At 58.0% G+C, this 57671-nt stretch carries 51 protein-coding genes and 3 pseudogenes (1 of these 54 only partly in view); 48 read left to right on the top strand and 6 right to left on the bottom strand.

The features are described from left to right. Positions 1-439: 439 nt before the first annotated feature. Positions 440-724, top strand: coding sequence for a hypothetical protein (locus tag IEY38_RS17775; protein WP_004592047.1), 285 nt, complete (start codon positions 440-442; stop codon positions 722-724). Between the two features lie 23 nt (positions 725-747). Here IEY38_RS17775 and IEY38_RS17770 read toward each other — a convergent pair whose 3' ends face one another. After that, entirely contained in the window at positions 748-951 is a 204-nt protein-coding gene (locus tag IEY38_RS17770) for a hypothetical protein (protein ID WP_004592045.1), read from the bottom strand. Positions 952-1090: 139 nt separating this feature from the next. Here IEY38_RS17770 and IEY38_RS17765 point away from each other — a divergent pair, with 139 nt between their 5' ends. From IEY38_RS17765 to IEY38_RS17745, 5 genes are all read left to right on the top strand, one after another. Continuing rightward, positions 1091-1513 (top strand): hypothetical protein, encoded by a 423-nt coding sequence (locus tag IEY38_RS17765; RefSeq protein ID WP_004592043.1) that lies wholly within the window; start codon positions 1091-1093, stop codon positions 1511-1513. Further along, complete coding sequence (locus IEY38_RS17760) at positions 1503-3194, top strand: hypothetical protein (RefSeq protein ID WP_229775377.1); 1692 nt, start codon at positions 1503-1505, stop codon at positions 3192-3194. The genes IEY38_RS17765 and IEY38_RS17760 overlap by 11 nt, the downstream gene beginning before the upstream one ends. 179 nt (positions 3195-3373) lie before the next feature. After that, a complete protein-coding gene (locus tag IEY38_RS17755) occupies positions 3374-4105 on the top strand; it encodes a hypothetical protein (RefSeq protein ID WP_004592041.1) in 732 nt (243 codons plus the stop codon). Continuing rightward, positions 4095-5441: a hypothetical protein gene (locus IEY38_RS17750; protein WP_049909262.1), complete on the top strand. Its 1347-nt coding sequence runs from the start codon at positions 4095-4097 to the stop codon at positions 5439-5441. Before IEY38_RS17755 ends, IEY38_RS17750 begins: the two co-directional genes overlap by 11 nt. Positions 5442-5447: 6 nt before the next feature. Next, positions 5448-6461 (top strand): hypothetical protein, encoded by a 1014-nt coding sequence (locus IEY38_RS17745; protein ID WP_004592039.1) that lies wholly within the window; start codon positions 5448-5450, stop codon positions 6459-6461. Position 6462: 1 nt separating this feature from the next. Here the strand turns inward: IEY38_RS17745 and IEY38_RS17740 are convergent, their stop codons facing one another. Next, positions 6463-7695 (bottom strand): RNA-guided endonuclease InsQ/TnpB family protein, encoded by a 1233-nt coding sequence (locus tag IEY38_RS17740; RefSeq protein ID WP_004592038.1) that lies wholly within the window; start codon positions 7693-7695, stop codon positions 6463-6465. A gap of 140 nt (positions 7696-7835) precedes the next feature. On the opposite strand from IEY38_RS17740, the gene IEY38_RS17735 reads away from it, so the two are divergent. The 20 genes from IEY38_RS17735 (at position 7836) to IEY38_RS17640 (ending at position 36253) form a co-directional block, all read left to right on the top strand. Then, positions 7836-9923: a VirB4 family type IV secretion system protein gene (locus IEY38_RS17735; RefSeq protein ID WP_188979913.1), complete on the top strand. Its 2088-nt coding sequence runs from the start codon at positions 7836-7838 to the stop codon at positions 9921-9923. Beyond that, positions 9916-14280 carry a primase-like DNA-binding domain-containing protein gene (locus IEY38_RS17730; protein WP_188979910.1) on the top strand — a complete coding sequence of 1455 codons (4365 nt, stop codon included), beginning with the start codon at positions 9916-9918 and terminating at the stop codon, positions 14278-14280. Before IEY38_RS17735 ends, IEY38_RS17730 begins: the two co-directional genes overlap by 8 nt. Positions 14281-14319: 39 nt before the next feature. Next, on the top strand, positions 14320-16335 hold the full coding sequence (locus IEY38_RS17725; RefSeq protein WP_188979908.1) for a hypothetical protein: 2016 nt from the start codon (positions 14320-14322) through the stop codon (positions 16333-16335). A 452-nt stretch (positions 16336-16787) separates the two neighbouring features. Then, positions 16788-17078 (top strand): hypothetical protein, encoded by a 291-nt coding sequence (locus tag IEY38_RS17720; protein ID WP_188979906.1) that lies wholly within the window; start codon positions 16788-16790, stop codon positions 17076-17078. Further along, a complete protein-coding gene (locus IEY38_RS17715) occupies positions 17075-17413 on the top strand; it encodes a DUF7558 family protein (protein ID WP_188979904.1) in 339 nt (112 codons plus the stop codon). Before IEY38_RS17720 ends, IEY38_RS17715 begins: the two co-directional genes overlap by 4 nt. 49 nt (positions 17414-17462) lie before the next feature. Next, complete coding sequence (locus IEY38_RS17710; protein WP_188979902.1) at positions 17463-18062, top strand: DUF7437 domain-containing protein; 600 nt, start codon at positions 17463-17465, stop codon at positions 18060-18062. After that, positions 18059-18568, top strand: a complete 510-nt coding sequence (locus IEY38_RS17705) for a hypothetical protein (RefSeq protein WP_188979900.1) — start codon at positions 18059-18061, stop codon at positions 18566-18568. The genes IEY38_RS17710 and IEY38_RS17705 overlap by 4 nt, the downstream gene beginning before the upstream one ends. Before the next feature lie 443 nt (positions 18569-19011). Next, entirely contained in the window at positions 19012-20487 is a 1476-nt protein-coding gene (locus IEY38_RS17700; RefSeq protein WP_229775376.1) for a hypothetical protein, read from the top strand. 125 nt (positions 20488-20612) lie between these two features. Then, positions 20613-20789, top strand: a complete 177-nt coding sequence (locus IEY38_RS17695) for a hypothetical protein (RefSeq protein WP_188979896.1) — start codon at positions 20613-20615, stop codon at positions 20787-20789. Then, complete coding sequence (locus tag IEY38_RS17690; RefSeq protein WP_188979894.1) at positions 20786-22027, top strand: RNA-guided endonuclease InsQ/TnpB family protein; 1242 nt, start codon at positions 20786-20788, stop codon at positions 22025-22027. Before IEY38_RS17695 ends, IEY38_RS17690 begins: the two co-directional genes overlap by 4 nt. 726 nt (positions 22028-22753) lie before the next feature. Then, positions 22754-23614: a DNA-binding protein gene (locus IEY38_RS17685; protein WP_188979892.1), complete on the top strand. Its 861-nt coding sequence runs from the start codon at positions 22754-22756 to the stop codon at positions 23612-23614. A gap of 184 nt (positions 23615-23798) precedes the next feature. Beyond that, entirely contained in the window at positions 23799-24764 is a 966-nt protein-coding gene (locus IEY38_RS17680; RefSeq protein WP_326838526.1) for a homing endonuclease associated repeat-containing protein, read from the top strand. Between the two features lie 110 nt (positions 24765-24874). After that, positions 24875-28042, top strand: coding sequence for a hypothetical protein (locus tag IEY38_RS17675; RefSeq protein ID WP_188979887.1), 3168 nt, complete (start codon positions 24875-24877; stop codon positions 28040-28042). A 65-nt stretch (positions 28043-28107) separates the two neighbouring features. After that, on the top strand, positions 28108-29229 hold the full coding sequence (locus IEY38_RS17670) for a hypothetical protein (protein WP_229775375.1): 1122 nt from the start codon (positions 28108-28110) through the stop codon (positions 29227-29229). 8 nt (positions 29230-29237) lie between these two features. Beyond that, the gene (locus IEY38_RS17665) at positions 29238-30452 is read left to right on the top strand and encodes a hypothetical protein (protein ID WP_188979884.1); all 1215 of its coding nucleotides are present in this window, start codon (positions 29238-29240) and stop codon (positions 30450-30452) included. After that, on the top strand, positions 30445-32379 hold the full coding sequence (locus IEY38_RS17660) for a hypothetical protein (RefSeq protein WP_188979882.1): 1935 nt from the start codon (positions 30445-30447) through the stop codon (positions 32377-32379). Before IEY38_RS17665 ends, IEY38_RS17660 begins: the two co-directional genes overlap by 8 nt. Before the next feature lie 196 nt (positions 32380-32575). Continuing rightward, the gene (locus IEY38_RS17655; protein ID WP_188979880.1) at positions 32576-33496 is read left to right on the top strand and encodes a transcription initiation factor IIB; all 921 of its coding nucleotides are present in this window, start codon (positions 32576-32578) and stop codon (positions 33494-33496) included. 262 nt (positions 33497-33758) lie between these two features. After that, the gene (locus IEY38_RS17650) at positions 33759-34655 is read left to right on the top strand and encodes a biosurfactant protein 1 (RefSeq protein ID WP_188979878.1); all 897 of its coding nucleotides are present in this window, start codon (positions 33759-33761) and stop codon (positions 34653-34655) included. Between the two features lie 112 nt (positions 34656-34767). Next, positions 34768-34956 (top strand): hypothetical protein, encoded by a 189-nt coding sequence (locus tag IEY38_RS17645; protein ID WP_188979877.1) that lies wholly within the window; start codon positions 34768-34770, stop codon positions 34954-34956. A 19-nt stretch (positions 34957-34975) separates the two neighbouring features. Then, positions 34976-36253, top strand: coding sequence for an RNA-guided endonuclease InsQ/TnpB family protein (locus IEY38_RS17640; RefSeq protein ID WP_188979875.1), 1278 nt, complete (start codon positions 34976-34978; stop codon positions 36251-36253). A 333-nt stretch (positions 36254-36586) separates the two neighbouring features. Here IEY38_RS17640 and IEY38_RS17635 read toward each other — a convergent pair whose 3' ends face one another. Next, positions 36587-38521, bottom strand: a complete 1935-nt coding sequence (locus IEY38_RS17635) for a class I SAM-dependent DNA methyltransferase (protein ID WP_188979873.1) — start codon at positions 38519-38521, stop codon at positions 36587-36589. Between the two features lie 147 nt (positions 38522-38668). On the opposite strand from IEY38_RS17635, the pseudogene IEY38_RS21385 reads away from it, so the two are divergent. The 5 genes and pseudogenes from IEY38_RS21385 to IEY38_RS17615 form a co-directional block, all read left to right on the top strand. Next, positions 38669-38872: pseudogene (locus tag IEY38_RS21385) on the top strand (hypothetical protein); the annotation flags it as partial. Between the two features lie 106 nt (positions 38873-38978). Further along, positions 38979-39477, top strand: a pseudogene (locus IEY38_RS17630) (hypothetical protein). Positions 39478-39719: 242 nt separating this feature from the next. Then, a complete protein-coding gene (locus tag IEY38_RS21870) occupies positions 39720-40196 on the top strand; it encodes a GNAT family N-acetyltransferase (protein ID WP_188979871.1) in 477 nt (158 codons plus the stop codon). Positions 40197-40221: 25 nt separating this feature from the next. After that, complete coding sequence (locus tag IEY38_RS17620) at positions 40222-41421, top strand: MFS transporter (RefSeq protein WP_229775374.1); 1200 nt, start codon at positions 40222-40224, stop codon at positions 41419-41421. An 18-nt stretch (positions 41422-41439) separates the two neighbouring features. After that, complete coding sequence (locus tag IEY38_RS17615) at positions 41440-42666, top strand: HAD-IIA family hydrolase (RefSeq protein WP_188979869.1); 1227 nt, start codon at positions 41440-41442, stop codon at positions 42664-42666. A 710-nt stretch (positions 42667-43376) separates the two neighbouring features. Here IEY38_RS17615 and IEY38_RS17610 read toward each other — a convergent pair. Continuing rightward, positions 43377-43568, bottom strand: coding sequence for a hypothetical protein (locus IEY38_RS17610; RefSeq protein ID WP_188979862.1), 192 nt, complete (start codon positions 43566-43568; stop codon positions 43377-43379). A 220-nt stretch (positions 43569-43788) separates the two neighbouring features. Here IEY38_RS17610 and IEY38_RS17605 point away from each other — a divergent pair, with 220 nt between their 5' ends. The 3 genes from IEY38_RS17605 to IEY38_RS17595 all read left to right on the top strand — a co-directional run bounded on the left by IEY38_RS17605 (position 43789) and on the right by IEY38_RS17595 (position 45118). Then, on the top strand, positions 43789-44280 hold the full coding sequence (locus IEY38_RS17605) for a hypothetical protein (RefSeq protein WP_188979931.1): 492 nt from the start codon (positions 43789-43791) through the stop codon (positions 44278-44280). A 3-nt stretch (positions 44281-44283) separates the two neighbouring features. Continuing rightward, a complete protein-coding gene (locus IEY38_RS17600) occupies positions 44284-44649 on the top strand; it encodes a DUF7568 family protein (protein ID WP_188979860.1) in 366 nt (121 codons plus the stop codon). Between the two features lie 73 nt (positions 44650-44722). Further along, positions 44723-45118 carry a DUF7567 family protein gene (locus IEY38_RS17595; protein WP_188979858.1) on the top strand — a complete coding sequence of 132 codons (396 nt, stop codon included), beginning with the start codon at positions 44723-44725 and terminating at the stop codon, positions 45116-45118. Positions 45119-45151: 33 nt separating this feature from the next. On the opposite strand, the gene IEY38_RS17590 is transcribed toward IEY38_RS17595, so the two are convergent. Next, positions 45152-46645, bottom strand: a complete 1494-nt coding sequence (locus IEY38_RS17590; RefSeq protein ID WP_188979856.1) for a hypothetical protein — start codon at positions 46643-46645, stop codon at positions 45152-45154. Positions 46646-46795: 150 nt separating this feature from the next. Here IEY38_RS17590 and IEY38_RS17585 point away from each other — a divergent pair, with 150 nt between their 5' ends. Continuing rightward, complete coding sequence (locus tag IEY38_RS17585) at positions 46796-47368, top strand: hypothetical protein (protein WP_188979854.1); 573 nt, start codon at positions 46796-46798, stop codon at positions 47366-47368. A gap of 13 nt (positions 47369-47381) precedes the next feature. On the opposite strand, the gene IEY38_RS17580 is transcribed toward IEY38_RS17585, so the two are convergent. Beyond that, positions 47382-48746, bottom strand: coding sequence for a restriction endonuclease (locus IEY38_RS17580; RefSeq protein WP_188979852.1), 1365 nt, complete (start codon positions 48744-48746; stop codon positions 47382-47384). A gap of 136 nt (positions 48747-48882) precedes the next feature. Between IEY38_RS17580 and IEY38_RS17575 the strand changes: the two genes are divergently transcribed. The 13 genes and pseudogenes from IEY38_RS17575 to IEY38_RS17520 all read left to right on the top strand — a co-directional run. Beyond that, on the top strand, positions 48883-49329 hold the full coding sequence (locus tag IEY38_RS17575; RefSeq protein ID WP_188979850.1) for a hypothetical protein: 447 nt from the start codon (positions 48883-48885) through the stop codon (positions 49327-49329). Beyond that, positions 49326-49880 (top strand): DUF6166 domain-containing protein, encoded by a 555-nt coding sequence (locus IEY38_RS17570; protein WP_188979848.1) that lies wholly within the window; start codon positions 49326-49328, stop codon positions 49878-49880. The genes IEY38_RS17575 and IEY38_RS17570 overlap by 4 nt, the downstream gene beginning before the upstream one ends. A 78-nt stretch (positions 49881-49958) precedes the next feature. Beyond that, complete coding sequence (locus IEY38_RS17565) at positions 49959-50153, top strand: hypothetical protein (protein WP_188979846.1); 195 nt, start codon at positions 49959-49961, stop codon at positions 50151-50153. A 264-nt stretch (positions 50154-50417) separates the two neighbouring features. Beyond that, positions 50418-51752, top strand: coding sequence for a pentapeptide repeat-containing protein (locus tag IEY38_RS17560; protein WP_326838525.1), 1335 nt, complete (start codon positions 50418-50420; stop codon positions 51750-51752). A 301-nt stretch (positions 51753-52053) separates the two neighbouring features. Further along, complete coding sequence (locus IEY38_RS17555) at positions 52054-52539, top strand: HNH endonuclease signature motif containing protein (RefSeq protein ID WP_188979844.1); 486 nt, start codon at positions 52054-52056, stop codon at positions 52537-52539. Next, on the top strand, positions 52536-53153 hold the full coding sequence (locus IEY38_RS17550; protein WP_188979843.1) for a DUF6166 domain-containing protein: 618 nt from the start codon (positions 52536-52538) through the stop codon (positions 53151-53153). Before IEY38_RS17555 ends, IEY38_RS17550 begins: the two co-directional genes overlap by 4 nt. Beyond that, positions 53153-53284 carry a hypothetical protein gene (locus IEY38_RS21700; protein WP_268238779.1) on the top strand — a complete coding sequence of 44 codons (132 nt, stop codon included), beginning with the start codon at positions 53153-53155 and terminating at the stop codon, positions 53282-53284. Before IEY38_RS17550 ends, IEY38_RS21700 begins: the two co-directional genes overlap by 1 nt. Beyond that, positions 53281-53946: pseudogene (locus tag IEY38_RS21865) on the top strand (hypothetical protein). Before IEY38_RS21700 ends, IEY38_RS21865 begins: the two are co-directional and overlap by 4 nt. An 85-nt stretch (positions 53947-54031) precedes the next feature. Then, positions 54032-55237 carry a hypothetical protein gene (locus IEY38_RS17540; RefSeq protein ID WP_188979842.1) on the top strand — a complete coding sequence of 402 codons (1206 nt, stop codon included), beginning with the start codon at positions 54032-54034 and terminating at the stop codon, positions 55235-55237. A 66-nt stretch (positions 55238-55303) separates the two neighbouring features. Continuing rightward, positions 55304-55525 (top strand): hypothetical protein, encoded by a 222-nt coding sequence (locus tag IEY38_RS17535; RefSeq protein WP_188979841.1) that lies wholly within the window; start codon positions 55304-55306, stop codon positions 55523-55525. Between the two features lie 124 nt (positions 55526-55649). After that, the gene (locus IEY38_RS17530) at positions 55650-56651 is read left to right on the top strand and encodes a DUF6610 family protein (RefSeq protein ID WP_188979840.1); all 1002 of its coding nucleotides are present in this window, start codon (positions 55650-55652) and stop codon (positions 56649-56651) included. A 71-nt stretch (positions 56652-56722) separates the two neighbouring features. Next, on the top strand, positions 56723-57067 hold the full coding sequence (locus tag IEY38_RS17525; RefSeq protein ID WP_188979839.1) for a hypothetical protein: 345 nt from the start codon (positions 56723-56725) through the stop codon (positions 57065-57067). Positions 57068-57367: 300 nt separating this feature from the next. Then, positions 57368-57671, top strand: partial view of an ArdC-like ssDNA-binding domain-containing protein gene (locus IEY38_RS17520; protein ID WP_188979838.1) — the start only. 629 nt of this gene lie beyond the right edge of the window; only the first 304 of its 933 coding nucleotides appear in the window; its start codon is at positions 57368-57370; its stop codon lies off the right edge, out of view.

Here is a 57671-nt window from a genome sequence, read left to right as displayed (position 1 = left end):
GGTGCTTCATGAGTCGGCGCACTACGCAGTCCATAGTCTCTACGCGGACTCGGTTTCGTTTGGCGTGAATCGCCGAGGTCCCTATGTCGACGCTGTCTACGAGTCGACTGCTCCTACACTCGCAATCCGGGTCGGTTCAGTTGCTCCCACTCTTCTCTATACGCCTCTCGTGATGGTTGGTATCGCTGGCTATCTCTCGACGTATCCACTTCCCCAGCTGGATCCGGTTGGATGGTCGTTGGTAGCCATTCCTCTCATCATCCTGACTTTCCCAACGGGCAGCGATCTCCAGGCCTGCTTCGAAGCGGCGCACTAGCCGTTCTCGACCTGTATTCGATTAGCGTCAGACACCCGTTTCATTGGTTATGTAGCCTGATTTGAAGAAATACGTTGGCCGTCAATATTTAGTAGATATGGCGCAAGTATGTGTAAATGTAACATGGCACAAGCAAGTCCCCGCAGTACCCTCTCAGAAGCTGACTCGGACGAGCGCCCCTCCGTGTCAGTTGAAGCGTGGTTAGAGGCGGTCAGTAGAGAACTGGATCCCGCCGAGTGCGAGGACCTCTCCGAACTCGGCATCTACTCGATCCACGAACACAGCAGCGCCCGGACCATTACCCTTCCCGAGGATGCAGACGAGTTCGACGACGCAACGACGGTAAAGCAGTACTATTTCGAGGGCGAGGATTGTCCGCTTCTCATCGTCGCCCCACTGCAGGCCTAAGTCGCCCTGTCGAGCGCGGTCGGTCAGCAGTCGGCGTCGTCTTCCTTATGATCGGAGTAGAACTGGATGAGATACTGGAATCGCGCTGTATCGCTCGTGAAGGAGTCGAGCTCCTCCTGTAACCACTCGTATTTCCCCTGCGGGATTCGCATATTGATCCGGGCGACATCGTCGTCGACGTCGGAGCCGGTGCTACCAGTGCTGGGTGCTGTATCGGCGTCTGACATTAGTTCGACTCAGGCTATGTGGTCGCATATATCCCCGCAGAATGGGAACTTCTCTAGAGAACTTGGAGAACTTTGAAGACCTCCAAATTCATCCAAATTTTCTGACTTCTTTTGGTTAATCACTCCTTTCTCACTCACGATGTGTGCTCAGGTCCCCTCCGGCGAGACGCCGGCCAGTACTGACGAATCGACGTCCGTCATTCGGATCATTCACAGGTCCATCGGTCCGATTCTGCTGGCGCTCCTCCCGCTGATTCTGTTCGTTGGAACGGCGGCTGCGCAGTCGGATCCTGGCAGCGCCTTCTGTGATTCCAACATGGCCGACACCATCCAGAACATCTTCACCATCATCCAGTTCGGCGGGCCGCTCATCGGCGGCGTCCTCGCCCTCGGTGCGACGGTGGCGATCCCGTTCACCCGCCGGTCGGACTGGAAGAAGGAGATGAAGTCGGTCCGGAATCAGGGCCTGCTGTGGGGCGTGATCGTCGCGCCGCTCGGGACGGAGATCGTCCAGTTCATCCTGAACAACATCGTGGTCGGTGGCACGAGTTGTGGATTCTAATCGCGCAACAGGATTCGCACTCGTCATGTCCGCCGTCCTCGTCGCATCGACAGCCGCCGTTCCAGCGGGCGCCCACCCTCCGAACAGCACCGACCACGGCGTCCCGGAGGAGACCTTTCACAAACTGTGGTCGGGGGATCAGGACGGCGCGACCGACGGCGCGAATCTGAGTAACGGGTCGGCGGTCGAGCAGCTCGGCGAGGGGACCGATGTTCCGTTCGATTCGCCACCGCGGGCGGTCGAGCGATGGAACCGGGGCGACCACCAGGAGTTCCCGACGACGAACAGCTCTGTGTCGATCCACCCGCCCGATGCCGACCTCTCCAGCGGTCAGTTCGTCAAAGAGGCGTATACTGAGGTGTTCGCCGTCCAGCCATCCACGCGAGCGCGCCTGTCGCCGTCGAGACAGCCGCTCTACGTTGCTCCTGAGGGGACGCTTCGCGGTACCGTCGACTACCGTGTGGCGGTGCCGCCAGACGACACCTCCGGCGACCGGCGCGTCTACTGGAGTCTCGAGAGCCACCAGATCGAGGAGACGAAACTCCTCGTCAACGGCAATGAGGAGACGACGGCTGGTGGTTCCCACACGCCGGCGCTGTCATACTCCTTGGATGGATACGCCGGTGAGGAGCATCGGCTCACGCTCCAGGCGAATATCTCGGTCCGGCTTCGGAAGGAGGTCGAAGTCTGTACCGCTCACAACGACGAGGGTGACTGCACCAACTGGGAGAGCTCCGTTTCATACCCGACCGAGAACGTCACGGTGACCGATTCCATCGGGGTCGTGAAGTACGACCTCGCAGTCTCCGGATTCATCGCCGAGTATCCGAACGGCGACCTCGGCCTCGTTGTTTACAAGAACCAGCCGTGGCTCGGCTACCAGCTACCCGATGGCGATGTCAGAGGTGTCTGGCGGTTCTACTCGGCCCGGGACAAGGACTGGGATACGCTGGTCTACAGCTCCGACGATGGCCAGCGGACCGCTCACTCGCCTCTTCACCCACTCCAGGTGAACGCCTATCCCATCGAGACGGGGCCGACGCCGTCGCCCCGGCGAAACGTGACGATACTGGACGTGTATGGCACGTCGACGTCCCCGTCGACACTCCCGTCGAACGTTCACTTGGACGTCCTCACGGAGCCGTACACCGCCAGCTACGGCATCGCGACGCGGTCCACGGCCGACGATCAGCCCGAGACCATCCGGGCGTGGGGACTCGTCAGAGGTGTCGAGGCGGAACGGCCTGCAGACGAGTTCGCTCGAATCCAGATTTACGAGAGCAATCTCACCCTGGAGGTGGTGAACCAGAGTGAAGACACGGTCACCGTCCGGGTTACCCTTCAGAACGCGAACACCGACGCACCGATCAACACCAACGGGCGGGATGGATACGTCGTCATCAACGGGCAGCGATTGAACACGACCGGCAACGGAACCGTCACAACGACGATTGAGCGACCTCCTGGCGGTGTGTCGGCGCGATATGAGCCAGGTCACTGGTGGCTCAACCCACCGGGCTACACCGGCGACTCGGATACCGTTCTGCTGCAAGGTTCAGTGCTCCAGTTGGTGTCGGCGCTGTTCCGGATCGGCGTCCCAGTCTCGTTGTTCCTCCTTGCGGTGTTCTTCCTCGACCGGATCACCGGCTGGCGGATTTGGCCCCCATGGAGGTCACTATGATGTCGGGAAAACACCTCACATCTCACGACTCAGAGTCGGAACAGTGCGTTAGCCGACGGCGTCTCTTGGCGTGGTATGGGACGGCGATAGTGGGTGGATTAGCAGGTTGTGCTGGAAATGGCAATCAAGGGAACAACTCCGAATCGCCAGCTTCGACTTCGTCACCGTCTGAGGATTCGGTGTTCGAAGAGACCCGTTTTGATGGCCCCGAACTCGTTGTGACACTTAGTCAGGACCACGACGTCAGCCGTCTCAATCTCATCGCTCCTGATGGAAGTCTCTACACCCAAGCCGACGTTGCAGAGGGCGCCACGACGGTTCGACTCCGAGTAATGGATATCCAGCCTGGACTGGGAGATTATGAACACTACAATCCTGGTACGTACGAGCTGACCGCGGTAAGAGAGGATTCCTCGCAAAGCAGAGAGCTGGAGATGCGGCCAAATCTCAAGGTTACCGAAGCATCCCATTACGAAGAAGGAGCAAACCGAGGAAATCTCGCGTTAACCATCGAGAATATGGGGACTGCGCCAACGTGGCCCTATCAGATCGTCTATCGAGATGCACCTAACGAAGCAGCCAATGCAGAACTCAACGACAGGAAGGGTATTCAGCAGTTCATTACTCCCGAAGATCCAGTAGAGAACATCATCGTCCCGGGCGAGGCTGTTGATTTTGTGGGTAACACCCCACCGATTGTATTCACTGACGATGATTCGACAGAGCAGACCTGTGCCGGCCAAGCGATTGAATTCGTGGCTGTCGTTGGAACAGTAGTCAGTTCTTCACTCGAACAAACGATAGAGGTATCTCTCAGCGGGGAGCGGTCAGTTATCGGGACTTCAGACACCTACACCTGCTCTGAGATCGCAGCAGAGCTCATCGGCGGAGGTGAGAGCGATGCGTCCTAAACTCAGGAGGGTTTCTACGATCGTCTGTGCGTCTGTGGTTCTGCTATTATTAGCCACCCAACCAGCGCTTGCACAAAGCGGTGGTTCCGGAGGTGGAGGAGCATTAGTCGACATTATTATCGAGGCCTTCCGGCAGCTACTGCGGGCTCTATTTAGTCCGATTGAAACCATCCGGAGTCTCGGTGATTCACTTGCCAGACTTGTTGTCGGGACCCCTCACCCAGATTCTACATTCAGTCGTCCCTCCAATGGACCTTGGCCCAACATCTACGATTACTACTGGGGCACGATCATCCCGCTCTCACTTTCCCTGTATGGGCTGTCGATTGGATTGGTTATTTTCTTCGAATCGACCAGCCATCTCTTTAGTAGCTACCATCGATCTAAGCTCAAGAAGCGGGCCTTTGCTGGCCTATTGGGAATCCTCTCATGGTGGTGGATGGCTGCGCTTTCGCTCCGGTTCATCGATGCTCTGAGTGGTTTCCTGACCCCGAGTCTATCCAATATCAGCTGGTTTCAGACCCTATCCTTCGGCGCAATCGGCCTTATCGGGCTCGTCCTGAGCTGGGCAGTCGATATCATCCTCTTCCTGCTAATTGCCCTCATTTATCTGGTTAGACAGCACGCACTCTATCTCTATGTCCTCCTGATGCCTCTGCTGATAGTTCTCTGGATTCCGGGTGTGGGCCCGTTCAAGCTCGTCTCAAAGTTTATGAAGAAGCTCGCCAGCTTCTACGTTCCCTTCCTCTTTATGACGGTCCCTGTGGCCCTCCTCTTCCGGCTAGGTGATTTACTCGGGACCAGTGCTGGGCCGACGCTCGGTGGGATCGGAATATGGATTTCAGCGCTGGTGATCCCTTTCTTGGCTCTCGTGTCCCCACTAGTGCTCTTCTGGCAGGCTGGAGCCCTGTTTTTCATCGGCGACCGGATGGCTCATCACTTCTCTGCTCAACGGGCTAAAAATCGTGCCCGTCGGGTTAAGCAAGGAATCAACACAGGAAAACAGGGCAGTCGGAACTTTGTGAGAGGACTTCGGGATGAACCCGCAATCACCCAGAGTGGCCAATACGTCTTCGATTCGGGAGATTCGCGAGCACATTCAGCCGGTCAGCGATTGAACAATGTTGGATCCCGCCTCCGGAATCCCGAGAATGGGAGCGGTGGGAATAGCGGAGGGAATCTCGGAGGGGGAGGATCGAGATCCGCATCTGAGACCGGCGGTACAGACTCTGGAGGAGACGCATACGACCGTAGCAATCAGGATCAGTTTAGAGATCCTGAAACCAGGGACCGAACCCACGATTCGGCTGATGAACCACCACGCTACATCCACTAACAACCCATGAGCTCCGCAACAGACCCCGCGAAACGCATTCCGAAGTCGCTCGGTACCGACACCCAGTTCCTCGGGAAGTACTCGCTGACGGACCTTGCCGTCGCCGGGCTTCCCGGCGTCCTGGTAGTCCTAGTGACGCAGGTCGTCATCCCACCGTCACTCAGCGTTCGCGGCGTTCCGGTGTCAGCCCTCACGATCCCCCTCGCGGCGATTGCGATTGCGTTCGGTGGGCTGTTCGTCTATCTCACCCCCGGCTACACCAACAGTCTCGACTGGCTCGGCCTGTTCGTGAACTTCCACCGTAGCGAGACGGAAATTGCCCACGAGGAGGCGAAAGAGTACACCCACGTCGAGCGCGTCTACCCACGTCACGACGCGATCGAGCGGACGGATCGGGCCCTCGTCGGGGCGGTCCAGGTGTCGCCGCCAACGATGGCGCTCTCGACCGACGACGAGTGGGCCCAGAAGACGGAGGCCTTCCAGGACTTCGTCAATACGACCGTCGAGTTCCCGATTCAGATTTATTCGACGACGCAGTCGTTCCCGGCCGACGAGTACGTCGGACGGTACGAGGATCGCCTGAGCGATCCGGATGTCAAATCCAACGAGAAACTCCAGGCTCTCATCGAGCACTACGTCGACTGGTACGACCGGGAGCTGGCGCAGCGCCAGATGACCATTCGCGACCACTACGTCCTGCTCCCGGTTCGGCCCGAAGAGGTCCGGTACGAACGGGCCAGCCTCCTCGAAAAGCTCGCTGGGATACCCGTGCTGGGGATCCTCGTCCAGATTGTCACGGCGCCGCCGGAGGAGGAAGAGCGAGCTGCGATGCTCGAGGAACTGGACGAGCGGCGCCGGCGGGTCGAGCGCGGCCTTCGCGGGATCGAGGGGTGTGACACCCGCCCCGTCGATGCGGCCGAACTCACCCGCCTGGTCGCGGAATACTGGACAGGCACGGAAATCGAGTACGGCGACCCCGAACAGGTGCTCCGCACGTCTCCGGTCATCACCAAGTCGTAGGCTACCCAGTGGAGTGGATTTCACCATGAATTCCCGCTCGAACCGATTCCGGTACGGATTGAATGCCGTTCGCGGTCATCATTCCGGTGTTCAAGCGCACGCCTACGGGTGCGCCTCCTTCGCCCCCATTTTGGTTGCGAAGGAGTCGATACCCGACGTTCTTAGCCGCGTTGTAGTCCGCATGGTTCTCGTACCCACAGGACTGACATCGAAAGGTATCCTGCGACGGGCGATTGCCCTCGCGCGAGCATCCACAGGAGGAACATCGGCGCGAGGTATTCTTTGGGTTGACCTTTTCAACGGTGATGGCTCGTTCTTCGGCCTTGTAGGAGACGTACTCGTAGAGTCGGTTGAACGCCCACTCGTGGAATTCCCTGGCGCCGGGCATTCGATTTCGGATACCCTTCAGGTCCTCGAAGGCAATCACCGTGCAGCCGGTACTGACGGCTTCTTCGATAATGCCATTCGCGATGCGATGAAGCGATTGTTTGAAGCGACCGGTCTCCTGTCGGCCGATTGCTTGGATATTTTCGTGGGCATATCTCGAACCACACCGTTGGATCGAGTTCCGTCGCTGAGCATATTCATCATGCCAGTGGTTCAATTCGTTGCCGGACCAGAACACGCCAGTCGAGGTGACGGCGATATTCTCGACCCCAAGGTCCACGCCGAGAACCGCTCCGTTCTCGACTGGCTTGGGGTCGTCCACGTCCGCCTTTGTTCGGACGTGAAGGTAGAAATCACCACGACGATGATGAAGAGTCGCGATAGTCGTCTCCCAATCGTCAGAGTGCAGGTACTCAGCGTGGGGCGTATCACGGACTTCGTCGGGCAGAACGTACTCGGCGGTGATGCGTCCATCCACAGTACTCAGCGAAGCGTGATCGTCGTGGAACGTCGCATTTCGCTGATTATATTCACAAAATGGGGTGGTGAAGGTCGGCAGAGATGCGGACTTGCCCTCCGACCACTTGGTGACGACGCTTTTGAGCGCATCAATAGCGCAGTCACGAGCGGATTGCACGTGGTTACTGTGGAGGCCTGTCCGAGCACGAACGTCCTCATAGGTCTCGCTGTGGAGTACGGAAGAGCGGGTTTCAGCCCACTCCCCGTCCCACGCAGCGTCGACAACGTAGTTGGCTGCCCACAGGAATTCGTCGATCGTTTCGTGCAGCAGGTCTGCTTGGTCCTCGGTCACCTCAAGCTTGACCTGGACGGTACGGCAGACCTCCATAACCTATGCCAACAACGCCATGATTATGAGATTAATGCGGTTCGGCTGAGAGCATCGTTTTCCTCGAATATCGAAGACGCAGAGTCCAACGATTCGGTATTCGGATACCACCAGCCCCAACCGATCAAAGCCCTGAACCAATGATTAGAAAACTGCTCCCCTTCACCGGCTCGAATAGCTCGGAAACTGACGACGAGACGACCGCAGAAAACGCTCCAGACGACCAAGAACCGAATGATGCCGAATCACAGCTCCCCGTCGACTACGAGGCCGACGGTGAGGGGGTCAATGGCATCCCCGAAATCCACCAGACCGTCGTTACGCCGTCGAGTATCGAGCGCACGCCCAGCGCTCTGAGGACGGACCACCAGTGGGCACAGAGTCTGTGGGTTGGCGAATACCCCGACGCGCCGATGGATGGCTTCCTCGAGAAGTTGTACGCCGCAGCAGAGACCCAGCAGACGGATGTCAGTATCCACATCGACCCCCGCGATACGCGGGAGACACTGGATTCGCTGGAGAACAAGATCGAGGACCTCGAAGCCGACTACGAGTATCTGACCGAGAAACATCGGGCGAGTGCGCGAGGCGTCGAGAAAGACCTCGAGGACCACCAAGAGATGTACGACGTCCTCCGGAACACGACGATGCAGGCGTTCGACGTCTCGATGTATCTCACGGTCAGGGGCGACGAGCGTGACAACATCGACGCTGAGTCGGTGTCGACGACGGCCCGGCAGGCCCCCGCGAATCTGACCCCGGTGACGCCCCGATGGTCCCAGCTGAAGACCTTCACGTCAGCAAGCCCGATCGCCCTCGATCAGTTCAACGAAACCCTCGACAGCAAGACGCCGATGCTCGGCGGGGCTGTCGGTGCGATGTTCCCCTTCGTTTCCGGTGCGTTTGCGGAACCCGGTATCGAGTACGGAACGTACGCGCTGAATTCCAGCCCGCTCATCCTCGACCGCTTCAAGCGGCAAACCGGCTACTGCATGATGGTTATCGGCCGGCTCGGCGCGGGCAAATCCTTCGCGACGAAGCTCCGGCTGGTGCGGCGAGCCATGTTCGACGAGGATACGGTCATCATTATGCTCGACCCGATGCGGGGGTTCGCCGGCGTCAACGAGGCGCTCGATGGCGAGCGTATCACGGTCGGTGGGCGGCGGGGCCTAAACCCGCTGGAGATCAAGCCGACGCCCGACCACGTCCTCCAAGAGGTCGACGACCTCGACCCGTGGGGCGAGCAAATCAACTGGGTGATGACCTTCTTCGCGACGTTCTTCGAGCACGTCGCAGACCACCCGCTCGGCGAGCGCAATCAGACCCTCCGGCGGGCTGTTCAGGAAGCCTACGAGAAGCGTGGGATCACCCGCGACCCGGAGACGCACACCCGGGACTCACCCACCATCCACGACGTCATTACGGTCCTCGAGGAGATGGTGGAAGACCCCGAAGAGTACGGCTACGTCACTGACGGAGAGCAGGAGGCCGTCCAGTCTGATGCCCAGTCGTTGCTCAAGGACCTCCGGCCGTCGTTCCGCGAGGGCGGTGAACTCGAGAATTTGGCACGGCCTTCCGAGTTCGACCTCGATTCGAAGGTCATCTACCTCGATCTCCATCAGGAGGAGGGCACCCGCGGCCGAGCGGAGACCAGCCTGATGATGCAGGTGCTGTTCAACAGCGTCTACGAGCGGGTCAAGCAGACCGACAAGCGCGTCGTCTTCTGTATCGACGAGGCGCATTACTTGATGAACGACGCCGTCTCCCTGGACTTCCTGGAGACGGCTGTCCGGCACAGCCGCCACTTCGATCTGAGCCTCGAATTCATCACGCAAACGGGGGGTGAATTCGCGCTGACGCCGGAGGCACGGACCATCGCGAACCTCTGTTCGCTGACCGTCCTCCACCGCGTCAACGAGGAGAAAGAGAAGATCGCCAAGTGGTTCGACCTCAGCGAGCGACAGGTGAACTGGGTCACCTCCGCGAAGGCCGGCGAGGACGAGGACGGCTACTCTGAGGGTCTCGTCGGCATCGACCAAGAGGGCTGGTTCCCACTACGGATTCGGGCAAGTGACTACGAGGCCCACGTCATCGACGGCGGCGCTGCGGACGTGGCCGAGCTCGAGCCCGAGTCGAGTGCGAGCGTGACGAGTCCGGACAGTCGACCCGCCGGCGCTCGGGCCGACGGCGGCGACCCACCCAGTACTGGTTCACAGGAGGATGACTGACCAGCGTTCATCAGACCCCTCGGCTGCGGATAGCGGCGACGAGTACATCCGGATTACGCCGTCCCGGAGTGACCTCGCGCCGGAGACCGTGGTCCGGCAGCTAGCCGGCCTCCACGGCCTCGACGCCGGCAACGACGGGCTTCTCGCGAGTATCGGGCCATTCGGCGATCCACCGCCAGTATTCGAGTTCCTCGCAGTGAGCGAGGGGGCAGACGAGCCGGTCGAGTTCTACTACGGGGCCGACCGCCGGATGGATGCCCTCGAGGAGCGTCTCCGGACACTGTATCCACCGACGGTGACGTTCGAGCGGGTGACGCTCGACTTGGAGGCGAAGCTGCTCCCGGCGCCAGCAGAGCCGGCTCACGACAGTAGTCAGAGAGACAACGACCGCACCGAGATGAATACAGGGGCCTCTGAGTACCCCCAAGGTGACCCACACTCCGACTCTGAGCCCGTAACGCCCTTCGACGCGACGGGGCAGGAGCCGGTCGGTGACGGTGGGAGTATGGTCTCGGAGGAATCCACGTCGGCAGACGACGTCGAATTACTGTTCGGAACCGAATCGAGTGACGAACCTCCAGTGAGTGAGTCGGCCGACTCAGAGCACGACGTCGATCATCAGTCGAGGCAGACGCAGTTGAGCGTCGACGACACGACACCGCTCGGAATTACCTGGCACGGGCAGGCTTCCCGTCGTGAGGACTGGATGACGACGTTGCCCCAATTTACGAACACGGAAGACGAGGACGACGACCACGCGAGGGCCCCACTCGCGTCTCTCATCGACCAGCTAACCCGTGCCGACCATCCGATCGCGTTTCAGGTACTCTTCCAGCGGAAGCCGGACTGGACGCACGAGGCGCGGGAGCGCCAGCGGAAGCTCCGCGAAGGCGAGGACAGGATTGTCGACTGGTTCACGGGGGAGCTTCTCGGAAATACGGAGCACGAACCCCACAGCCCCTCGAACACCGGACGGCAGCGCCGGTATCTCGACATCGGTGGACGGGAACGTGTCGAGTCCATCGACGAAAAAGAGCCACAGCAGACGTTCACCGTGAATATGCGGGCGCTCTCGCTGGTGACCTCCGACCGACAGCAAGAGCGCGTCGGCCACCGTCTCGATGACATCGGATCGGTGTTCGACCACCTGAACGGGCCCCACTATCGGGTGCGACCGAAGCGTGTCCGACGTGGACTCCGAAAGAAACGGCGAGCTAAGAAGCACGCCAACCGCGTGTTCAAGGCCAGCCTGATGACGAAGAGTGACTGGCGGAAGACACGCCCCGATCTCGTCCTCGGACCAGCTGAACTCGCGAACTTCGTTGTCGTCCCGCCGGCGACCGATCTCACGACCGAGGGTGGGCGGGGGTCCGATGCCGAGCCCGAGAGCCGTACCCCTCTGCCGCTCCCCGCGCAGGACCATATGGATGCCTTCACGGACGCAGGGATGGCTATTGGCCGCGGTCTCGGGGAAGACGGCACGCCCACGCCGGAGGCGATGCGGATTCCACCACATCTACTGCCGTTCCACGTCGGTCGGTTCGCGAAGAGCGGCGCCGGCAAATCAATCGCGCTAATCAACGATGCGCTCTCCCTATACGACCAGACCACGGGCCCTGTGTTCCTGATCGACTCCAAAGGCGGGAACCTCCCCGAGAACTATATGCGGGCTCACGCGAAGCGCTTCAGCACCGCAGATCTCGAGGAGAACGTCCTCCACTTCTCGGTGCCCAACATCCTGCCTGGCTTCGCGTTCTTCGACATCACGCCAGCGCTGGAAGATGGTGTTCGTCGCGTCGACGCGATTCAGGACAAGGCCGACCACTACGAGGAGCTCATCAAGCTCGTGATGGGGCCGGAGCGGTACGAAGACGCCATCGCCTCGCCGACGCTCATCAAGTACCTCATCAAGGCGATGTACGACGAGGAGTACGGCCTCGAAAACGGGCACTTCCGCCAGGATACGAACTACTTCACCCACGACCAGTTCGAACACGCGGTCACGCAGTTCCACGCCGCCGGCCCGCCAGACCCCACTCCGGAGGAGGCACCACGGGCAAGCGACCCGCAGGTTGCCGAGAAACTGGAGCGCCACCTCCGCTCGAACCCGGCGACGTTCTCGAACGTCGTGAGCGGCATCAGCAACCGGATGGACTACATCACCCAGGACGCCCATCTTCGGCGGATCTTCAACAACACCGAGTCGCAGTTCGACTTCCGTGACCTCCTCGACGAGGAGAAGGTGGTCATCTTCGACCTCGGCGACCTCCGCGACGAGGCTGCCCGCGTGATGACCGGCGTCATTCTGACGCAACTCTACGACGCCGTCAAGCGTCGCGACGGCGAGGAGTTGGCCCGCAAGCCGGACGACTACGTCGCGAACCTACTCATCGACGAGGCGTCCTCCGTCGTCGTCTCAGATACGCTGACGACGCTGCTGGAAAAGGGGCGAGAGTTCCGGTTGTCCATCGAACTCGTGACGCAGTTCCCCGAGCAGATGAAGGAGGCGGGCAACCGCGAGGTCTATCTGAACGTTCTGAACAACATCGGGAGTCCCCTCGTCGGGAAGATCGCCGTCGACGCCGACATCGCCGAAGCGCTGTCACACGAGGCGATGGACCCCGTCGAGTTCAAGAACCGTATCAGTTCGCTCCCGCGTGGTGAGTGGATCGCCCAGCTCCCGAGTCCGGAGTTCGGCGAAACCGGCCCCGACCCGTTCAGTATCGAACCGCTTCCGATTCCGCCCGGGCACCCCGACAGCGAGCAGCCACTGACCGGGGCGCAGGACGAGCGGTTCCAAGACGCCTTGGAGGCTGTTCACGAGCATACCCGCGAGGAGTACGGGGTGGCTGGCGGAACGACCGTGGAGAGCCGTGACGCGGCGACTGACGTTGCTCTGGAGAATGCCGACGACCTGCCGCTGGAAGTTGCGATGGCTCGTGCGATCCGCGCTGTTCAGCTGTCGAACGACGTCCGCGAGACGAACGGCTGGGTGTCCGTCGAGGACGTCGACGAGGAACTACTCTCTCGGATCGAGGAAGGCACCATCGAAGCGCAGGGCTACGAGACGCTCCCGGAAGTGCGGGACGCATCCTCGCTCATCGAGGTCGATCTCCCGGACGGTACATCGTCCGTTCAGTGTCGGCTCACAGACGAGGGTGAGCAGGCAGCCACGGCCGACACGTCGACGTCACCGACCGGTGGGGGCGAGCACCACGATTCAGTCCTCGGAGCAGTTGAGCGGGCGCTCGCAACGGCAGGGTTCTCCGTAGAGGTCCTCGATCAAAACGGGGAGTCTCGTCCCGACGCCATCGCGACGCATTCGGATCTCGACTCGGAACTCCAGGTCGAAGTCGAAACCACCACTCACGTCCGCCCAGCGAAGGTGCTCACGAACCTCCGGAAGGCCCAGGAACAGGAGCGAATTCCGCTGTTCGTCGTCGCAGACCACGACGATCAACCAGCCGCAGAGATCGCCGACCGGCTCGCGAAGATCCTCAGCGAGCCGCGAAATCAGCTCTCATCCGGGGAAACACGGCTGTATACGATGAATCACAATGTCACATTCAACGGCGGTGCGCGAGCCGCGGATGGGGTTACGGCCGTCCGACCGGCGACTGGCGGCAGTCGCCACACCCGCTGGTTCGAGCGGGACGATGCGTTCGTTCTCGAGGATAGTGCCGGAGACGAGCACGCCCGGATCGACTCGTTCGACGCCGTGTCGAAAGACCAGTTCCCCGCGACGTACAGCTACGACGCCGAGAGCGAGACATACACCGTCTTCAGGCCGGGAGAACTGCCCGAGTCCTACGAGTCACGCCAAGCGTTTGAATCGGACTGGGTGCCTGTCAAGCGTCCATTTGTGCCCGGTACCGACCTGCCTGTCCCGGACTATACGGAGCGCTCGTATACGATTGCGACCATCGAGGGTGACCAGACGCTCGAAATCCACGCGCCAGACACAGAGACATCCACCGGGATTCCAGCACTCGTGGACGCAGTTCAGGACGGGACGCTCCACCCGGCAGGCGAGAGCCCGAATGACTCGACCGATTCCGACGCACAGGAGGACGACAGCGCGGATCCGTACGGCATTCCGGCATTCGTCAGGGACCGGCTCACCGAAGTCGACGACGGCGTCGTCGCGGTCGCCGAGGTGTACGATGCCTACGAGCAGTATGCAACAGCCGGTGAGTACGAGGTGAAGCCGAAAAATCGGTTCACACAGACACTTCGTGAGCACGTTGCGTTTGAGCGCGACAAGCAGTGGCTAGACGGCCAGACGCGGCGCTGTTACGTTGGAATCGAGCTGCGCGATGCCGACGAGCAAGAGGAACCGAGCGATGCCAGTGCGTAGTCGTTTCGCTCCCGCGCAGGAGGTGAAGGAGGACTCGAGATGACGCTCTCCGAATCGGCCATCCGCGAGCACTATCGTCGCGCCAAACCCGTCTACGAGGCTCTAGCGACTGTCAGTGACTACCCGACTATCGGCCTGAACGACTTCGTCGGGTGGTACATCAAACGCGACCACGACGACGTTGAGGCGATCAAAGCGGGGTATTCCCAGTGTGGGCGGGTTGCCCGCCTCGATCGTGATTACGACGAAATCCACGGCCGTCTCGAACGGACCCTCTACGCTGTCACCACCTACAAGACACCGACTGCCTTCCAGCGGTGGGAACCCTGTCGCTACGACGAGACAGAGGGAACGACTGTCTGGCAGGATGAACCCCCAACCCCAGGGTATGCCGATCTTCGGGCGGTGCCAGCCTGGGGCGATATCGACCTCGCCGACGACATCAAGCCGCAGCGTGGCAACCTCAATGCCGAGACGCGTGTTCTCGTCGAGCGAACGCTCGACGCCTACATCGACGAGTACGCGACGCTATACGGCACGCGTGACGCGGTGTATGCGCTGGACTCCGTCGGGGGTGCGTACGTCTTCGGGGCCCCGGAGGCCACGCTCCCGATTGCGGACCTCTTCAGCGACGATCCAGATGCGCTCGAACGGGTGTTCGACGAATTCCTCGACCGCTCGAACGCGTGGCTCCAAGAGGCAGAGGCCCGCGTGAACGAGCGCGTCGACGGCGCCGCCGCTGTGATCCAGCCGGACTGGGTGAACAATAAGAACCGCCAGTACAAGCCACCGCTCTCGATCCACGCCGACCACGATGCCGTCGTCACCCCCATCGCGACCGACGATGTCAGCTACGAGCTCCGTCCGTTCAAGACCGTCGACGACACCCTCATTGAGGGGGCAGTCAGCTGGGCCAACGACCTCACGCGGGTCGAGCATACGGACTGCGTCAGCTCGCTGGTCGCGACGCTGTGGCCGGACCTGTACGAGGATCACGACGGATGGGAGGCCACGCTGGAGGCCTGGGTGGAAGCGGAGCGTGAACGGGAACGAAAGCGGCAGCAACAGCGTGAGGCAGCACTCCAGCGACGCGAAGAACGGCTGGAGGAACTCGATGGGACCCTCGAAGGCCACCCCGTTACCCCCTTCAAAGAAGACGTCTACGAGGCCGTCGAGAACATCGACATCACCGAGATCGCCCGCCACTATGCGAGTGATGCCTACGATACGGATCCGAACCAGCCGCGGCCTCAATTCGACCCGTGCTGGCGGCACAGTGAGAGCGGCCAGTCCTGCTTCGTCGGCGAACGGGCCAACACCTTCGGCGATTCGAAGGTGAACGCCGGCGGTGGGCCGGCGAAACTGATGGCGCTTGCGACGGGGATCCTCTCCGACGCCGATGCGGACCTCGATGGGGAGGACTACTGGACTGCCGTCGACGAACTGCGGAGTGCCGGCTACGACATTCCGGTGTGGATTCCAGAGGCCGGGGCAGAACGCGTCGATGGCGGGACATACGATCAGATGCCCTTCTGGGCTGTTCGAAAAGCGGCTGTTGCGCTCGAGGTCTGTCCCGAGGACGCGTTCGTCGATCGCGAGGGTGAGGATGGAACCTACGAGGGATTCCCGGGTTACGAAACCTACAACGAGACGTTGGCAGCCATCGAAGAAGCTGGCCTGAACCACGGCCGAGACCCAGTCACGTCCGAGGAGGACGCAGCTGACGGGGAATCGGAGTCATCCGTCGAGTCTCCTACGAGCGATGAGCCAGCGAGCGACCTGGACCGGGCTCATCTTCGGGAAAAGAACCGGCTGTTGGCAGCGAAGGTTGAGCGTCTCGAGTCTGAACTGGAGGAAAAATCGGAGCGAATCGAGGATCTGGAAGCGGAGGTTGACCAGCTCCGAACGGAGCTCGCCACTGTCCGCTCTGAACGTGATCGACTGGAGGCTGCTCTCGAAGAACGCCAGTTCGAGCAAGAGTCGAATCAAGAGAATCGGGACGAGGCCCAGTCGCCACTTGATAGGGCGAAACAGTTCGTTTCGTTCGATCAATAGACATCCCTTCTCAAATCGTCCGAGTGGAGAGCCTGACACCAACCCCAAACTGTCCTAGACACCGGGGTTGATAGGACCCGGACTTCGGCCCCGAAATCGCAGGACAACAGCACTAGACACCAGACTTACGAACGAAGGAGTTCCCGGACAGCCCACGAAATCTGGTGTCAGGTATCGCTGTCTTGCGATTTGGAGGGAAATTCGGTCACTAGACAGCAGGAAAATCAACCGATATGTGGTGGGGGTGGCCGCCCAAAGTTCAGTTCGCGGCCACCGGGGCCGAGGTGCCAGGCCGCAGGCCAAGCGAGACCGAGATGCCACCCGGACGATGGCGTGGGGCGTGGAGGGTGAGAACAGGTCGACGTAGTGACAGAGGGTATGTGACTGTAGCAGCTGTTTTTCAGCGCCCCGGAATGGATGCGGGGCGGTTCGTGTGCTGCCCCCTGATTCGTATGTCCGGACCAGATATACACGATGATACGACAGACGATCACGAACGCTTCGAGCGGGAACTACTCGCGCAGGATCGGGATACCCGGCGAGTGTCGACAGCGGATCTCGACGACGAGACGGCACATGACCTCGTCCGAGAGCTGCTCGATACCGGGACGGTCACGCCGGTCGTCGACGAGCGGGTCCTCGTACACGAGCCCAGCGGCACAGCATTCGAATCGATGTGGCAGCTTGCCATCTTCCACGAGGGCTGGACAGCAGCGGTGGACGCCGGCGAGGGGGACGAATGAGCCAACAGACGCTGGCCGGCTGTGCCTTCTGCGAGGCTCCACCCGGGACAGAGATCGGGACAGCCTACACCTGGGGGAAAGAAGAGCGGGTCAGCCATCCGATTTGCGTCGACTGTGCGATTCAGGAGGCGCCGAATCCCGACGAACGTGATCTGTACGCCTGTGACAGCTGTGGCCTCGTCGTCGACACGCTCACCGCGCTCACGCGGTTTCGGATCGAACTCGGCCATCTCGAAGGCCCGATACAGGTCTGTGCGCGGTGTAGTCCAGGTGGGCCGGCAACGTACTGGACCCGCGATCTCGAGGAGCATCTCGTTGCGACGCCGACAGAGTGACCCAAACACTCTTTACTGTTTCGCTGTAAACTGTAATCAAGAACGACCCGTGTCACGCACTTCAAATCGCGCCGACGGCGACATCGTCCGGGACTTCCTCTCGGTCGCGGACCTCCTCGAGGAGCCACAGCTGGCTCAGCTGTACGCGTACCTCGCTCGGGAGGGTGAGGTGACCGTCCAGGACGTGATGGACGACCTCGAACTTGCCCAGGGGACCGCCTACAGCTACGTGAACCGGCTCGTCGACGCCGGCGTCGTCGACGTCACCGACGACGAGCAACCCCGGCGGTACGCCGCCCGCCCGATCGACCTAACCGTGACGACGGCCGCGGGCGACCGCGAGTACACGATCACGCCGGCGCTCATCGACGCCGTCGGCCGCCGCAAGACGAATGCGGACATCGATACCTACATCGACCGCCACGGCGTCGCCGGGCTCGCGACGGCGCTCACCTACGCTGTTGCTCGGGAGCGTGGCGAAGTGACCCACCGACTGATGGCCGAGGACCTCGATATTTCGCCGCTGGCCGCGGAGATGATTCTGCAGGCGCTGCGGCCCGTCGTCCACGAGCACTACGACATCGACGAGGCTGGGGCATCTCTGGATGAGGTGAACGTCGGCGACGGCGACACGGTCGACGATTCGTGAACCGGCCCCACATCGCCGACACCGGCCTGTTCGTCGCGATGGGGCAACCGTCGAACAGTCGGTACCAGGCCGTTCGGCAGTTCGCTCTTCGGAACGACATCACCTTCGTCCTCCCTGAACGAGTGTACCAGGAGTTGGCAGTCGCCGACCCCGACGTCGAGGCGCCGCCCGTCGATACCGCGATCGACGAGGACTGGGCGACGGTTGCGGCGCCGCTCGAGTTCTCCGAGCCTGTCGTCTCCCGGGTGATGGACGGGATCCAGCGGTACATCGCGAACGCCGACGACCGGCCCGCAGACGAGGTCGAACGGGCGGACGCAGCCCTCGCTGCGCTGGCTGCCCAGCATCTCAGTGCGGGGACCGCGACTGAGGTCTACATCTATACGACGGATATCGCGGCCGGCGAGGGGGCCGAAACCGTGCTCGCGAGTGAAGGATACGGGGACTCGGTGACGTTCGTGAACGGCTTCCGGTTCATCGAGGACCTGGTCGCCGGCAACAGCTGACTAATTACCAGTCTGATTCGGCGGGAGAGGACATTCGAAAGCCCTCGGCCGCTCGACGTCCCGCGACCGCCGCTGCGCGCCTCGTACCTGCGGTGCTTGCGGGGTCGGGGGACGGCCGAGGCGGCCTCGCCCTTTCTGAGTCCGCCAGGACTGTTGATTGCCCATCGAGCGACGTGGTCGCCTGGACAGGTGTGTACGTACCGGCCCGCCCCGCTCGCCGCTGCCGCCCTCCGCGTCGCTCGCGACCGACCATTCCGGGCGTGCGGGCGCTCTCCGCATACGCTTGGTCGTCGATTATACAGGGACGAATCAGGATTTGTACTTCCTATCTTAGCAGTACACCTAAGTGACTTACCGAGCAAGAAATAGGACGAATATTAATGGATATAGACTTATCATATCTTGATCCGAGTCGGTTCGAATCTTTAGCAAGCGACCTCCTGATGGAAGAGGCCGAATCAGTTAGGACAATCGATGGGTCAGGTGGTGATGATGGTATTGATTGTTTCAAAGGACAGACCCAAGGAAGTATAACAATTTTTCAACATAAGTTCTTTACTGGCCGTCTCAATCATTCTCGCGAGTCTCAGATTCAAAGTTCATATGAAACAGCAAAGGAAAACCATCCAGGATTGGAGAGATGGTGCCTTCTAATTGCTTTAGACTTTACTCCTAAAGAACAGCAATGGTTTGAGAAGACTATTGAACAAGATGCTGAGAACATTGAGGTGGATATTTGGAATGAATCCAAAATTGAAAACTTAGTTTCTGAATATGACCACATCGTTGATCGGTACTTTCAGCAGTCAACGCTTGCAGCTGGGAGAAAAGCAAACGAAGCAATTGAATTTCTCTCTGGGAACCCTCTTGAACAAGTAGCAGGAGCAGGGGAGAAAATGACGGAAATCCGTTCTGATCACTCTCATTGGGGAATAGAATATCATTATGATTCACAGGAAGAGACTCACCAAGTCAAGGCTGATCCAGAGTTCCCGATTGAATTGGAGACCTCCTTTGACATAGGTGAAGAGAAATTAAAGAAGCTAGAAGCAGGGGAGAAGGTGGAGCTTTCACCGGAAGAAGTAGAGAAGCTTGAGGCATCACCAAGTGCAGTAATACCTGACGATGCGGAGCTTTCAAGTCTAGTTATAAAACCATCATATCAAGACATAGAAAAAGAGGTGCAGCTAGAGGCCCCGAGCATAGGTTTTAGAAGGAAATTGACCCTCGAAGTTTCAGATATATCAGACAATTCAATTTCGCTATCTACGACCGATACAGGATTGGATCTGTCTTTCACTTACTTCGAAGATTCGAGCGAAGGGACATTCGATTACAATGTCGATTTTGAGGGGCAGCCTGTGCATGAGGTCTATGAATCTTTAGACCTGCTCAAATCCCTGATCAATGCCGATGATTTCCTAATGAGGGATTTAGAAGATGATAAGATTGTTTTCCGTGCGGAGAGCGATCTTGACACCCTTCCGGATGAGCTCTCGCTCTTGGATGAATTTGTGACGAATTTGTATATTATAGAATCAAAAACTGGCACCTCATTCACGTTCGATGATTGGGATGAATTAGACTTCGAGAATGCTCGAATTGCAAGGGATCTTCTCGAAGGAAAAGAAACTAAATCCACTATAGAGACCTTCTCTGCCGAATTGGAACCCGGGTTTGATCAGACATTAGTGGATGAGATCGACGGAGACGGAGTGATTGAAGGAGCAAGCATCAATTTTGGAGGGTTTGAAATTCTTGTTCTGAGTCAATATATTGAGGTTGGCGACGTAGAACTTGAGATTCCAAAGGCTAAAATTAAAAATATTGATCAGGTCGAAGAAGCGGCCGATACTGGCTCAAGTGTCTCTCTAGAGATGGTCCCTATAGAACAGCCACCAAAAATGAAAGCAATCTGATTATTTAGAGTTAGTTTTTTAGCGCCTGTAAAGGGTGCAGGCGCGGTCAATTGAGCCTGCACAGGTGATTAGAAATGCGCTACCACCAGCGACAGGTGTACCGTCATCTGGGGGTGCAGTGATCGATGTCGGTCGAATTGAACGAAATCGAGGAGGCCGAAGTCGAACTGGAAGAGTGGTTGGTCGAACAGGCCGAGAATGGCATCCCAGAGACTGTCCTGATTGGAGTCCTTCGGGACTACGCGGACGATATCGAACAGCTCGGCTACGTGCCGCGAATGTGGGGTGAGTCAGAGCGATGAGACGAACCAACTCCTTCGACGTCGTTCCCCAGTCGGAACAAGACGAAGCTGTCCTCCGACGACTCCTCGATGCGTCAGCGAGCCTCTGGAACCAGCTCACCTACGAACGTCGGCAACACTTCTTCGCCGGCGAGAGCGTCTGGGACTCCGAACACTACTACGACGAGTACGTCGACGTCTTGGGATCGGCGACGACGCAGCAGATCACCCGCGTCAACGACGCCGCCTGGCGGTCGTTCTTCGAGACGGTTGAGAAGGCCGACCAGGAAGTCAGTCCGCCCGGCTACTGGGGGAACCAGGCCGATGGGCGCGACCTGCGGACCTACATTCGCAACGACGCCTACACGATCAGCTGGGGCGAGCGCTCCCGGCTTGAAGTGCCTATCGGCAGCCAGCTCAAAGACGAGTACGGCTTTGGTCGGGCCGAGCGGCTCCGTGTGGTTGTCCGCGGTGAGCCACACTGGCAAGGTGATCAGGGTCGTCTCCACCTCACCTACGACGACGTCGACGAGACGTATCGCGCCCACCAGCCGGTGACGGTCTCCGACGAGGGGCAGGCGACACCGACTGGATCGGACGTCGCCGCGCTCGATATCGGCGCGAACGTCCTCGTGGCGTGTACGACGACGGCCGGCGACCAGTACTGCTACAGCGGCCAGGAGCCGTTCCGACAGTTCCGTGAGACGACCGAGCGCATCGCCGACGCCAAAGCGAAGCTCCCTGGAGATCAAAACACCAGTAAGCGCATCCAGCGGCTCTATCGCAAGCGCTCCCGCCGGCGCGACCACGCCGTGAACGCGCTCCTTCGAGATCTGGTCGAGCGACTTTACGACGACGGCGTGGAAACTATATATTACGGCGATCTTACCGGCGTCCTCGGCGAGTACTGGTCGGTCAAGGCGAACCTGAAAGCCCGCACCTTCTGGGCACACCGGCAGTGTCTCGACCAGCTCACGAACGTCTGTGAGGAGTACGGCATTGAGGTGGCAGCAACCTCTGAAGCGTGGACCTCCCAGACGTGTCCGGAGTGCGGCGAACGCGAGCAGACCCGCCGGCATCGAGAAACACTGACGTGTCCGTGTGGCTTCGAGGGCCACGCTGACCTCGTCGCGTCGCGGACGCTGCTCGAACAGTCGACGAACACTGCGGTCAGGCCGACGGCACGGCCCGTGCGGTTCCAGTGGGACGACCACCAGTGGTACCCCGTCGATGGGGACGCGGTGGCTTCCAACGAATAGCGCATAGACCCGCAAGGTGCCGCCGTGGTGTCACCGTGACACCAGCGAGCGGACGCTCCGGGGTTCCGGAGTGGATGTCGATCCGCTGGTCGCTCGCTTTTCAAGCTGATTGCGTTTTCAGTACTGCTCTTCTTGGGCGTTGTGTAGCCGCCTGTATTCGCAGCTGACCGAACGACTCAGCGGCGGCGTATTCAGCCAGCAGTAGGTTCCTCGGCTGGCTGGTGTGGTACTCAACGGCTCGCACCGCTCGCCGCGTTCCGCCCTCCGCGTCGCTCGCGACCGACCATTCCGGGCGTGCGGGCGCTCTCCGCACCGCTCGCGCCCGGTCCGGGCTAAAGTGTATGTGCCCTCGACGCCAGCGGGTATCCCCGTCGGTTGCGCCCCTTGCGGGCTTTCGCGTTCCAGCGCTTTGTGCCGCCTGCGCTGTCGCGCGCTACACCGCGGCGCGCGTTCTCGGCGACAGTCGCCCTGGACACGGACCCGCACATCGGGCCGGACACGAACGGGCATATCCCGCTGGCCGCTCGCTCCGGGCGGGTCGGCGCGCGGTGCTGGTTGGGGTCGCCGCACTCGGGCGCGCTCTCGCTCGCGCCCGGTAGGGCGCTCGCGAAGGCGCGAGCGAGAGCGCGCAGTCGGTGCTATCGGACGTCGACATCGTCGAAAAACCGCGATGCTTGGGACATCGCGGTGGCGGCGCGCGAGCGCCTTCGGAGCACTGAGACTCCAATGTCTAGTAACAACTCGAGTCGCAAGGTCGTTACGGTGGATGAACAGGCATTCGAACGAACCGAAGACGCCGGCGTCGACGAGGAGGGCTTCGAGGTGGCCGACGACACCCCGGAGTTCCGGGCGACGGTCCAGCAGGAAAAGCAGGCGAAGGTGGATTCCAACCACCCAGACGGCATCGTCCAGGACTTCTCGCACCTGCCCCTCGCGCAGGAAGAGAAGATTCGCGCCCGGGAGGCCGAACTGGAGCACATCAGCGCCCAGGCGGAACTCGGCACCCAGGAGGGCCGGGCGAAGCGAACTCGCGAGGTCGTCACCGAACGGCGGCAGCGCAAGCGGGAGGAGCGCACTCCGGAGCGGACGGATCCGCGGGAGCGCCTCTCCCGGATGGAGCTGGCGAAGGTGAACCAAGAAGCAGACCGGATGGCACAGCGGCTTCGCACCGGTCACAGTCGGGCGGCCGTCTCGCGGGCGCTCGCAAAGCGGGTTGCCAGGGGGCAGGACATCACCGAAGCAGTGTTCGACGCGATGGACGCGCTCAAGGCGGCCCCCGGCGCGATCTGCCCGATCGAGGACGTCCCAGACGTGCAGACGGATGAGGTGAGCATTGAGGGAACCGTGATCGAGCTGTGGGCTCCCTCGGATCCAAGCATAGCTCAGGTCGGCTTGATAGCCGATGACACCGGGAAAATCAAGTGGACATCTTGGAAGGCCAGCGAGCCCGCCTTCGTCCAAGAAGGAGAACGGGTGCGGATGCGGCATCTCAAAAAGAACTGGTACCAGGGCCGGTGCTCCCTCGCAGTCACCTACGACAGTATGATCGTCTTCCCAGAGCGCGACCGCCGCTGGTGGGAAGAGTAGGGGCGATGCCCCTTCTTTTTCTGGTGAGTGCCGGACCGACCCAGGCCCCACCGCCCCACCCACCGCTCCGTGCTCGCTCCCTGCGGTCGCTGCGCGCGCAGCCACGACCGTGGGTACGGGTCCAACATTTATCAGTGAATTCGGGGGAATTGGTGCGCGAATTAGCGTGTCGTTTCGCGCCAAGATGGGTGCAGGCGCGTTCCCGACACCACCCTCAGCTATGCCCGGTGATGATACCTCCTCGTTCCCTGCTGATGGGTATCGAGACGGCTATACAGAACGGCTCCCAGACGAATCACTCTTACAGGAGATCACTCGACTCGCCGAAAAATTTGACCGAACACCGTCAGCAGCGGAAATGAGAACACAAGGAGAGTACTCGCCTGGGACGTACCAGAATCATTTCGGATCGTGGACTGCGGCCCTCCGTGAAGCCGGGTTTGAACCAGTACAGGAATATCGCGTTCCGCCAGACCAGATCCTCGATGAGATTACTCGACTAGCGACTGAGTTAGGCAAGCCACCGACCGCGGCCCAGATGCAGGAACGGGGCGAGTATTCGGTAACACTCGCACAGAACCGATTCGGGAGCTGGAACGATGCTCTGAGAGCGGCAGGGTATGACCCACATCAACGAATCGAGATCCCCAACAGCGAGCTCCTCGAGGAGCTTCGCCGACTCACGGAGGAACTTGGCAAAGTCCCAACCGCGAAGGAAATGCGTGCCCGCGGCGAGTTCTCGCACAAACCCTACATCAGACGGTGGAATGGCTGGCAGGCAGCTGTACGCGCCGCCGGCTACGAACCAGTCGGCCGACCTGTAGGACCGGACCATCACAACTGGAAGGAGCAACCAGGCCACGAGTGGCGCGAGTACGGGGACAACTGGGACGAGCAGCGACAGAAAGCACTGGAACGCGACGATTACACCTGTCAAACACCAGGCTGTGAGTGGACCCAGGAAGATCACCGGGAGGCGTTCAAGAGAGGACTTCATGTACATCACATCCGCCCGCTGAGCGCCTTCGGGGTGGATGAAAACGAGGTCGATTTTGAACGGGCAAATCGGTTGGAGAACCTCGTGACAGTCTGTGCCGAACACCACCACCTTTGGGAACGAGCGTCCCCGCTCCGACTCGATACGCGGTGAACTGTCGTCCATCCTCTCTAAGCGAGGTAATCATAGCACCTTTCTATTGAATCTAATAAAAAGTGAGTATCCCACCCGCGCCTGATAATTTATGTACCTCGCATAAGCAGATGGTAGTTGAACTCTTGATGTTTGATCTGTCATTTCCACCTCTTTCCGATGTCGGTGCTGTTGTAGTTCTGCTGGCTGCAGCCGGACTTCTTGTCTATTTTGTAATTTGGCCACTGTTGCGAGCAGTAATTGACCGTGCTCCCTGGCTGCGTTTTCCGTGGAATTCGCTTCGTATGAAGACGCTCTCCCGACGTCAACAACAGAAAGGGTGGCGGTGGTTACTCAAGGAGCTTCTTCCGGAACGAAAATCTTGGCTCACTCACTGGAGCTTCCTCTGGGTCATCCCCGCCGGACTCCTTATCGCAGCCTCTCTTGCACACATCCTCGCGCCCTTGACCGCTGGCAGCTTCAACAAGCTGCAGACCACATGGCAAGCCCAACTCACGATCACCAGCCTCAGCTTCATCGTCCTCATCTTCCTTCTGGACCAGATCTACCGAAGCCAGTACCAAGAAGGCGTTATGCAGGACTTCTTAGCAGCTGCACGCGCTATGCCAGTCATCTACTTCTCCCTGTTCACCGGCGGTATCATGGCATATGCCTACTTTCAGCTCTCCCAGGAGACGACCACTGCCTTTGCGACTGACGTGATCTTCCTCCTCTTCGTCGGAACCATCACCAGCATCGGCTATGTCTACTACCGGGTTGCACGGCTCATCTTCCACGACCCAAAAGATGAGTTCATGCAACAGGAAATTGAGCGAGGTATCGATCGAAAAGTGGATACAGATACCCATCAACGCATTGCAAACAATATTCTCAGAGAAACACTTCCCGACTATGCCAGGTTACAGAGCGACTCCCATTCGGTAAGCCAGCGAACTGATCTCTACACCGCTGATGAGATCGACACCGTCGGTCACATCGCAGATGTGGACCTATCGACGCTGGCACAGACGTTCAACGAGATAGAAGCCTCACTTGACGAAGGTACTGACCCCGAAGATATCCAGCTCTTGCTCAACGTAGAACTGGGACAGAAGTTAGTCGCTGGGGCACCGGTGCTATCGGCCAACACCCGTAACGGCGCAACTATCGATGTTCCTCGCCGCGTTGGTGAGATGCTTGGACAGGCCATAACCTGCAGTGACTCACATCCCTTCGATACAGGTGTGGACCAGATCGACCGTAATCTGGATTACATCAATGATTCCTGCAAGCAAGCGATAGACAACCTGAATTCCTCGGGGTTACGCCGCCACATGGAGTTCTACACCGACATTCTGCAGTACGTCACGCGTTCCCCGATCGCTTCCTCAAGCACCTCAACCGATCTCATCGACCGCATCCATCGAGAATTCTATCACATCTTCGATGCAGCAGCCGATACAGGAAATGCAGAACTGATTAACACAATACGAGCACAGACGTTCCATATCTGTCTGCGGTACCATATCCAGGGAGACAAAGCCCTGTTCGACAAATTCCTCGGACTCTACACGAACTACTACAAGATCTTGGCGTCGCAGACGAGGAGCAATACAGATGACCTCGTACACGGATTCCTCGTCTCGATCGAAAACCTTCAGACCCGGTTGACAGCTGAACTTGGCAGAGCTGAGACGGAAGATGAAGTCAACGAAGTTGCCGCGAACATCCAAAGCTGGTACCAAGTGCTAGAAGACGTGTTCCGTCATTCCATCGACCTTGGTGATGCGAAGAGCTTCAATAATGTCTGGTCGCTGGGCGAGGACGAGTTTATCTTAGCGGATCCAAGGCGGAACTCACCTACGACCTACGAACTCCAATACCAAATTGAAAACACGGAAGATGACGAGGAACGCGATCGGCTGCAAACCCGGTTAGATGGTGCTAAGGAGAAGGAACAGGTCATCGACCTTTTCCAAGAAGAATTTGAACATATGCAGTTCATCGCGGCTGCACGTGCCTTCCTCGCATTCAAACAGGGTGAGTTACCCGAGGAAGCCTTCGCCGATATGTTCGAAGAATCGATCAGTGATGGTCTGACCTCGATCACCAAGCTCTCTGAAATCTACTTCCGACTCCGTCAAAATCCCCAGATCGTGAGCTTGCTCAAATGGGAATCCGAGGATTCGGATGTCTTTGAAGGCGTCCAGACGAGTCTTCCAGCCACCCATACATGGCTCAAAGAGTTCTACTGTGTGCTCTGTCTCCTACTCTTGGATCCCGACGACTACCCTGACGATGACATCGATCCCGATGACAACCCCTTGACCGAAATCGATGTAACCAAGCAGGCCTACCCCGGATTCCAGGAAACGTTAGACGAACTTGACGAAGACGTGTTCAAGCGGCTCCCGGTCGCAGACGAGCAACTTGACCAGTTTAAGGAGCGCAAAGAATTGCTTCGCAGCTTGGATACACAGATACAAGAGGTCTTAGAACGACGCGAGGAAGACCGGATCATCGAAGCAGACCTTGATCCGGAAAAGGTCGAAAACTACAAAGACAGCTACGTCTCTCAGTTTGTCGAGAGCTTCACCCTTCGCCAAGCGTTGATCGATCTCGACTGGTGGACCCAAGACGAACTCGATGATCCTGATGCGATTCCGCCATCGGGCTACCGACGATGGTATCCGAAGCACCCCTTCATTGAAGACCAGCGCGAAGACTACGTGCAGCATCTTGATGCCGATATCGCCTCCCACGTTACCGCGATCATCGATCGCATTCTGGACGAGTGCGATTCGTATCTTGCAGCAGAGACTGTGTCGTCACATGATGCAGTACCGGATCGGGTCGCCAAACTCTGTCCCGCAAAAAATCCGGTTGCACTAATTGTTGGACAATATCGGCCACGGCGTGCCATCCATAATAGCAACGCGTTCGATCCGGACTATGCTGAATTCGACCACTGTATCGGCGGATTCCAGTACGCAGACGATCAACCCACGGTTCCTGTTTACAGCGAACCGGAGATGGAACCCGACATGCTTCTCTTGACGGAACCAACGACCCAACCCGAATTCACTGAACGAAGTGAATCGGACGCTCCCGTTGATATCGAGATTACTGCTGCCGATCGTGACCTCATCCGTGAGGTTACGGGAGACAAGAAGTATGAGAAGTTATCTGACGACGAAATACGTGACCTTCTCCAATGCGTCCGGATGCAGATCGAACACCGGCTCACCGTCAATGTCGCAGACGACATCGGAGTCAGCATCACGGTTGAGGAATCCTGATGTTATCGGATTAGGAGGGGAGATTGGCTTTTTATGAGAACACGATATACATTTTTAATCAGCTAATGAGTGGGACTCGGTCCTATGCTCAGGTCGATGATTTTGTCGACTACACGGAGCAGGAGGTTTGGGAGGAGTACATCCGGGAGATGGTTGTCCCGTTGTGGGAGGCAGCGTGGCAGCTGAAGGAGTATCACAGGCAGTTGCAACACGAGTTCAACGGCCGTCGGTTGGAGACGCTATCTGAAGGTGAACAGCAGGTGTTTCTCGGTGGTATCGATCCGAGAGGGGATGAAGTCTATCGGCGGAACAGTGTCGCGAAGTTCTACAAAGCGTTCTTCAGTGCTCAGGTAAGTGATCTGCAGTCGTGGCTATTGTCGGAAGGCGTTGAGGTGCAGACAGAGGTCACGGTCGAAGTGGAGGACTCTCAGTTCATTGAGTTCGCCGATGAGGTCCACGATCAGTTGACGCGGGCCCTGTCGTCACAGACCTTGTATCAGGGTTGGCAGGAACCAGAGGTTGACTTCGACGCTCTGCTTACATCGCCTGACGAGGTTCGCAACATCGTTGAACGCCTGTATCAAGGTGTACTGGAGTTCGTGGTGAATCATTCGTATCCGACGTTCTATCTGTGGTCATTGAATCAGACGCCGCGTCGGTTCCTTCAAGAAGCATATCCGGAGTTCGACGATACGCAGCCGTTGGTACGAGACCAGTTCGGCTTGACAGCGTTGGATTGGCCGAACCCGATCAAGCCAGACACCGAGATCTACGACAGCTACGAAATCCTGTGCTTCCCCGAATACAATCCGAACAACCAAGGACGGTCGTTTGGCGGATCGATCGCCAAGACCAACGAACTCATCTGGAGTTATTTCAGCGACTACTCAACCCAGACGTTCCGCGACGCCCTCTCAACCTATTTCAACAATGTCTCTAATCTCAAGGAGGACTACGAGGACCGCGTGGCTAACAGGATCGCGAACGTCCCGAAACAGTGGATTGGACGTCAATTCAGTATTTACTTCGACGGGCTCTCAGCTGCAACCGACCGGTCTGACGTGGAAGACAGCCAAGACAGCATCATGGACCTGCTTGACCAGGTCGCCCCGCTTCTCTTCTTGGGATTGAACAAGATCACGTACGTGTCTAATGACTATCTGAAAATCAAATCAATCGGAGATTGATTCCAGCTATGAGCTACGAAGCCATTGGTCAACAGGTCGCCGACCAAGCGAACTGGACAGCATTCGCCAATGAAGAAGTCCGGCCTGTCGCAGAACCTGCCCGAACCCTGATCCAGCTACGTAATCGGTTAACACCGCCTGAACCGGCCGAGACAACCTTAAGCGATGCCGTCGACGAGGAACCGCGGATCCGGCCGTTCTTCCTCGGCGGACTAACCAAAGAGGGGGACATCCCAGACGGGAGCCTGGCGGAGCTCACCAAACGGTACCTCGGTGTCGTACTGAACGATCCAAATCGGTGGGTGAACGCCGAACGGGAAGGACTCACCGGCGACGACTACGTTGCCGTCACAACGACGGAAACAGAACTCAGTTCCTTCGTTCAGACTGTGGACGAGCAACTGACCGCCATACTGCAGCAACTCGACGAAGCACCGCCAGTCGTAGACAACCGTGTCGAAACCGTACTTGACGAACCGGAATCAGTGGCTGACGTTATCCAGCGATTGTTGAGCGGAGTGCTGCAGTTGACCGCGAATACCTGTCCGTTCACGTTTTTTGCGCACACGACACAGGCCGTCACAGCACGCTATCTTACCAAAGCATACCCGCCGCTCCAAGGGGAGATACACGACGTGGCCGGCTCACTCGGGCTTCAGAAGCGGTTCGTCCCGAAGCTCGCGGACGATGAACAGGACGCCGCCTACACGATCTGGGGACGCACAGAGGACGATGTCCTTGACCGGTTATCCCGCCTCAATCAGGCAGTCTGGACCACATTTAGTGATGAAACAACCCGCTCAACACTCTCACCGTTCTTCGCAAAGGTCCCCAATCCACAGGAGGATTTCACTCGACAGGTGGAAGCAGAGCTCACGGCCGAAAACTGGACTTATCCCGACTACCTCCCGGAGTGCGCACATCCAGATCGGGTTCCGACACGCTCGGCCAGCAGCACGAATGATTCCCGCTATCGGCAGGACATAGACTTGACAAAAGCGTTCATTGTAGAGGATGGAACCATAACAGCGCAGGAAGTGATCACAGCAGTCAACACGAGTTCCGTGGTGCATCGACGGCAGGAGTTCGACGAGCCCGTGTCGCTCCTACGATACCTGGACGAGGTGATGCCAGGAGTCTTCTTGGGCGCATACACCTTTGAAACGGTGGGGCACCAAGCCAGGAATACGCCGACAACCGGGGTGCGCGTCTACCATGCCTGAGGACCACGAACAAGCCGACTCCCAACACCACGACACGGAGGAAGAGCGACGCCGACGCCGGGATGACCAACAAGACGAAGAGCAGAAAACACAGCCACGGTCACCGGACCAGAGCGGTGACAAATCTGCCGGTGAAGACTCGGTAAGCGGCATAGGTGAACCCGTAGACTACACCCCGGGAGATCTCACCGTGCCCGACGTTCCACTAGAAGATATGACTGGGGCGGAATCGGTCAATCCTGTCACTACGATCTCAAATATTGAAGAAACAAGCCGTGATGGCACCGTACCGGAACTACCGCTCCGCGACATTAGCATTGAGACGACATCGGTTGATATAGTGACCAGAGTTCCTGATATCGCAGCAGCGGGCAAGGAGTGGCAGATTCCCTTGGTGCAGCTAGGATCCGCGTCGACAGTCCAGTTCCAACCGTCGTCGTTTGATACAGAGATCCGGAAACCGCCGAAACGACGGCAGCAAACCCTCTCTGTGCCACTGTATCGTCGAGTGTCTACTCCACGGGTGCGTTTTGTGCCCGTTCTTGACGAAACGTTAGACGAGATGATTCGTCGCCGGCTCGAACGACTCATATCGGGAGAATCTGACGGGACCGATATTGGAGAAATCAAGGAGCAGGACGACGAGACGGAGGAAAGTACTGCCAGTGAAGCAGAGACATCCACGGCAGGGAGTACAGCTGCTTCAGGACATGGCAGTCACACTAGTGGTGCAGGGGAGGAAGTTCCAACCTTCCAGGACATCATCTACGGGGGTGACGGTGCGGCGACCACCGCGGATGGAACAACGATTGTGCTCTTCAACGAAGCAGTAGATAACAGCTATGTCGGAAGTTATCTCACACTGTGCCGCCGTATCCACCGCGAAGCCAACGGTGGGCATCCAGAGTTCCAACCGATCAATGAGCTTGACGAGATCAATAAACGTGAGATCGAGAAATGGCTTGACGCCGAAAAGAAAGTCATTTTCATCGACCTTGATGACCGCGAGCGGCGAATCGATGAGGCGAAGCTGCGCGAAAAGCTGGAAGCAACGCTCGGCAAGTTCGGCTTCATTGTTTTCAAAGCCACCGACCCCGACGTCGTCGACGAGTACCGCGACACTTTAGACGGAATCAAACTTGAGAGTCCGCATCCGCCGTTGAACGTGGTAGAGGTCTCCCCACGCCAACCAGGCTTCGAAGTTGAGCAACAGATGGCTGAACTGTGTTGGGGCAACCTCGATCTCGTATCGGGAGATATCAAAATTGACGAGCCAGCTATCGAGCGGCCGACCGGGCCGGGCGTTTTTGACGACCTCTTCAACCGCTACGCCCCGACAGAGTTCGAGGACTATCTGGACGACATCAAAACAGAAGAACGTGGGTTGTTCAAGCGATTCACGACGGAGAACCGGGGCCATATCCAAGGCAAGGAACAGGATGATGCAGACAGCGGAGAATCTCCCCTCCATTACAACATCAAGGTCTACATCGTCCGGTATCTCGTCCAGCAACTCCGCGAAAGCGGAGAGGACATCGACGAGTTACAAGACCTCGAACGATGGATCGAGACGGAAACCGAACGTGAGGGTGTAATCCCTGACGTGTTCTTTTCTGGGCAACAGCAGGAAGCGTACGAGATTGAGACCCTGTTCAGCGGTGGCCAGAATCCCACCAACAAAATAGACCGCACCATAAACAAATACGACAAGAATGGCGTAGATGTCGATAAAATCCATATCGTCTTAGAGAACTTCACCTTTCTCCGGCACTTGGACGAACTCAGCAACATACAGCACCACTACGCCCACCGCACAAACGAAGAAGGCGAACTACTGATTCAATTCGAAACCCTTGATTTCCAGAATGGCGGACTGCTCCCTCTCAAGGCCCTCATTGACAAGGTAACCGATTTAAATGATAAATGATATATCTGATTGCTCTAGTTGTGAAATACATCGATTCGGGGTGTTTTCATCTCTTTCCGGCGGATTATTTTTCAGTATAAATCAACGAGGTGTGGACACTCTTCGGTTAGTTCCGCGTACAAGCTAGGCTGTGTTTTTTGACCCATAGATGGGTGAGGGGTCGCCGTAGTGGCGCCTCCTCGGACCGGTGAGAAGGATGGCAACCAGAGACATCTACGAAACTGGCTTTGACGAAGACGTCCAAACGGACTCGAGCGCGAACCAGTGTCCCGAGTGTGACGGACACGTCACTACGAACGTCAAGGAAACGGTCTGCGAGGACTGTGGACTCGTGATCGATGAACAACGTGTCGATCACGGGCCCGAGTGGCGAGCATACGATGAGGAGGAGCGCGAGCGAACAGGCGCACCGCTAACTGCGGCCCGGCACGATCGAGGCCTCTCAACGGAGATCGGCCACGGAACCGATGCACACGGGAACGAGCTCTCAGGGCAGAAGCGCCGGCGGCTCGCCCGGATGCGACGTGAGCAGACTCGTGGTCGCTGGCGATCCAAAGCGGAACGGAATCTCGCACACGGATTGGGCGAGGTCCGTCGGCTGGCGAGTGCGCTCGAGCTCTCCAAGTCGATTCGTGACCAAGGCTGCCAGCTCTTTCGGAGCGCTCAGGATGAGGATCTGCTTCGTGGCAGATCCATCGAAGCAATCGGCGCAGCGAGCATCTACGGTGCCTGTCGATGTAACCAACACCCGCTCCTCCTCGAGGATGTCGTCGACGCCGCCCGAGTCGAGTCCACGCGTGTCACCAACGCCTACCGAACACTGAATCGCGAGTTGGAGCTGCCGACACCACCAATGCGCCCGACGTCGTTCATTCCGCGACTGATCTCGGAGCTGGGGTTAGACCACGACATTCGCCGACGCGCGAACGAACTCGCAGAACGCGCCGAGGGGGCAACCCTCACGAACGGCTGTCAGCCATCGGGCGTCGCGGCCGCTTGCGTCTATCTGGCCGCTCAGGAGCAGGGTGCGTTGATCACCCAATCCACCGTTGCTTCGACAGCGGAGGTGTCAGTCGTGACGCTCCGAAGCCGGCGGGACGAACTCCAAGCGATCTGAGACATCTCCGGTAGAGGAGTACCCGCATACAGACGAAGAGTTTCTCAAGCGGTATGGACCTCGAAGAGACTGCGATCCTCTATCTGCAGAGCTCGATATCGAGCGTAGCGAGCACGTTCGCGAGGTCGGTTGAGCGGTTGCTGAGGTCAGAGACTGACTCCGTCTCAGGCTAGCAGAGTTATCCCGTCGTCGCCGAATCCGTCCCCGCGTTTGCTAATCCTTGAGTTTAAATACCAAACCGGGGGAAACGCGGAGCGAATCGATGTCTAACCGCAACTCAGACCGAGACGCCTTCCAACCAGTCGGAGAAGGTGCTCTCGTGCCGGATCCGGAGCTGGATCAGCCAGCAGACGGCCAGCCAACCCGTCAGCGCGAAGCCTCGCATTCGGGTGGGTATCCGGACGGACCAATCGACACAGACCAGACCTGTGTCTCCTGTGGCGCATCAATCCCGGCTTCACAGCGAAAATGCCGATTCTGTCACGAACACGGACTCGACGCCACGACAGAATCGGGGGCTGCGCGTTCCGAGCAGACGCTCCGTGGCGTGGTCCATTTCCTGGTCGAGTCTGGGACGTTCTACGGAGCCGTGGCGATGGGCGGCGCCGCAGCGAGCCTCCTCTCTGCCAACGACGCGGAGCCGGCCGTCGACGCCTCCACGCTCATCTACGACCTCGACGAGGCGCCGGCGCGCCAGCTGGCCGAGCAATGGCCCTCACTCCCCGAGGCGGTACAGGTGTCGTCAGAGGAGGGAGGGCGGATTCTCAGAGCCGCCCGTGACCGGACTGGGTGGCACGGGCAGGGAGCCACGGCACACCAGCAGCAGCCGTCGACGCGCCTCTACGACCAGCGGGGGAAGGGCATCCGCGACGCGTCGCGGCTCACTGAGTTCCTCGACGACGCTGACGACGCGGTGTGGCTGGTTCCAGCGATGGCGCTGACCGAATCCACTGGCGAGGCTGCGGCTGATCGCCAAGTGTCGTCGGTACCGACGACGCAGGAACTCGACTGTCAAACCTGTGGACGGGCGACCGACCATCGGTTCAAGACCAACGAGTCGGTCCCGGATGAGACGTGGAAGGGCCAACCGATCTGGGAGTGTCAGGTGTGTGGCGCGGCTCGCTACGGGCCCAGCAGATCGGGACAGTTCCCACCTTAACCAACACAGCGGTACGAAAATACACTAATGTTGGTTAACACTCAGTTGCAGTGCCGCAGTGCTCTACGAGGAGAGAGGTTTTTCTGCGCCGTGAATCGGCGAGGCGCTTCGAATGGATCCACGCAATACACCAGGATACCGGATGCATCGCGCGCTCACCAAGCTCGATCGCCTCGAGGCGGCCGGACTCGACGAGGCAGATCGAGAGCGAATCGAGACAGCAAGGACGCACCTCCAGAACGTGAGTCTGCTCAGTCATCCGGAACGCCAAGAGGAGGCAGCTGTCCACGCCGAGTCCTGAGCGACGTTACAAACGACGAATGACCAACACACAGTCTCTTGTCAAGACACTGGATTTCCAGCTGAACATCCAAAGTGACAACGAGGGGCTGCTGTACGGCGCCTGTCTTGAAGCACGGTCAGTGTACAACGAAGCCATCCGGCTCGCGAAACAAGACGTGGACTGGGACGACATTACCAGCCGCGTTGCTGACGACGCCGACCTCGTCAAGAACACGACTCAGTGTATTGTTGCCAAGGCGCTCAACGCGATGGAGAGCTACTACGAGTATGATGACGTCGGTCAGCCGAGCCACACGAAAGACGGCGCCTTCCCCCTCCGGGCGAACTACGAGGAAGGGTACAATCTGTCGCTCACCGGCGGCGGCACTGTCGCGTTCAGGGTCAGCGCGAAGCCGTACAAACACGTCAAAGGCATCCTCAAAGGGGCTGACGCCCACCTCGATATTCTCAAAACAGCACTCACAAGTCACGAATGGAAGATTGGAACGGCGGAAGCCCTATTCCGAAACGGCAACGCCGAGCTGCACGTCAACGTTACCAACACCGAGGGAACCGTTCGAGACAAGGAAGATTCACAGACTGTCGTTGGCGTGGATGTCAACGAGGACAATGTGGCGCTGACCGCACTCTCGGAGGGCGGTGTCGAGGATACAGTCGTTCTCGAATTTCCAGACATCAAGTTCGAGCGCCACCGGTACTTCACGATCCGAAAGCGCGTCCGAGACGCCGGAAAGTTGAGCGTACACGACACGCTCGAAGGTCGTGAAGAGCGGTTCGTTCGGGATAGACTCCACAAGGTGTCTCGGCACATCGTCGAGTGGTGCCAGCAGTTCGAGAGACCGTGCATCGTCTTTGAAGACCTCAAAGAGATGCGCGACGGTCTCGACTACGGTACCCAGATGAATCGACGCTTGCACCAGCTCCCATTTCGCGCACTCCAGTTCTATACGTCGTACAAGGCAGCATTCGCAGGGATTCCGACGGCTTGGATCAATCCCGAATACACGAGTCAATGCTGTCCGATGTGTGGCCATACGGAACGAGCGAACCGTCACAAGAAGCGGTTCAAGTGCCAGGCATGTTCGCATCAAGACCACGCCGATCGGAGTGCAAGCGTGAATATCGCCGTGAAAGGCATCAAAAAGCATCAGGAGTGGACTGTGCCTGCTCTCAACAGCCTTCCCACTGTGCGGACGGTGCGACGGCAGGCATCGGGGGCCGTGGACGCCCCGGCCGTGACCCACGACACCGCTCGAGGATATCAGACCGATGGTGTCGCGGGAGTATCTGACTAATCCACGGGAAGACTCGAGGCTCGGTCTCGAGACAGTTCACGGGGCTGTTGCGAAAGGCGCGGCAGCACGACCCTTCGCACACCGAAAATGGTGAGCGAGTGTACGGTATGAGAGTAGTCCGTCGTCAACGACCGACAGAGATGCAACAGTCGGTTGACGAGGACGAACAGCCATCCTTTTTCATCTATACTGAGCTGACCTACAACGTTGACCGGCGAAAGTGCCGCGATGCACTGTCTTATTGAGCTTACTCTGTGAGAAAATAACTGTTTCCGTTGAGTTCGGGTCCCCCGTCCGGGATATGAGAAATGTATTAATCCTATATTGTAATGGTCAACGCTCTCGCCAATCGTACATCTCAGTATATTTTTGTCGTCGCTTGGAGACCATCTCCTCCGCCCAGTCGACTGCCTCGGAAAGCCGCTCCTGTGGTCGGACTTCGAATTCGAACTCCTCGATATAATTGACGTCTATCATCTCCGCGGTACCAATCATCCGACTGGATCCACCGTCTTCGGGGGTGAGTCGGGCGAGAACAGTCCGATTCAACTGAGCTAACTGGTACTCGTTCAGATGTCCGGATGCCTCTCGATCTACCATTACGCAGAACTTCGCCAACCGCATAGTTGTTGTTACACTCCCAGAGAGGTCTTGAGTAGGGAAGTCTTCCAAATCTCGGTCGATGTACGCCTCGTATCCTTTGTCCCTGAGTTCGTTACGTACATCAAGAAGTTCAGCTTCGGTAGCCCCGCCGTATTTTCCTAATACGTACACCGCATTATCGCTCGCGGTGATCAAGTCTGAAAGACGCTGAGCGAACGAGGGGTCTTCGGATTCGATATTCTCGCTTTTTCCTTCTCCCTTTGATTGGCTTCTAGCCCGCTGTATGAAGCGGTACCTTGCCGGATCATCGGACGCTGGCAGGTACTCTGCAAGATTCAGTGAGAAGTCCGTAGCCCTGATTCGATCGCGGGGGACAGTACGTGCGATTTCGCTGTTGTTGTCCCAATCGTTCGCAGCTGCGATTGCCTCGTTAACTCCGCGTAGAGTGAGTCTCGTTGTGTCGTTCTTGTTCTCGTAGAAATCCTCTCCCCGTGCGTCCACGAAACGTATCTCTCCTTCGCGTTCGGCAGGCTTGTCCGTGTTTAGCTTGAGGATAGCCGTCTCGAGAGAATGATGCTGCTGTAGATCTTCAGGAAGGTGGACTATCTGTTCGATATAATCGTTCTCGACGAGGTGTTTTCGGTATCTCTTCTCGGATTGTCTGAAGAATATCCCTTCCGGGACAATCAGCGCTGCCTCCCCTCCCCTCTCGTCCTGTTGAATGTTCTTCAGACACGCAAGGGCGTGGAGGATAAACGCATAGTCTGCCCGGTCCCCCCGTGGCAATTTCATTTCCGGGAACCGACCGTACGGGTTATCCTCCAGTTCCGACTTCTTCCAATCGGAAGATATGGGAAAGTCAGATAGGACCACATCAAACCGCTCAAGTTCACTATCGGTGGTGAATTGAGGGGCAGATAGAGAATCTCCAACGGCGATATCGCCATCTACGCCGTGCATTTCCAAGTTAATACGAGCGATTCCAGCAACAACCGGATTGATGTCCTGACCAGTGACTTGTTTCTCAAGGTGGTGCAGTCCCGTATCATCCCCAAGTTGTTCTGCTGCTTGAACAAGAAATCCACCAGATCCAACTGTTGGATCGTGTACGGAGGTACCTTCAGCTAATTTATCGGTTAACTGAACTGCCAACTGAACGATCCTTCGTGGAGTAATGAAACCACCCCCACCCCTCCCTTCTATTTGGTACATACGAGTCAGAAGATTATCGAATATCGGGCCGAACTCTTCTGGCGGTGCAGACCCAAAGTCGAGCTGAATCTTATCAAGGCGCTCGACCAACTTCTGCAGAACATCGTCCTCTTGTAAAATCTCGAAATCTGTGTTAGCAGTTACCGGCTTTACCGCATCATGCACTGGAATCTCGGCGAGAGCTTCACTCAGGCGCTGACTTAGGTCGTCAGATGGCTCACAAATCACCCTCCAACGGTATCGCTGTTCGACATACGGAACCAGTTTTGAAGCCTTCGTTTCCGATTCACCTTCGTTTGGGTTGGCGTCTATTCGTGCTGATTCATCAGAAACTCGTTTGTAATATATGAGCGGAATGAGATATTCCTTATACTTCACCGGTGAGACTGTCCCCCGGATGATTTCTATGGAGGAAAAGAGTTTCTCGCCCAACTGACGGCTGTCCTCGCTCATCGGTTTTGACTATTCACTTGACAACAATATAGTTGAGGATTATTATATTCCACCCGGTAGTTCGATTTCGCTGATTTACTAGCTCTACGGCGGACGAAGAGCACCTTCGGATATATCTCTTGATGCACTAAGGAAGTATAAACCTCCCCCGCATCCGTCGGGTCGAAGATCGAAACCCAGAGCAAATCCTACACCTCAGCTGCGTTCTTCCACTTCAAGGCGACCGGATCGCTCGAACTACACCGTGCCTACCACGCCGCATACGACTCGGACGCATACACCGTCGACTTCGAGGCCGACTACGAGTCGGGGAGTCTGACGATCACCGTCGAGCGGACAGCCGATCCCTGAACGTGATCTCACGAAGCTGGTTTTTGAGCGCCGGCGATGGGTGCCGGCGCACCGAGCAGACAGCGCCAAGCCGTGCCCGGTGAGTCGGCGATCCGAGGTGAAACAGATGCATATGGTCATCTACGCACTGGTTGAAGCACCGACACAGCACGACGCCCTAGTCGAGGGGAAAGCAGTCTTCGACCGGCTCGTCGGAGCAAACCCCACGGCTGCGCCGTGTTTGACTACTATGTCACGTTCGACGAAGACGAGACGATGGTGGCCGGGAAGGCCCGCTGGGGAGATCTGCCGACGGCGGCGGATATTAACTCAGAGAAGGGTGGTGAACTCCTCGACCGGGCCTGGAGCGCCACGAAAGAGGAGTTCCAGCGGAACCTCAACCGGGTAAAGAGGCGCTCGACGAGCTCAGTGACGAGGCGATTATGCGCGACGAAGACCTCGCCCGGCACGCCTTCCACCAGGTTGGCGCCTACGAGGGGCCGTCCGTCTCGATGTACGACCAGCACGCACAGGGAATTCGACATCGTGGCCAGCTCGATCGAATCCTTGAGGAGAACCAAGATAGTCAGGCACTCTGGATCGTCCCCGCAGACGTTCACTTCTGACTAAATAAGTCCCGACAATGGCAGGCTCTACATTAATCGAATACTGTTTACACTCAAACTGTGGATTTTGGACACACTCTGCCTGTCCACGTAGGTAGGCAGCCGTATTACTCAATATCGAAACGGTCGGAAACTCTCAACGAACCGTTTTCTGTGGCTACAGCTCATCTGGCCTGTTTTAGTGGTTCAACTCCCTGCTGGAGCAGGGGGTCGATATTTATACAGTTCAGCTGTATCTGTGAGTGGATGTCAGGATTGGATATTCAGGAGGGTTACTTACCGGGTGTCATTCCCCGCTGACTGAGCTACATACGACGTACTACAGGGAGCTCTGGGAACTTGGTCCGCAATTTGAGGTCGAAACAGCAGAGGGTATCGCTGAATTTGTTGGTCGATACGACCCAGACGATGATGGACTCTGGACCGTCGTTGATGAGAACCAGACCGTAAGAGGTGGCATCATTATCGACAGTCGTAACGCTGGCGAGGAGGGGTTACAGCTCCGGTATTTCATTCTTGACCCGGCACTCCACGGTAATGGACTCGGCCGGAGACTACTAGAACGGGCAATGGAATTTTGCCATGAGAGTGGGCATGAACGTGTCTTTCTTTGGACAGTCGTTTCAACGAGTCCCTCAATAACTGGTTCCGAAGTATCGATTCAAATCTGTACTGTTCAGTCAGACCGACAATTTATATCTGAATCTCGACGCCAATAACTGCCCAAGTGTAAACGCACAAATCATGGTAGGCAAGCTCAGGCGGCGCTATTATCTGTACTCCCTCACCGGAACTCAGGGACTCATCGCTCCAGTCTGGGTTCTATTGCTCCAAGCCCGGGGTCTTTCATACACCGACATAGGATTTCTTGGAGCCTTATATTGGGCAGCTCTCGTTCTCGCTGAGATTCCAACCGGATATATCGGCGACCGCTTGGGTCGGCGACAAAGTCTACTTTTGGCCGCGGTTGTGACGGCAGTGGGTATCGGCGGACTTGCTTTTGCTCAGACGCTGGTGCCACTCGCGTTCGCGCTTGCGACCTGGGCAGTTGGAACCACGTTTCGGTCCGGGACAGCCGATGCGTGGCTCTATGATGCACTCACGCAGTTCGGTGCGTCGGACACCTACACCCACGTCCGCGGTCGAGGCCAAGCACTCAAATTAGCTGCCACTGCGGTAACGGCCGTCATCGGTGGCGTCCTCTACAGTAGACTAATTATTGCTCCATTCATACTCACTGCAGGGTTGTTAGCAGTTAATGCGGTCATCGTCTTTTCATTTCCGGCGGTCTCAGACGAGTCAAGCCGGTCACAGTCGGAGTCGTGGCACCTGTTGACAACACGGAGAGATTTGAAGCACCTATTTGATCAGCCGGGGGTGCGAAGTTTCGTTGGATACACGATTCTGCTCTTTGGTCTCGTTGAGGTCGCGAAGACGTTCATCCAGCCGATCGTTGCTGGTAGTCAGGTTGGGCTTCCCGTTGCCGCGGTCGGAGGACTGTATGCGAGTTTCAATATTGTCGCTGCCGGGGCAAGCGCTACTACCGGCAGGATTGAGCGCACTATTGGACGCCGTGGGTGGTTTCTCGTGGCCCCATTTTTGCTGGCTGGGAGCTTCATACTGCTACCGGTGGTGCCAGCTCTCGCTGTCCCGTCCTTCATTGGAATGGAGGCAATCTGGAAGGTCAGCCAAACTTTTCAGTACAGTGTTGTCAATGAACGAACGCCTGACCGCCGACGAGCGACGATTCTGAGTGCTGTCTCACTGGGAGGCGGGGTATCTGCAATCACCTTCCGAGCCATCGGTGGCGTGGTGGCGGACATGAGTGGCCCACTCCTGATGCTTGCCGTGCTCGCGCTCGTTTTTATGTTAGGTGCTGGAGCGTTACTGGCAGCCACCCCAAACGTCGTATTTAGAACCGCAGAGTCAAATATAAATAAGTGATACCACTACGTGGTTGTTATGATCGCTGACCGGTTCGAAACGTTTCTATTCGACCTCGATGGCGTAATCTATCTTGGGGATGAAGCGCTCCCGCATGCTGTTGACGGTGTAAATCGGCTCTACGAACAGAAAAAGCAAATCCGGTTTCTCACGAACGATCCACGACCGACGCGGGAAGCAGTCGCATCACGTCTTCGTGAACTCGGAATTAGGGCAGATGAAGAAGAGATAGTAACAGCAGCTTGGGCGGCTTCAGCTCACCTTCGTCGTGAAGGGGTCGCCACGGCAGCGGCGGTAGGAAGTGAAGGGCTACGGACAGAGCTCCGTCAGCAGGGAATCACCGTCACAAATGAATCTCCGAATGCAGTCGTTGTTGGGGCTGATGAACAGACAACGTATGCAGACATCAGACGGGCAACGAGACACATCGATCAAGGGGCACAATTCATCGGGACGAATCCGGACGGTTCATTTCCGACCCCTGACGGTCCCGCGCCTGGTGCGGGAGCCATCGTTCGCGCGGTCGAAACAGCGACAGGAACCTCGCCTACTGTCGTCGGCAAACCAGAGCCCCTGATGTTTGAGGTAGCTCTCGAAGGAATCTCCCTCGATCAGGATGCGGTCGTCATCGGTGATAATCCAGCAACGGATATCCTCGGCGCACACCGTGCGGGTCTCACTGGAATTCTGGTCGCAAATGAAGCACCTGTCGCAGCCTCGGCCCGAGATTTCACTCATCCCGATGCCGTGATTCGATCACTTGCGGAGTTGTTCTCACAGACAGTGACTCCCTGGGATAATCCCCAGTACTCGTGGCCAGAGGATATCCGACCTGGGGTAGGTGCGGTCGTCTTGAACGAGTCAGGAGAGGTATTACTGGTGAAGCGGGCCGACAGAGAACAATGGGCACTCCCGACGGGGACAGTTGAACGAGGCGAACCGGTTGAGGAGGCAATTTCGCGAGAGGTACAGGAAGAGACAGGTCTTCAAATTACAGCAGACCGACTAACGGGGGTGTACTCCCACCCGCACCAGCAGGTATTCTCGTATCCGTCTGGGGAGACGGTCCATTTCGTGACGAACTGTTTTTCATGTAGCATCGACGGCGGCACGCTTGAAGCAGATCACGATGAGGCACTTGAGGTCGGATTCTTCGACACAGACCGACTCCCGAGTCAAATATTACCAATGCACCCACAGTGGATCGCTGATGCAGTTGAGGGAAGTACCGTTATGATTGCATAAGTATACTACATCAATCAGGTAGTCATTTTCTATGCTGATATCTAGTTCCTAATGGCGATGGAATGATCATTTATCAGTAGTTGCCAATACGGTTTTCTTTATTCAGTGGTAACGCCTCTTCAGTACAGATGCGTATTGTTCATTTTTGCGCCCTGCGTTGACGCCGAAGCCGTAATGCTGACATGGTAGTACCAAGAGCAACCGCAATCGCGGCAATGACTTGGAAAAGTAAGTCGGTGTCTGCGGCCAGCGCATATAGAACTCCGAGTAGAAGGACTAACCATAGAATTGCCAGTACCCATTGGGTAGTTGATTGTTCCATAATCACAGGAATGTATCGTGCTCCTATTTATTCTACCCGAGTTATGTAATTCGTATTCTATTTTACGTAACGAGGAGCCGAGCAAATCTATCATCGATACGCGCTAACTACCACGACCGCGAGGTAGTCGGTGGGGCGGTCTACTGGTCGGGACGGCTCGTCGGTGTGATGACCGTAGACCGGAGCAGACCGTAAGCCACTGCGGAGGGTGACGACTTAACCCATTTGACAATTCACTGTATCGTCAGTTTCACGTACAACCGCGACAAGACACTCTGAGTGTTAGATATAACAGCAGAGTGGTATATTTCTACAGCGAATCTACTGTGTGATTACTACGTGCTCGTTTGATTTCTTGGAGCGATGCGGAATACAGAGCGTGAGTCTGTCACTCCATCCGTGAGTGCCGACGTCGTTCGTTTAGCAACGTTGGAAGCACAATACCAATTCCGAATAACGCCGCAAGCTCTAACACATCGCTATTAGCGTACTCTGTTGCCAAGTACCACGCTGTGAGGCCAAAAAACATGAATACCAGCGTTATCTTTGTCTCAGTACTGAGGAGAGGGTCGGAGGCCATATTCATAAATTTCTCCTGAATTACAAAAATAGGTTGATTACCTCTCCAACAGGAACAGCCGTTAGATACACTATTTTTATTGATCACAACCGGGTCAAGACGTTTCACCTGCTGAGGATTTCAACAGAGCGGGAGAGGTTGTTTCTGCGCCGGCGATGGGTGCCGGCGCAGCTGGAGCGAGCAACGACACCCGGTGCGTCGGCGTTTCGAGGTGTTCGAGATGCACATGGTGATTTACGCACTGGTAGAGGCATCGACGCACGACGACGCGCTGGCCACCGGAAAGTCGGTGTTCGACCGCTTGGTCGGCGCGGACCCACACGCCGGCGCCGTCTTCGACTACTACGTCACGTTCGACGAGGAGGACACGTCCGTTGCGGGGAAGGCGCGATGGGGAGAGTTGCCGACTGCAGCCCCGGTCGACTCCGACGACGGCCAGGATCTCCTCGAGCGTGGCTGGGAGGCGACGAAGGAGGAGTTCGAGCGCAACCTCGAGCGGGTGAAAGAGGCCATCGACGAACTCTCCGACGAGGAAATCATGCGCGACGAGGCCCTCGCCCGGCACGCTTTCCACCAGGTCGGTGCGTACGACGGCCAGACGATCTTCCTGTACACCGAACACGGAACCGGCATTCGCCACCGTGGACAGCTGGACCGACTCCTCGAGGAGAGTGAGGAGCTCTGGATCGTGCCAGCTGACGTCCACTTCTGAACGATGCCCCGCATCACCAACTGGCGACGTGAGAGCCGCTCGCCTACGCTCGCGTATCGGAACACCGAGACCGCTGCGCGAGCTGTCCTGTATCAAGCGCCGGATTCGTATCGGTACAAATGGCGTGGAGCAATCCTCGTCGACGGCTACCCGGTCTGGTCGCAGGGGTACGAGACGAAAGACGCGAAGTCATTCCGTGAAGAGCTCCGGGAGCGTCCCACACCGGACCTCAGCTGTCCGGAGTGTACGAACGACGACGTCCTCATCGGCGAGAAGGCAGCAGACGGGGCGAAAGTCCAGCGGTGGTACGACTGTCCTAACTGTGGGTACGAAGCCCCCTCATGCATCGTCTACGGCGCCGAACGGTGAGTAAATGAGCGCTGGGTGCTGTTTTTCGGCCGGGCACGAGGTGGTGGCCCGGGACGGCCGGGGTAGTCAACCAATGACTCTCGAAGAACTTGACCGACACAGTGAGGCACTGTTTGAGTTCCTCTGGTGCCCCGTCTGCGGGCAGGAAGTCTTCACTCACATCCCCTTCGAGGGGGTGTTCTGCAAGAACTGCAACACCCAGGTCGAACTCCAAGAATCCCGAGAAACACGCGGCTACGAGGAGGCCGTGCTCGCCTGCTTCGATACCGACACGACCTGGAACCTCCACGTTGATGAAAAACTGCGCCGCGACCTGCCTGATGGGTCAGCGCGCGTGAAGATCATAGGTGCACCGGGCGCCTACGAGGTCGACTGGTGGAGTCCGAAGCCGGGTGAGGATTGGGAGCCGGTTGGACGAGGTGAGTTCGACAACGTGGAGGAACCTTCAGAGGTGTCGCATCTGGCGTAGTGCCCTCGGTGAATATCGATTTTGTCTATGTGTTCAAGGGGGTGTAAGTTCTTCTGCGTTGAAGGCGTCGGCTAATTGGTCAATGATTCCTTGATCGACATCGGTCAGGTTGGCGACCTGTCCTTCGATGTAGGGTGGGTCGCTGAGATTCTTGAGGGTGTTATAGTTGACGAGGATATCTAGGTGGTCGGGTACGTTGTCGTATTGAAGGCCTGAGTCCGCTGTCAAGATGATTGGATCGGCATCATTGTCATCTTGTGGTATTCCGATTCCGGTGTAGCCTTCGATATAATCTCCGACGATCTCGTCATCAACCCGTGACTCCTCGTTCTTGATTACAAGCATTGTCAGGTCACCGGTTGCATTTTTTACATCCCGGATCTGGCTGCGGAGCTTTTTCGTGACGTTTGCTCTTGCATCGCTTTCCTCTGGATTCATCGAGGCAGAGTAGCGTCGTGCGACTTCGTATGAGGGCTGTGGCTGCGGAAGAGTGACTTCGACCCATATGGTTTCTCCGCCTGTCGTGATCTTGGCGTCCGGGACACCACCGTTCGGTGCTTGCTGTTCGATTTCTATGGCGTTAACTCCGAGTTCTCTTCTGAGAGCGTTGAAGACCTCTATCTCTGCAATTGTACTGTCGAAGCTTTTCCGGGTCAGGAGTTCATTTCGGAGACGGGCGGTTGGATCGCTGTTTTGGCCGTTTCCCGGTGTGATCAGTTCGATACAGTGGTCGTAGTAGGCGAGTTCGTCGGTGTAATCGAGTCTGAGTAGTTTGGTCAGTGGATGAGTGTTGTGCTGCTGGAGGTCGGGTATCGGATTGTTGTTGAGGCTTAGGAGAGCCGCCAGGTGGGTGTACTGAGATAGATTGGATTGTATCGTGCTCCAGTCAACGGTGTTCTTCGTACTCCATTCAAGATCGTTCAGCAGGATGGAGACTTTGACGACTTCGTAGTTCTTGTCCTGGTAGGCGTTGTCTGGTTCAAGACCTTCCAACTGTGCTATATCCTCAAGTTCGTCTTTGATTGGCTGTATCTCTGAGGAGAAGTCCGTAGCACCGTGGCCTGAACTTTCCTCAAGGAAGCATTTCAGCGTGTTTTCGAGGGTTCGGAAAAAGAAGTAGCTGCAGGTGTTGTACCAGTTCGACATCTGATGGGCCATCTCATTTTCTTGGCCTCTGTAGAAGTGAGGGATTAAGGCTGCCAGGTAGTGTGCTTTCCTGAGGTATTGGCCTTGGATTTTCTTGTCGATGAATTGGTTGACAGCATTGATATCGTGGATTCCGATTGCTTCAAGTCCGCGTCCGAGGTCCGATGAGGCCGCTACAGTACTTTCTTTTGAGATCAGGTAGGCGGTTTCCAAGCATTTTGTGTGATTCTGATTGACGCAGGCCTCAAATATATCGGACACGTAGTATAGACTTCCAGGTGGTGGATGTCCGATGTTCTGTATGAGACCTTTTATTTCATCCAGTTTTTGGCTACAGTTGAGTGAGCTGTCTTGCTGAATTTGTAGGAAGTCCCCAGTCATTGGTTATCTGGCTGTTGGATATTGGCGTGCAAAAGGGCTTACCGAGGAATCGGAGATCGGTCTACAGTAAAAGAATTAGCTCTTGTTCTATGGATAGTGTTGTTTCTGCGCCGGCGATGGGTGCCGGCGCACACGCGTCGGCGGTTATCGATGTCGACACGAAGTCAACTCCGATTCATCCAACGGAGCGAGACCGCAGATGAACAGCCCAAAACCGACCGCATCGCACAAATCTACCGACACTCAGACGGCTATCCCGACAGCGTCCTCCGTGACCTTGACCAACTCAAACAGCTGCTCGACGAGACACGAACAGAGCGCGGGCCTGCGTACGCCGCTGCCCAGTTCCTGTTTCTCGACACGCTCTCGACGATGACCCTTTACGTCGATGAAAGGCGTGATCAAAGTATCCACGCCGACCACCCCTCTGACCTCCTCGATCCGACAAACATGGAGCATCTGGACCAGCCACTGTTCCTGCTGGGCCACGGCGTCGAGAATCCAGCTGACGGCATCCACGGTGACGAGGAGTACCTCTACGTTGTCGAGCTCCCGACGCGGAACCCGTTCGACGAGCCGGCCGAGTGGACGGTCAAGGTGAGCGGTCATTCCGCCTTCCCGCGCTGGGATGGCCCGACCGACGAGGCCTTCGAGCGGGCCAGCTGGCAGTTCAACGGCCCGCTGGAGGACGCACTCGAAGAACTGGTGGCTGAGCCAGCCTGAACACCGAGCGCGCTCAGATGATGCCGCCGATGACGAGCAGCCCGATGAGGAGTAACAGCGTGGTGATCGCGCTACCCCCGGCTAGCCACTTGTTCTCCATCGCCTTCTCGTGGAGCGGCATCTCGGCGTACTCCTCGCGGAACGCCTCGAGATTCTCCTGGTTGTAGAAGTACTTCGTCTTCAGCGCAAACCGTTCGGTCACTGCACAGCCGGTACAGACCGGTTCGCCTTCGAGTCGTTCGGTCTTGATGTGGCTGTCGCAGGCGATCGCCCCGCAGTTCGGACAATAGGTGTAGGTCTCGTCGACGCCGCTCGTCTCGCAGTGGACGCACCGATGAATCCCGTCCTCCAGCCTGACCCGCGAAGGGCCAGCAGTATAGTATTCGTATGGATACGAATACTCCTGGAGCTCGGTCGTCTGCCGAACCTCAGGGAGATACACCGGCTCAATCGACTGCACCGAGATGTCCGAAAGATTCGGCTCACACGTCTTGTTGTAGGTGACGTTGTTGTCGCCGGTGTAGGTTACCGTCGACGTGTGGTAGTCCTGAAGGCGATCGACGGCCCACTCCTTGTACTCCGTCTGGGTCTGGCCGAAGCGGCGCTCCTCGACGGCGTCGAAGACCTCCCCGAACCGGTCGGCATCAAGATCGACTGTCGCGTGGAAGTTCTCGGTGACCAGCGTCGCGACATCGTCGTCGGCCACCGTCGGATGGCCACGCTCAGCGTGGACGACGAATTGTGTGCGGTCGTTGATCCGGTGGATGACGCCGACGGACGTCTCGAAAACGGCGTTGGTGTCGGCGGTGATCGCGACGGTCGGCCGGAACGTTACCTGCGAGTGTGGGGTCGGGAGGTCCGCGACGTCGATGTTCTCGATGTCGCGGAACGCTTCCTGGACGGGGGCGTCGACATCGGCGGCCGGGTCGTACGGGCGGAGCGTCTCGTCACAGAGAATCTCGATGCGCCCGTTGTAGAGGTCGAGGCCGATTTCGTCGGCGATCTCCCGGAGGTCCTCGCCGTCGAGCAACTCGATTGGATGCGGATCGTCGTTCTGCTGCAGGCGCTGTGCGTACTCCTGGGCAGGGTTCGTGAATCGGCCGGTCGTGACGACCATCCCGCGTTTCGGGCCGTCGAAGTCGAACGTCGCGATCGCCGAATGGAGCTTCTGGACGACCGGGCGACCAACGGTTCCCGTGTGCTTGCACTCGACGATGATCGCCCGCCGTGTTCCGTCGACGACTTCCTCCATCAGGACGTCCCGGCCCTCATCAGCTGTCCGCTCGGCCTGCCGGACGTTCTCGTAGCCGAGGTTCCGGAACACGTCCTCCATCAGGTCCTCGAACTCGAACCCCGAGAGGTCGTCCAGTACAGCCATCCGAATATAATTGGACTGTATCTTGCTAGAACCAAATACGTTGCCGACCTCGGCGACGAAAGCGGGTGCGGCGACCGCAGTTGTTGTTTCACGTCCCGCGAGGGGTGCGGGACGTCATCACCGTCCCGGGTCAGCGATGAGTTCTGCAAACGACAGCGAAATTGCCCCCGACCACTGGTGGTTGCATCGCCAAACAGACGACGAACACTTCGTGTTCGCCTACGAGTTTTCGGACTCCGTTCTCTGCCACGTCCAGCAGACTTCAAAGTGGCTGGTCCGGGTCGACCGGGCCGACGGGACGATCCTCTTCAGCCAACACGACCTCAGGTCGCGAGCGGCGGCGGTCGACCTCGCCCAGAGCATTATGGAACTCTGTACGATGCTCCATCGGGAGGTCGTCACGGAGCGAAGTCAAGCTCGGAAACCGGTGTACGTCGGCCCCCGAGCAACCGGGGCCGCGAACGCAAGCGATCGGATGACGGGACGCAGTCCAGATACTGCCCGTCGGCCGTCGGATTCCCGACCCCGGCAGCCACCGACCCGCCCACGAGGCCGCGATCACCGGCAGGGTGAGTTCCGATGACCGGCGGCCGAGCCTACCGCGGCGAGCGCTGTATGGGTGGTCAGCTGGTGTACACGCCCGACGGTGACCTCCTAGACAAGCACCTCCACGTCCTGCGCCGTGCTCCTGGTGGATTCGACTGGGGTCCAGAGGCCGACGAGGCCCGTGTCGATCAGCTCGCCATCGCACTACTGGCCGATTCGTCGACGAAGAACATCGCACTCGACCACTACAAGGAGTTCGCAGAATACCTGCGTAAAGAGCTCGAGGGTGAGGAGTGGCGACTCCCGTCCAGCGACATTTCGGCCGATACCTGGTCGCAAGACATCGACGTCGCTGATGAGACGCCGTCACCGGAAGACGTCGATATCACGGCGGTCGATCTCGACGAGATGACCTTCGCGGTCGAGCGAGCGCTCTGTGAGAAGCACGACATCAATATTCACCAGAGCGTCGACGACCGCCGCGAGGCACTGGAGGATGCTCGCCAAGAAGTTCGATCAGAGCCTACCAACTCGGAGGACTCGGCCACCGACACCGGCGGCTTCGAGTTCCCCGCAGCCAGCCAGTAGGGGCGGTGATGGCGTTCCCGGAGCTGTTTATTGAGCCCCCGAGAGGGGTGCGGGGGTTACCACTCCCGCGACGAACCGATGAACGGGAACGCACGACGCCCTACGTCGAACACAGCCCAGGCCGAAGCGCTTGCTAACCGTCACGATGACCCCGTCGAATACGTCGGCTTTCGCGTCGATGGCCAAGCGGTCGTTCTAAATCTCTCCGAACACCAGCGGCTCACTCCCGATCGGAGTCTCGATGTGGTCACCAACAATCTAAGCGGCCAATGATGAAGACTTGCGTAAGATATGATTTAAAATACAGTTCCCGCGCTGAAGCAAGGGAATCGGTCAGTATCGAAAAGCGCTAAGACAGTCCGAGGCGCGTTTTGTTCAGCATCTATCAGAACGGCGCTGCTGAATATAGAGGGTGAATTCAGGGCGAAGGCTGTAATTGGTCATATCAGCTTCTTCGTTAACACCAACCCACTCTTCGAGAACGAGTCGAACACCATCTCCAACATCAACACCCTCCCTATCCCAGTAATTATTCTAATGGCGGTCAGTTTGAAAGTCATGGGCGGAGATAGAGATGCCCCCGAGGGTATCTGTGGGTACACGCCATCCGCGGATTCTATCGCTGATGGGCTGGGTAGATCTTGTTGCTGGAGGGAAACGTGGAGTGATGAGAGAAATAATTCTAATTATTGTGTCTGGCATGCACCTGTTACCGACAAAACCACCGACGATTTTGGAAACGAATATCTTAGAGAACGGACAGACTGGGTTGAGCGATTGGACAGGGCGTTTCTGCGACGAGGTGAGATAGGGGCTGCTGATTTCAGAAATACGACCCTGTGTAACGCTTATATGCCGCTCGCTGATCTTTCGGGATCTAATTTTGAAAATACAGTATTGTATAAGGCGAATTTTGGTGGATCTGATCTCAGTGATAGTTTTATGGTAAATACCGAGATGAGAAATGCGATGCTTGGTGGTGCCGACCTATCGGGTACAGATTTGACAAATACAACAATTCGGTTGAGCGATCTAGAAAGAAGTGATCTGACTAGTGCTGACCTGCATGGTGCCCAAATCACCGAAACGGCTCTTGATGGTGCCAGGATGGCTGGTGCTCAAATCGACGGCAGGACGGCGATGCTTGATCATAGTGATTCTCTTTTCAAAATCCGACTCTGTGTCTACGATCCTCGTCACGACGTAGGAAAAGAAGGAACTAACGACGGAAATACCGGAGTGGATGGAGTTGCTGAAGAGGAAACAACCGACAAGAATAACGCCCCCAGAGCAGTCAAGGCGATCTCCAATGATATGGATACACGGTTGAACCAAGCTGCTAATACCTACAGGACCATCGAAAATCTAGCCAGCAAGAATGCCCGCCCCGATCTGCAAGCAACCTGCTACGTTCGCCGCCAAGACATCAGACGGAGGCAACATACTCACGCCGCCAAAACAAGTGAGAGTCTCCGAGGCACTATTAGTAACAAGGCTCGTTGCGCTTTCCAGTGGCTCTCATGGGCGACGATGAAATACGGAGAGAGTCCTTGGCGTGTTGTCTACACCTCGCTTGCGGTCATTCTCTTATTCGGTCTGGTCTACCCCATTGTAGGTGGGCTGACAGTTACTGCTGGGGCACCGACAATCGATGCCTGGCAACCGATTGGTCAAATACCCCGGAGTCCAGACTTCGTGGGAGAAGTTCTATTGAGTCTGTATTTTAGCGTTGTGACGTTCACCACGCTAGGTTATGGAGACATACAGCCCTCCGGCGCGACCGCCAAACTGCTCGCCGGCGTTGAATCGATGGTGGGGGCGGTGTTGATAGCCCTCTTAGTAGCGGTCCTCGGTCGGCGTTTGATGCGGTGATCCATTAGACGGTTCTGATGGTATGAAAGCCTACAAAGTCGAACCGGTCCTCAAAATCAAAGCGGCCAGTTTCGCTCGGGAACTATCGGTGACAAGCGCGCGCCCTGTATGTAGCACGACTCACTGAACGATACTCCAATCTGATAGAAATACCTACTGTACGTTGGTCAATCCATTGGGCAGCTGGTTCCGGTCCCCTGTGCCATATTTACCGGCCTGAAATTCAAGTACGATTCCGGGTCGGTAGTGTTTATTGCCCCCGAGAGGGGCGCGGGGTAACCTCACTCCGCGACACCGAGCTATGACCGATGCAGATCACCCGTGGCGAGATGAATCGCTACTCCGCGACCTCTACTGGGATCAAGAGTTGAGTACAACCGAGATCGCTGACAAACTGGGCTGTACGCAACAGACGGTCTCAAAATGGATGCAACGGCTCGATATTCCACGCCGAGACCCGCGCGACGCGGCCCCGAATCGACGACGACATCCCGCCGTGTTCACCGACCGTGGCTACGTCATCTGCGCCTCGAACTATCGCGGGACGACGGACTCCGTCGGGATTCACCGACTCGTAATGGTGGCAGAGCGCGGGTTTGATGCCGTTGCGAACAAGCACGTGCATCATAAAAACGGCGTTAGATGGGACAACAGGCCAGGAAACCTCGAACTCCTCAGTCGCGCCGAACACGCTGACCGGCACGACTTCGGGTCCGAGATTAAGCCTACTGACTATGAGTGGGACGTCTCAGATCGCGAGCGGGATGAACGGGGGCGATTCAAATGACAACGGTGTGCGTCGGCCGGCGTCGACGAGGAGAAATGGTTGTCACTCGCCTACCTGACAATATAAAGCTCACCCCCGACCGCAATCTCGATTTCGTCAATCACAGTCCGAGTGGCTTCGAGATCGGGTATCGTGGTAGCGGGCCCGCACAGCTCGCCTGTGGGCTTCTCCTCGACTACTACGACGACACCCAAGTCGCCCGAGAGCACTATATCGCGTTCCGCAACCGCGTGATCAGCCAGCTCAAGTGTGACGGTCCGGCGGCGTGCTGGCACCTCACCGGCGAAGAAATCGATGCGACGATGGCGACGATCACCGACGACGTCGTCGCCCTTCCCGACGGCGGGGAGCCGTCACCGTCGCTCCCCGAGAACTGGCGAACGGTCACTCGCCCCGACCGGCGGGTCTTCCAGCGCGCTGACTGCGACCACTACATCGTACTCGGAGACGGAACCGACGGATGGCTGGCAGTCCTCTGCAGCCAGGGTGATCGCGCCTATCCGGCGCCCTTAGCGAGCCGGACAGTATCGGACGATGGCGATGTCGAGCGGGCCATCCGTGACCTCGCCGACGAGAGCAACGGTCTCATCGAGCCACAGGAGGGAGAGTGCTGATGGAGACGCTTCGACTCTCGCGAGCCACCCATCAGCTCATCGAACGTGGGGTCGAGGCGCTCGAGAAGATCGGTCGCGAGCTGGAACGGTACAACGATCGGCAAGAGCGCACTGACAGCGCAGACTCGTGACGCAGACACATTCTTTCAACCACCGTTCGAGTACCGGCTTCCAGTACACACGCAGTCCCGAGCGGTGCGCGTGTCCCATCCATCGGGAAGGACAGCCGGTCACGGCACCGCTCGGTTTGCGGTTCGCAGAGCGCGTCCATATCGAATCGATCCCGCGCCACGTCGCCGGCGCGATCTACGAGGCCCATCATTCCTATATGGACGATGTCCCGCGGACGAACCTCGTCCATCACGGCCTCTGTTACCAGGACCAGCTGTTGGGTGCGATTACGTAGCGCTATCCGCTGATTCGCTCGCTGAAGTACGATGGAACTCGATACGAGGGTGACGAGATCGTCGAGGCAGCGCGGATCTGTATCGGCGTCGACTTCCCAAATCTCGCCTCCGCTGCCCTCGCCCGGTCGATGGAGCGGTTCGTGCGGCGTCACGGCCGGCGGCGAGGCGTTCGGCTTCTGCTGACGTTCGTCCGGGCCGACTTCGACGGCTCGATGATCAAAGCGCTCAGAGACAAAGGCTGGCACTGTGCCGGGAAAACGGAGCCCGGACAGGCAGGTAACCGCCCCGACAAACAGATCCGAGAGTGCCCGAAGTGGCGGTTTCTCTGTGAGATTCCGGCTGAGCCCGACCGAGAACAGGCCTCCCTCTCCCGGTGGTCTTGTTAACCAACGACCTTCCACCCTCTGAGCCCGGTGTTGGTTAACGTGGTGTTGTTGTTGCGCCCGGCAGAGGGGCGCAGGGCGCGAGACGATGCAGGCGGCCGTCGATGAGCGTTCCTGCGTCGAGGTGACCGAGATGAAAGACCCAGAGTCGAGAACCATCTTCGCTGGCGTCGATGGACGTACCGACACCGAACTGCCCGAGTGGTACCGACAGCGTCACGGGGGCGAGAATCCCGTGTCCTTCGCCGAGGCGATCCGTGATCTCCCGCAGGCTGTCGAGACGACCGTGGCCTACCAGAACCCCTACACCGACGAGTGGATCAAGACGGAGCGGTTCAACGCGCTCGTTGAGCCGAGTCGCGCTCGCTCACAGGTTCAAGATGATGACGCTGAGACGGATCCCCTATTTCATATCCCGACTGACAGCTACGCCATCATCAATCCGGTCGACGTCTACGGGCCGCTGGAGGAGGTCCTTCGCGAGGAGACTATCAACGGGACGCCGCTGGGCGATGTGATGTTCGGCGAAATCCGGCGCTACCGGGGCGGCGGCGAGGTCCATATGGACATTATGTTCGACGGCCTCGAGGTGCGCCTCCCTGGCCGGTCCGACCCGATCACGATGGGCGTCACGTCGGGCTACGACTTCTTCGGTGAGCACGCCGTCTACGTGGAGGGCTTCGCTCAGGACGGCTACTGTTCGAACACGATGCGCTCGCTCACCGACAAGGAGGTCATCAAGCACGTCGGCGACGTGCGGAACTTCCGGACCTGGTGGGAGGAGCTCCTCGCACAGGTCGAACTCGTCGCCGACGATCTCTTCGAGTTCATTCGGGATGCCCAAGACATCGACCTCGATTTCTCCGAGCTCCCGTTCACCGTCAGGGAGTTCTACACCCTGCTGGGGTTCCCGGACTACCTCGCCGAGCGCGCCGCGAGCGATGCGGAGGCCAACGCGGCCTCACCCGTCGCAATCGATATGTGGACGCTCCATTCTGGCGCGACGTACGCGCTCACGCACTTCTTCCAGGGCAAGGAAGGCGCGTCGCTGGACGGCTACGTCCGCACGGCCAACGACATCCTGTTCAACCCAGAGGGCACTATCGAGCGCGTCGAACGCGCCTACGAGGAACAGCTGGAGACGGATGGCGACGACGGGTCGCAGGCGTCGCTCGCCGGCGAGCGGGCGCTTGCGAGCATTGAGCGCGTCAGCGATGATCTGCAGGAGAAGGTCGACCAATTCGAGGAGCGTGAGGATGCGCTTCGCGAGCGATTCCAGGACGCGATGGCCTGACGCAGCGATGGAGCGGTAGTCGTCTCTTCTGTCTTTCTCTCCCGTGAAGGGTGGAGGGCGATAGCGATGGAGAAATCCGCAGACAACGACGGGGGTGACGACGAATTCCCACCCGAGAAGCGCCTCGAAGCACCGAACTATCGACTGATCAAGGCCGGGATCGCGACGATCCCCGATATGGAGACACTCCGGGAGTGTGTTGCCTACGAGAACACGCACCAGAACCGGACGCAGATTCTGCGTCGCCTCCAGTGGAAAGCAGAAGAGTTGCGTGAGGAAGAGAAGTAGCCATCTCGCTTAACCAACAGACGGGGTAATCAATTCCTCCTGTTGGTTAATTTGGAGAGAATCTCGTTTATCCGACCCCCTGAATGGGCGCGGGGCGGCCACCAGCGGCCTCGCGAGTTCAGTTATGTCCCTCGATTTGAGTACAGCCTCCAGCACGGCTAGCGACATCGTTGCCGCCAAACAAGCGGACTACGTGGCGTTCCTCCATCGAGTTCCATTCGCTGCTGATGCGTTGGCCCTCGGATATCTTCCCGGGTTTCGGGAAGACTGTGGGTACCAGGCAGACCAGTACCTGAATCTCGAGATTCCTGTCGGGATGCTCGACAACGACTCCCGGAATCCTAATCTGGAGCGGTTCGTCGACCGCTTCTTCGAGCACGAGCCCCAGGTCGGTGTCATCGGCGACATCTACGAACCGGGTGATGTCGACGCCTACGTCGCTGCTGCTCGTGAGATCCAAGCGAGCTATCCCGAGGCCCAGCTCATCGTCGTCCCGAAGTGCCAAGCGGTGATCGACGAGATTCCTAAGGATCTCGTCCTCGGGTATTCGCGGGGATACGCCGACCGCCTAGCCCACGAGTTCTCCGACCCAGCCGATTGGAGAGGACGGCGCATCCACATCCTCGGGGGGAGTCCGCCCAAGCAACTCGACGCCATTCGGCAGCTGACCAGACCGACACTCACGGACGAGCCACCGGCCGACATTGTCGGTATCGACTGGAACGGGTTACACCGTGGCGCACAGTTCGGCGAATTCTGGACGGCAGACGGCTGGGACGACAGCGGTCGCGACGCTGACCACGTCACCGTGCGAAAGACGGTGCGCCACAGCCTCGCCCGCATCCGCGAGTTCTGGCAGGCTCACGGAGTCTGGCCTGAATCCACACCCCAAGACGACGGATTGGACATCGAGTACGAAGGGCCGCGGCCAGCCGATCTCGAGCGAGCGGCCTGTACCGAGTGCGGGACGAACGTCTGGCGAACTCGCCGCGGCCCGTACGTCGCGGAATACGATACCGGCGTCATCTGTGGATACTGCAGCTACGAGTGCTACTTCAGCCACCGTCATCAGAACAACCTGGAGGAGATCGCCGGCGAGCAGAGCGTCTACCTCCCGCCGGCGTGACTTCGCGACCTGTTTTTTGTGCCCCCAGAGAGGGCGAGGGCACCCTCGAATGCTCTCAGAGGTGACTTCCAGTGAGTCAACAAAGTCCCGACAACGTCTCGATCGACGAGATCCCGGTCGATATCGACACCACGCAATCAGCGGAGGTCGAGCCCGCCGACGTCCCCGACAAAATCGAATCCATCACCCGTGGGCTCGCCGGTGAGCAGCCGTCGACGAATCCGTTGGTCGTGCTGAAAGCGGCCCGGTGGTGGTACATTCACGGCAAGGGCGGCACGGATCCCGCCTTCCAGTGGGCCATCGAGTGGGCGCGTCACCGTGCGACCGACACGCCTAGCGACGTCGAGCGGTTCGACGAGTTCCTCGAGTACCTCGTGACGGTTGGGTTCGCTGAGGAGCGATCAACACTTCGCTGATCAGAGCTTGTAGCAGGCGACATCCGCAGCCCCACAGCTGGGACACTCTTCGGCGTCCTCTGAGAGTGTCTCCCCACAGTTTCGACACTCCCACAGAGTCGATGAATCACCATCGACGGCTCTTCGGAGTGTACTCAAGAGTCCCATCCTAGCTCGGCTGAGGTACGCATGATTATTAACACCACCTCCTGATAGCCATCCCGACTTAAACAAAATCGCGGTGAGTTGTTTTTCTGCGCCCGAAGGGTGCGGCGCGTTCTGAACTGCTGCAATCGCGGTGAACTCAGTTCGGTGAACACAATGGCTACGACCAGTGACTCGTCGGTCTCCTTTGAGCAGACCGACACGCGAGACGACGAGATGAACAGTACCATCGAACAGTGGATCGACGACTTCGTCGCCGGCGTCGACAACGCGCAGGCCAGCGCCGAGTTCCAAGAGTGGCTGGACGTCCAGAGTCGCTTCCATGACTACTCCTACCGAAACACGCTCCTCATCAAGCGGCAGTGTCCCGAGGCGAGCCGGGTGGCGGGCTATCGGACGTGGCAGGAGGAGTTCGACCGCCACGTCACGGAGGGCGAGTCAGCCATCTGGATCTGGGCGC

The organism is Haloarcula sebkhae (assembly GCF_014647415.1).
GTDB classification, from domain to species: Archaea; Halobacteriota; Halobacteria; order Halobacteriales; family Haloarculaceae; genus Haloarcula; species Haloarcula sebkhae.
Note: the sequence above shows the minus strand (reverse complement) of the source record. Positions and strands in the feature narration are given on the sequence as shown.

Bases quoted from the DNA above. Each gene is read 5' to 3' on its own strand.
- IEY38_RS17770 (WP_004592045.1), bottom strand. From the start codon at position 951: ATGTCAGACGCCGATACAGCACCCAGCACTGGTAGCACCGGCTCCGAC.
- IEY38_RS17680 (WP_326838526.1), top strand. From the start codon at position 23,799: ATGGGTGCAGGCGCGTTCCCGACACCACCCTCAGCTATGCCCGGTGAT.
- IEY38_RS17700 (WP_229775376.1), top strand. From the start codon at position 19,012: ATGGAAGAGGCCGAATCAGTTAGGACAATCGATGGGTCAGGTGGTGAT.
- IEY38_RS17615 (WP_188979869.1), top strand. From the start codon at position 41,440: ATGATCGCTGACCGGTTCGAAACGTTTCTATTCGACCTCGATGGCGTA.
- IEY38_RS17575 (WP_188979850.1), top strand. From the start codon at position 48,883: ATGAGTTCTGCAAACGACAGCGAAATTGCCCCCGACCACTGGTGGTTG.
- IEY38_RS17660 (WP_188979882.1), top strand. From the start codon at position 30,445: ATGCCTGAGGACCACGAACAAGCCGACTCCCAACACCACGACACGGAG.
- IEY38_RS17620 (WP_229775374.1), top strand. From the start codon at position 40,222: ATGGTAGGCAAGCTCAGGCGGCGCTATTATCTGTACTCCCTCACCGGA.
- IEY38_RS17745 (WP_004592039.1), top strand. From the start codon at position 5,448: ATGAGCTCCGCAACAGACCCCGCGAAACGCATTCCGAAGTCGCTCGGT.
- IEY38_RS17730 (WP_188979910.1), top strand. From the start codon at position 9,916: ATGACTGACCAGCGTTCATCAGACCCCTCGGCTGCGGATAGCGGCGAC.
- IEY38_RS17555 (WP_188979844.1), top strand. From the start codon at position 52,054: ATGACCGATGCAGATCACCCGTGGCGAGATGAATCGCTACTCCGCGAC.
- IEY38_RS17720 (WP_188979906.1), top strand. From the start codon at position 16,788: ATGTCCGGACCAGATATACACGATGATACGACAGACGATCACGAACGC.
- IEY38_RS17740 (WP_004592038.1), bottom strand. From the start codon at position 7,695: ATGGAGGTCTGCCGTACCGTCCAGGTCAAGCTTGAGGTGACCGAGGAC.
- IEY38_RS17600 (WP_188979860.1), top strand. From the start codon at position 44,284: ATGCCCCGCATCACCAACTGGCGACGTGAGAGCCGCTCGCCTACGCTC.
- IEY38_RS17750 (WP_049909262.1), top strand. From the start codon at position 4,095: ATGCGTCCTAAACTCAGGAGGGTTTCTACGATCGTCTGTGCGTCTGTG.
- IEY38_RS17645 (WP_188979877.1), top strand. From the start codon at position 34,768: ATGGATCCACGCAATACACCAGGATACCGGATGCATCGCGCGCTCACC.
- IEY38_RS17530 (WP_188979840.1), top strand. From the start codon at position 55,650: ATGTCCCTCGATTTGAGTACAGCCTCCAGCACGGCTAGCGACATCGTT.
- IEY38_RS17605 (WP_188979931.1), top strand. From the start codon at position 43,789: ATGCACATGGTGATTTACGCACTGGTAGAGGCATCGACGCACGACGAC.
- IEY38_RS17535 (WP_188979841.1), top strand. From the start codon at position 55,304: ATGGAGAAATCCGCAGACAACGACGGGGGTGACGACGAATTCCCACCC.
- IEY38_RS17685 (WP_188979892.1), top strand. From the start codon at position 22,754: ATGTCTAGTAACAACTCGAGTCGCAAGGTCGTTACGGTGGATGAACAG.
- IEY38_RS17560 (WP_326838525.1), top strand. From the start codon at position 50,418: ATGGCGGTCAGTTTGAAAGTCATGGGCGGAGATAGAGATGCCCCCGAG.
- IEY38_RS17735 (WP_188979913.1), top strand. From the start codon at position 7,836: ATGATTAGAAAACTGCTCCCCTTCACCGGCTCGAATAGCTCGGAAACT.
- IEY38_RS17580 (WP_188979852.1), bottom strand. From the start codon at position 48,746: ATGGCTGTACTGGACGACCTCTCGGGGTTCGAGTTCGAGGACCTGATG.
- IEY38_RS17540 (WP_188979842.1), top strand. From the start codon at position 54,032: ATGCAGGCGGCCGTCGATGAGCGTTCCTGCGTCGAGGTGACCGAGATG.
- IEY38_RS17550 (WP_188979843.1), top strand. From the start codon at position 52,536: ATGACAACGGTGTGCGTCGGCCGGCGTCGACGAGGAGAAATGGTTGTC.
- IEY38_RS17590 (WP_188979856.1), bottom strand. From the start codon at position 46,645: ATGACTGGGGACTTCCTACAAATTCAGCAAGACAGCTCACTCAACTGT.
- IEY38_RS17690 (WP_188979894.1), top strand. From the start codon at position 20,786: ATGAGACGAACCAACTCCTTCGACGTCGTTCCCCAGTCGGAACAAGAC.
- IEY38_RS17595 (WP_188979858.1), top strand. From the start codon at position 44,723: ATGACTCTCGAAGAACTTGACCGACACAGTGAGGCACTGTTTGAGTTC.
- IEY38_RS17635 (WP_188979873.1), bottom strand. From the start codon at position 38,521: ATGAGCGAGGACAGCCGTCAGTTGGGCGAGAAACTCTTTTCCTCCATA.
- IEY38_RS17650 (WP_188979878.1), top strand. From the start codon at position 33,759: ATGTCTAACCGCAACTCAGACCGAGACGCCTTCCAACCAGTCGGAGAA.
- IEY38_RS21700 (WP_268238779.1), top strand. From the start codon at position 53,153: ATGGAGACGCTTCGACTCTCGCGAGCCACCCATCAGCTCATCGAACGT.
- IEY38_RS17695 (WP_188979896.1), top strand. From the start codon at position 20,613: ATGTCGGTCGAATTGAACGAAATCGAGGAGGCCGAAGTCGAACTGGAA.
- IEY38_RS17675 (WP_188979887.1), top strand. From the start codon at position 24,875: ATGGTAGTTGAACTCTTGATGTTTGATCTGTCATTTCCACCTCTTTCC.
- IEY38_RS17715 (WP_188979904.1), top strand. From the start codon at position 17,075: ATGAGCCAACAGACGCTGGCCGGCTGTGCCTTCTGCGAGGCTCCACCC.
- IEY38_RS17585 (WP_188979854.1), top strand. From the start codon at position 46,796: ATGTCGACACGAAGTCAACTCCGATTCATCCAACGGAGCGAGACCGCA.
- IEY38_RS17610 (WP_188979862.1), bottom strand. From the start codon at position 43,568: ATGGCCTCCGACCCTCTCCTCAGTACTGAGACAAAGATAACGCTGGTA.
- IEY38_RS17655 (WP_188979880.1), top strand. From the start codon at position 32,576: ATGGCAACCAGAGACATCTACGAAACTGGCTTTGACGAAGACGTCCAA.
- IEY38_RS17670 (WP_229775375.1), top strand. From the start codon at position 28,108: ATGAGTGGGACTCGGTCCTATGCTCAGGTCGATGATTTTGTCGACTAC.
- IEY38_RS17665 (WP_188979884.1), top strand. From the start codon at position 29,238: ATGAGCTACGAAGCCATTGGTCAACAGGTCGCCGACCAAGCGAACTGG.
- IEY38_RS17775 (WP_004592047.1), top strand. From the start codon at position 440: ATGGCACAAGCAAGTCCCCGCAGTACCCTCTCAGAAGCTGACTCGGAC.
- IEY38_RS17640 (WP_188979875.1), top strand. From the start codon at position 34,976: ATGACCAACACACAGTCTCTTGTCAAGACACTGGATTTCCAGCTGAAC.
- IEY38_RS17765 (WP_004592043.1), top strand. From the start codon at position 1,091: ATGTGTGCTCAGGTCCCCTCCGGCGAGACGCCGGCCAGTACTGACGAA.
- IEY38_RS17565 (WP_188979846.1), top strand. From the start codon at position 49,959: ATGAACGGGAACGCACGACGCCCTACGTCGAACACAGCCCAGGCCGAA.
- IEY38_RS17725 (WP_188979908.1), top strand. From the start codon at position 14,320: ATGACGCTCTCCGAATCGGCCATCCGCGAGCACTATCGTCGCGCCAAA.
- IEY38_RS17570 (WP_188979848.1), top strand. From the start codon at position 49,326: ATGACCGGCGGCCGAGCCTACCGCGGCGAGCGCTGTATGGGTGGTCAG.